53 protein-coding genes and 1 pseudogene (2 of these 54 only partly in view) are annotated in these 56552 nt (G+C 61.2%); 24 read left to right on the top strand and 30 right to left on the bottom strand.

The window, feature by feature from the left end:
* Together RL_RS18615 and araD are read left to right on the top strand one after the other, a co-directional pair.
* Nucleotides 1-213 carry the 3' end of an aldehyde dehydrogenase family protein gene (locus RL_RS18615; protein WP_011653083.1) on the top strand. 1221 nt of this gene lie to the left of the window's left edge, so only the last 213 of its 1434 coding nucleotides appear in the window; its start codon lies beyond the left edge, outside the window; the stop codon is at nucleotides 211-213.
* A 61-nt stretch (nucleotides 214-274) separates the two neighbouring features.
* The gene (araD, locus tag RL_RS18610) at nucleotides 275-2014 is read left to right on the top strand and encodes an L-arabinonate dehydratase (RefSeq protein WP_011653082.1); all 1740 of its coding nucleotides are present in this window, start codon (nucleotides 275-277) and stop codon (nucleotides 2012-2014) included.
* 285 nt (nucleotides 2015-2299) lie between these two features.
* On the opposite strand, the gene RL_RS18605 is transcribed toward araD, so the two are convergent.
* The 4 genes from RL_RS18605 to RL_RS18590 form a co-directional block, all read right to left on the bottom strand.
* Entirely contained in the window at nucleotides 2300-3361 is a 1062-nt protein-coding gene (locus tag RL_RS18605) for an HD domain-containing phosphohydrolase (protein ID WP_011653081.1), read from the bottom strand.
* Between the two features lie 370 nt (nucleotides 3362-3731).
* Nucleotides 3732-4556 (bottom strand): transglutaminase family protein, encoded by an 825-nt coding sequence (locus RL_RS18600; RefSeq protein ID WP_011653080.1) that lies wholly within the window; start codon nucleotides 4554-4556, stop codon nucleotides 3732-3734.
* 12 nt (nucleotides 4557-4568) lie between these two features.
* Nucleotides 4569-5510 carry an alpha-E domain-containing protein gene (locus RL_RS18595; protein ID WP_011653079.1) on the bottom strand — a complete coding sequence of 314 codons (942 nt, stop codon included), beginning with the start codon at nucleotides 5508-5510 and terminating at the stop codon, nucleotides 4569-4571.
* Entirely contained in the window at nucleotides 5510-6919 is a 1410-nt protein-coding gene (locus RL_RS18590) for a circularly permuted type 2 ATP-grasp protein (protein WP_028740803.1), read from the bottom strand. The genes RL_RS18595 and RL_RS18590 overlap by 1 nt, the downstream gene beginning before the upstream one ends.
* A 469-nt stretch (nucleotides 6920-7388) precedes the next feature.
* On the opposite strand from RL_RS18590, the gene RL_RS18585 reads away from it, so the two are divergent.
* Complete coding sequence (locus tag RL_RS18585; RefSeq protein ID WP_011653077.1) at nucleotides 7389-8285, top strand: DMT family transporter; 897 nt, start codon at nucleotides 7389-7391, stop codon at nucleotides 8283-8285.
* Nucleotides 8286-8452: 167 nt separating this feature from the next.
* On the opposite strand, the gene RL_RS39870 is transcribed toward RL_RS18585, so the two are convergent.
* The 8 genes from RL_RS39870 to RL_RS18545 all read right to left on the bottom strand — a co-directional run bounded on the left by RL_RS39870 (nucleotide 8453) and on the right by RL_RS18545 (nucleotide 14408).
* Nucleotides 8453-8725, bottom strand: a complete 273-nt coding sequence (locus tag RL_RS39870) for a hypothetical protein (RefSeq protein WP_157865218.1) — start codon at nucleotides 8723-8725, stop codon at nucleotides 8453-8455.
* A 44-nt stretch (nucleotides 8726-8769) separates the two neighbouring features.
* Nucleotides 8770-9462 carry an SH3 domain-containing protein gene (locus RL_RS18575; RefSeq protein WP_011653075.1) on the bottom strand — a complete coding sequence of 231 codons (693 nt, stop codon included), beginning with the start codon at nucleotides 9460-9462 and terminating at the stop codon, nucleotides 8770-8772.
* A gap of 123 nt (nucleotides 9463-9585) precedes the next feature.
* A complete protein-coding gene (locus tag RL_RS18570; protein ID WP_041936419.1) occupies nucleotides 9586-10305 on the bottom strand; it encodes an ABC transporter ATP-binding protein in 720 nt (239 codons plus the stop codon).
* On the bottom strand, nucleotides 10302-11465 hold the full coding sequence (locus tag RL_RS18565; RefSeq protein ID WP_011653073.1) for an ABC transporter permease: 1164 nt from the start codon (nucleotides 11463-11465) through the stop codon (nucleotides 10302-10304). Before RL_RS18565 ends, RL_RS18570 begins: the two co-directional genes overlap by 4 nt.
* A complete protein-coding gene (locus RL_RS18560; RefSeq protein WP_011653072.1) occupies nucleotides 11462-12760 on the bottom strand; it encodes an efflux RND transporter periplasmic adaptor subunit in 1299 nt (432 codons plus the stop codon). The genes RL_RS18565 and RL_RS18560 overlap by 4 nt, the downstream gene beginning before the upstream one ends.
* A 4-nt stretch (nucleotides 12761-12764) precedes the next feature.
* Nucleotides 12765-13043 carry a cysteine rich repeat-containing protein gene (locus RL_RS18555; protein ID WP_244432341.1) on the bottom strand — a complete coding sequence of 93 codons (279 nt, stop codon included), beginning with the start codon at nucleotides 13041-13043 and terminating at the stop codon, nucleotides 12765-12767.
* Between the two features lie 52 nt (nucleotides 13044-13095).
* Nucleotides 13096-13998 carry a sterol desaturase family protein gene (locus RL_RS18550; protein WP_011653070.1) on the bottom strand — a complete coding sequence of 301 codons (903 nt, stop codon included), beginning with the start codon at nucleotides 13996-13998 and terminating at the stop codon, nucleotides 13096-13098.
* Nucleotides 13999-14102: 104 nt separating this feature from the next.
* Nucleotides 14103-14408 carry a hypothetical protein gene (locus RL_RS18545; RefSeq protein ID WP_049778391.1) on the bottom strand — a complete coding sequence of 102 codons (306 nt, stop codon included), beginning with the start codon at nucleotides 14406-14408 and terminating at the stop codon, nucleotides 14103-14105.
* Nucleotides 14409-14623: 215 nt separating this feature from the next.
* Between RL_RS18545 and RL_RS18540 the strand changes: the two genes are divergently transcribed.
* Nucleotides 14624-15331 (top strand): response regulator, encoded by a 708-nt coding sequence (locus tag RL_RS18540; RefSeq protein WP_172643634.1) that lies wholly within the window; start codon nucleotides 14624-14626, stop codon nucleotides 15329-15331.
* Nucleotides 15331-16692, top strand: a complete 1362-nt coding sequence (locus RL_RS18535) for a sensor histidine kinase (protein ID WP_028740795.1) — start codon at nucleotides 15331-15333, stop codon at nucleotides 16690-16692. Before RL_RS18540 ends, RL_RS18535 begins: the two co-directional genes overlap by 1 nt.
* 376 nt (nucleotides 16693-17068) lie before the next feature.
* On the opposite strand, the gene RL_RS18530 is transcribed toward RL_RS18535, so the two are convergent.
* The 3 genes from RL_RS18530 to RL_RS18520 all read right to left on the bottom strand — a co-directional run bounded on the left by RL_RS18530 (nucleotide 17069) and on the right by RL_RS18520 (nucleotide 21345).
* Nucleotides 17069-18802: a DEAD/DEAH box helicase gene (locus RL_RS18530; RefSeq protein ID WP_028740794.1), complete on the bottom strand. Its 1734-nt coding sequence runs from the start codon at nucleotides 18800-18802 to the stop codon at nucleotides 17069-17071.
* Between the two features lie 246 nt (nucleotides 18803-19048).
* The gene (locus RL_RS18525; protein WP_011653066.1) at nucleotides 19049-20164 is read right to left on the bottom strand and encodes a DNA alkylation repair protein; all 1116 of its coding nucleotides are present in this window, start codon (nucleotides 20162-20164) and stop codon (nucleotides 19049-19051) included.
* A gap of 152 nt (nucleotides 20165-20316) precedes the next feature.
* Nucleotides 20317-21345, bottom strand: a complete 1029-nt coding sequence (locus tag RL_RS18520) for a LacI family DNA-binding transcriptional regulator (RefSeq protein ID WP_011653065.1) — start codon at nucleotides 21343-21345, stop codon at nucleotides 20317-20319.
* Between the two features lie 161 nt (nucleotides 21346-21506).
* On the opposite strand from RL_RS18520, the gene RL_RS18515 reads away from it, so the two are divergent.
* Both RL_RS18515 and RL_RS18510 read left to right on the top strand, forming a co-directional pair.
* A complete protein-coding gene (locus tag RL_RS18515) occupies nucleotides 21507-22454 on the top strand; it encodes a dihydrodipicolinate synthase family protein (RefSeq protein ID WP_011653064.1) in 948 nt (315 codons plus the stop codon).
* Between the two features lie 187 nt (nucleotides 22455-22641).
* Entirely contained in the window at nucleotides 22642-24027 is a 1386-nt protein-coding gene (locus RL_RS18510; protein ID WP_011653063.1) for an MFS transporter, read from the top strand.
* A 125-nt stretch (nucleotides 24028-24152) separates the two neighbouring features.
* Here RL_RS18510 and RL_RS18505 read toward each other — a convergent pair whose 3' ends face one another.
* Complete coding sequence (locus RL_RS18505) at nucleotides 24153-24461, bottom strand: hypothetical protein (protein WP_011653062.1); 309 nt, start codon at nucleotides 24459-24461, stop codon at nucleotides 24153-24155.
* A 14-nt stretch (nucleotides 24462-24475) separates the two neighbouring features.
* Here RL_RS18505 and RL_RS39725 point away from each other — a divergent pair, with 14 nt between their 5' ends.
* Both RL_RS39725 and RL_RS18500 read left to right on the top strand, forming a co-directional pair.
* Entirely contained in the window at nucleotides 24476-24739 is a 264-nt protein-coding gene (locus tag RL_RS39725) for a hypothetical protein (protein WP_129557800.1), read from the top strand.
* A 42-nt stretch (nucleotides 24740-24781) separates the two neighbouring features.
* Nucleotides 24782-28138, top strand: a complete 3357-nt coding sequence (locus RL_RS18500) for a PAS domain-containing hybrid sensor histidine kinase/response regulator (RefSeq protein WP_011653061.1) — start codon at nucleotides 24782-24784, stop codon at nucleotides 28136-28138.
* Nucleotides 28139-28152: 14 nt separating this feature from the next.
* On the opposite strand, the gene mnmD is transcribed toward RL_RS18500, so the two are convergent.
* Nucleotides 28153-28911: a tRNA (5-methylaminomethyl-2-thiouridine)(34)-methyltransferase MnmD gene (gene mnmD, locus RL_RS18495; protein ID WP_011653060.1), complete on the bottom strand. Its 759-nt coding sequence runs from the start codon at nucleotides 28909-28911 to the stop codon at nucleotides 28153-28155.
* On the opposite strand from mnmD, the gene RL_RS18490 reads away from it, so the two are divergent.
* The 8 genes from RL_RS18490 (at nucleotide 28910) to RL_RS18455 (ending at nucleotide 34410) form a co-directional block, all read left to right on the top strand.
* Nucleotides 28910-30088 (top strand): NAD(P)/FAD-dependent oxidoreductase, encoded by a 1179-nt coding sequence (locus RL_RS18490; RefSeq protein ID WP_011653059.1) that lies wholly within the window; start codon nucleotides 28910-28912, stop codon nucleotides 30086-30088. The genes mnmD and RL_RS18490 overlap by 2 nt on opposite strands.
* 114 nt (nucleotides 30089-30202) lie before the next feature.
* The gene (locus tag RL_RS18485; protein WP_011653058.1) at nucleotides 30203-30910 is read left to right on the top strand and encodes a DUF1045 domain-containing protein; all 708 of its coding nucleotides are present in this window, start codon (nucleotides 30203-30205) and stop codon (nucleotides 30908-30910) included.
* 115 nt (nucleotides 30911-31025) lie between these two features.
* Nucleotides 31026-31949, top strand: a complete 924-nt coding sequence (gene puuE / locus RL_RS18480) for an allantoinase PuuE (protein ID WP_011653057.1) — start codon at nucleotides 31026-31028, stop codon at nucleotides 31947-31949.
* On the top strand, nucleotides 31949-32449 hold the full coding sequence (uraD, locus tag RL_RS18475) for a 2-oxo-4-hydroxy-4-carboxy-5-ureidoimidazoline decarboxylase (protein WP_028740787.1): 501 nt from the start codon (nucleotides 31949-31951) through the stop codon (nucleotides 32447-32449). The genes puuE and uraD overlap by 1 nt, the downstream gene beginning before the upstream one ends.
* A complete protein-coding gene (locus tag RL_RS18470; protein ID WP_003541963.1) occupies nucleotides 32446-32808 on the top strand; it encodes a HepT-like ribonuclease domain-containing protein in 363 nt (120 codons plus the stop codon). The genes uraD and RL_RS18470 overlap by 4 nt, the downstream gene beginning before the upstream one ends.
* Entirely contained in the window at nucleotides 32792-33313 is a 522-nt protein-coding gene (locus tag RL_RS18465; RefSeq protein ID WP_028740786.1) for an ureidoglycolate lyase, read from the top strand. The genes RL_RS18470 and RL_RS18465 overlap by 17 nt, the downstream gene beginning before the upstream one ends.
* The gene (gene uraH, locus RL_RS18460; RefSeq protein WP_011653054.1) at nucleotides 33310-33666 is read left to right on the top strand and encodes a hydroxyisourate hydrolase; all 357 of its coding nucleotides are present in this window, start codon (nucleotides 33310-33312) and stop codon (nucleotides 33664-33666) included. The genes RL_RS18465 and uraH overlap by 4 nt, the downstream gene beginning before the upstream one ends.
* Before the next feature lie 3 nt (nucleotides 33667-33669).
* Nucleotides 33670-34410: a metallophosphoesterase family protein gene (locus RL_RS18455; protein ID WP_011653053.1), complete on the top strand. Its 741-nt coding sequence runs from the start codon at nucleotides 33670-33672 to the stop codon at nucleotides 34408-34410.
* Between the two features lie 135 nt (nucleotides 34411-34545).
* Here the strand turns inward: RL_RS18455 and RL_RS18450 are convergent, their stop codons facing one another.
* The 6 genes from RL_RS18450 to puuD all read right to left on the bottom strand — a co-directional run bounded on the left by RL_RS18450 (nucleotide 34546) and on the right by puuD (nucleotide 41997).
* Entirely contained in the window at nucleotides 34546-36249 is a 1704-nt protein-coding gene (locus RL_RS18450; RefSeq protein ID WP_011653052.1) for a flotillin family protein, read from the bottom strand.
* Entirely contained in the window at nucleotides 36246-36893 is a 648-nt protein-coding gene (locus tag RL_RS18445) for an OB-fold-containig protein (protein WP_011653051.1), read from the bottom strand. The genes RL_RS18450 and RL_RS18445 overlap by 4 nt, the downstream gene beginning before the upstream one ends.
* Nucleotides 36894-36897: 4 nt before the next feature.
* The gene (locus RL_RS18440) at nucleotides 36898-38055 is read right to left on the bottom strand and encodes a PspA/IM30 family protein (protein ID WP_011653050.1); all 1158 of its coding nucleotides are present in this window, start codon (nucleotides 38053-38055) and stop codon (nucleotides 36898-36900) included.
* 130 nt (nucleotides 38056-38185) lie between these two features.
* Complete coding sequence (locus tag RL_RS18435) at nucleotides 38186-39328, bottom strand: alpha-hydroxy acid oxidase (protein ID WP_011653049.1); 1143 nt, start codon at nucleotides 39326-39328, stop codon at nucleotides 38186-38188.
* 123 nt (nucleotides 39329-39451) lie between these two features.
* Nucleotides 39452-40762 (bottom strand): guanine deaminase, encoded by a 1311-nt coding sequence (guaD, locus tag RL_RS18430; RefSeq protein ID WP_011653048.1) that lies wholly within the window; start codon nucleotides 40760-40762, stop codon nucleotides 39452-39454.
* Nucleotides 40759-41997 (bottom strand): urate hydroxylase PuuD, encoded by a 1239-nt coding sequence (gene puuD, locus RL_RS18425; protein WP_011653047.1) that lies wholly within the window; start codon nucleotides 41995-41997, stop codon nucleotides 40759-40761. Before puuD ends, guaD begins: the two co-directional genes overlap by 4 nt.
* 113 nt (nucleotides 41998-42110) lie before the next feature.
* On the opposite strand from puuD, the pseudogene RL_RS37050 reads away from it, so the two are divergent.
* Nucleotides 42111-42899: pseudogene (locus tag RL_RS37050) on the top strand (Type 1 glutamine amidotransferase-like domain-containing protein).
* 163 nt (nucleotides 42900-43062) lie between these two features.
* A complete protein-coding gene (locus RL_RS18410; protein ID WP_003541942.1) occupies nucleotides 43063-43395 on the top strand; it encodes a hypothetical protein in 333 nt (110 codons plus the stop codon).
* 87 nt (nucleotides 43396-43482) lie between these two features.
* On the opposite strand, the gene gcvA is transcribed toward RL_RS18410, so the two are convergent.
* On the bottom strand, nucleotides 43483-44379 hold the full coding sequence (gene gcvA, locus RL_RS18405; RefSeq protein WP_011653043.1) for a transcriptional regulator GcvA: 897 nt from the start codon (nucleotides 44377-44379) through the stop codon (nucleotides 43483-43485).
* Nucleotides 44380-44480: 101 nt separating this feature from the next.
* On the opposite strand from gcvA, the gene RL_RS18400 reads away from it, so the two are divergent.
* Nucleotides 44481-44672 (top strand): hypothetical protein, encoded by a 192-nt coding sequence (locus tag RL_RS18400; RefSeq protein ID WP_041936418.1) that lies wholly within the window; start codon nucleotides 44481-44483, stop codon nucleotides 44670-44672.
* Here the strand turns inward: RL_RS18400 and xdhC are convergent.
* The 4 genes from xdhC to RL_RS18380 all read right to left on the bottom strand — a co-directional run bounded on the left by xdhC (nucleotide 44648) and on the right by RL_RS18380 (nucleotide 50584).
* The gene (gene xdhC / locus RL_RS18395; protein ID WP_011653042.1) at nucleotides 44648-45463 is read right to left on the bottom strand and encodes a xanthine dehydrogenase accessory protein XdhC; all 816 of its coding nucleotides are present in this window, start codon (nucleotides 45461-45463) and stop codon (nucleotides 44648-44650) included. The two genes, RL_RS18400 and xdhC, sit on opposite strands and share 25 nt — an antisense overlap.
* A gap of 296 nt (nucleotides 45464-45759) precedes the next feature.
* The gene (gene xdhB / locus RL_RS18390; RefSeq protein WP_011653041.1) at nucleotides 45760-48099 is read right to left on the bottom strand and encodes a xanthine dehydrogenase molybdopterin binding subunit; all 2340 of its coding nucleotides are present in this window, start codon (nucleotides 48097-48099) and stop codon (nucleotides 45760-45762) included.
* A 214-nt stretch (nucleotides 48100-48313) separates the two neighbouring features.
* Nucleotides 48314-49780: a xanthine dehydrogenase small subunit gene (xdhA, locus tag RL_RS18385; protein ID WP_011653040.1), complete on the bottom strand. Its 1467-nt coding sequence runs from the start codon at nucleotides 49778-49780 to the stop codon at nucleotides 48314-48316.
* Between the two features lie 27 nt (nucleotides 49781-49807).
* Nucleotides 49808-50584 carry a 3-hydroxybutyrate dehydrogenase gene (locus RL_RS18380; RefSeq protein WP_011653039.1) on the bottom strand — a complete coding sequence of 259 codons (777 nt, stop codon included), beginning with the start codon at nucleotides 50582-50584 and terminating at the stop codon, nucleotides 49808-49810.
* A gap of 157 nt (nucleotides 50585-50741) precedes the next feature.
* Here RL_RS18380 and glpK point away from each other — a divergent pair, with 157 nt between their 5' ends.
* Complete coding sequence (gene glpK, locus RL_RS18375) at nucleotides 50742-52235, top strand: glycerol kinase GlpK (protein WP_011653038.1); 1494 nt, start codon at nucleotides 50742-50744, stop codon at nucleotides 52233-52235.
* A gap of 50 nt (nucleotides 52236-52285) precedes the next feature.
* Here the strand turns inward: glpK and RL_RS18370 are convergent, their stop codons facing one another.
* Together RL_RS18370 and RL_RS18365 are read right to left on the bottom strand one after the other, a co-directional pair.
* Entirely contained in the window at nucleotides 52286-53239 is a 954-nt protein-coding gene (locus RL_RS18370) for a hypothetical protein (RefSeq protein ID WP_011653037.1), read from the bottom strand.
* 135 nt (nucleotides 53240-53374) lie between these two features.
* On the bottom strand, nucleotides 53375-54361 hold the full coding sequence (locus tag RL_RS18365; protein ID WP_011653036.1) for a GlxA family transcriptional regulator: 987 nt from the start codon (nucleotides 54359-54361) through the stop codon (nucleotides 53375-53377).
* Nucleotides 54362-54470: 109 nt separating this feature from the next.
* On the opposite strand from RL_RS18365, the gene RL_RS18360 reads away from it, so the two are divergent.
* The 3 genes from RL_RS18360 to RL_RS18350 all read left to right on the top strand — a co-directional run.
* Nucleotides 54471-55112, top strand: coding sequence for an HD domain-containing protein (locus RL_RS18360; RefSeq protein ID WP_011653035.1), 642 nt, complete (start codon nucleotides 54471-54473; stop codon nucleotides 55110-55112).
* A 135-nt stretch (nucleotides 55113-55247) separates the two neighbouring features.
* Nucleotides 55248-55622: a YciI family protein gene (locus RL_RS18355; RefSeq protein WP_011653034.1), complete on the top strand. Its 375-nt coding sequence runs from the start codon at nucleotides 55248-55250 to the stop codon at nucleotides 55620-55622.
* A protein-coding gene (locus RL_RS18350) for an RNA polymerase sigma factor (protein ID WP_011653033.1) crosses the window boundary here: on the top strand, nucleotides 55619-56552 show its 5' portion. 326 nt of this gene lie beyond the right edge of the window; 934 of the gene's 1260 nt are visible here — the first part of the coding sequence; its start codon is at nucleotides 55619-55621; its stop codon lies off the right edge, out of view. Before RL_RS18355 ends, RL_RS18350 begins: the two co-directional genes overlap by 4 nt.

The following is a 56552-nucleotide window of genomic DNA, read 5'->3' as shown; positions in this document are numbered from 1 at the left end:
TCCGCCGGCATCGCCACGACCAGCCTGAAGCATGCCACGCACTTCAAGCGCAATTCCGAGGCCGGCATGGTGATGGTCAACCTGCCGACGGCAGGCGTCGATTTCCACGTGCCGTTCGGCGGCCGCAAGGGCTCGTCCTACGGCCCGCGCGAGCAGGGCAAGTACGCCGCCGAATTCTACACAACCGTCAAGACCGCCTACACCCTGGCTTGAGACAAGTGCGATAACCCGCGCCGTACGAGGCGGTCCGGCGATATCCTGAAGGATAGAGACGATGAAAAAGAAAGCGGAATGGCCGCGCAGGCTGAGGTCGCAGGAATGGTACGGCGGTACGAGCCGCGACGTGATTTATCACCGCGGCTGGCTTAAGAACCAGGGTTATCCGCACGACCTGTTCGACGGCCGCCCGGTGATCGGCATCCTCAACACCTGGTCGGATATGACCCCGTGCAACGGTCATCTCAGAGAGCTCGCCGAGAAGGTGAAGGCGGGCGTATGGGAGGCCGGCGGCTTCCCGCTTGAGGTGCCGGTGTTCTCGGCATCCGAAAACACCTTCCGCCCGACCGCGATGATGTATCGCAATCTTGCGGCGCTGGCGGTAGAAGAGGCGATCCGCGGCCAGCCGATGGATGGCTGCGTACTGCTGGTGGGCTGCGACAAGACCACGCCGTCGCTTATCATGGGGGCGGCTTCCTGCGACCTGCCGTCGATCGTCGTCACAGGCGGCCCTATGCTGAACGGCTATTTCCGCGGTGAGCGCGTCGGCTCGGGCACGCATCTGTGGAAATTTTCCGAAATGGTGAAGGCCGGCGAGATGACGCAGGCCGAATTCCTCGAGGCGGAAGCCTCGATGAGCCGTTCGTCGGGCACCTGCAACACCATGGGCACCGCCTCCACGATGGCTTCCATGGCCGAGGCGCTCGGCATGGCGCTCTCCGGCAACGCCGCGATCCCGGGCGTCGATTCCCGTCGCAAGGTCATGGCGCAGCTGACCGGCCGGCGTATCGTGCAGATGGTCAAGGACGACCTGAAGCCGTCCGAGATCATGACGAAGCAAGCCTTCGAGAATGCCATCCGCACCAACGCGGCCATCGGCGGTTCGACCAATGCCGTCATCCACCTGCTCGCCATCGCCGGCCGTGTCGGCATCGATCTTTCGCTTGACGACTGGGACCGCTGCGGCCGTGACGTGCCGACCATCGTCAACCTGATGCCGTCGGGCAAGTATCTGATGGAGGAGTTCTTCTATGCCGGCGGCCTGCCTGTCGTGCTGAAGCGCCTCGGCGAGGCGGGCCTCTTGCACAAGGATGCGCTGACGGTATCCGGCGAAACCGTCTGGGACGAGGTCAAGGACGTCGTCAACTGGAACGAAGACGTTATCCTGCCCGCCGAAAAGGCGCTGACAGCTTCGGGCGGCATCGTCGTGCTGCGCGGCAATCTCGCGCCGAAGGGCGCGGTGTTGAAGCCTTCGGCGGCTTCGCCGCATCTGCTGGTGCACCGGGGCAGGGCGGTCGTGTTCGAGGACATCGACGACTACAAGGCCAAGATCAACGACGATAACCTCGACATCGACGAAACCTGCATCATGGTCATGAAGAACTGTGGGCCGAAGGGCTATCCCGGGATGGCCGAGGTCGGCAATATGGGGCTGCCGCCGAAGGTGCTGAAGAAGGGCATCCTCGATATGGTGCGCATTTCCGACGCCCGCATGTCCGGAACGGCCTACGGTACCGTCGTGCTGCACACATCGCCGGAAGCAGCTGTCGGCGGGCCGCTGGCGGTCGTGAAAAACGGCGACATGATCGAGCTTGATGTGCCGAACCGTCGTCTGCATCTCGACATTTCCGATGAGGAAATGGCGCGGCGGCTTGCCGAATGGCAGCCGAACCATGATCTGCCCACATCCGGCTATGCCTTCCTGCATCAGCAGCACGTCGAAGGGGCTGATACCGGCGCCGACCTTGATTTCCTCAAGGGATGTCGCGGAAACGCGGTCGGCAAGGACAGCCACTAAAGCGCGTCGCGATCTTTCAGATTCGCTCCTGGCGCTTTAGGTCTTTGTTTTACGCATGTCGTTGTCGCAAAACCGCTGCATACTTTTGCGCGACATGCTTTAGTGGGGTCATCCAAGATTGGAAAAAGCGGGGCATCACCCCGCTTTTTTCTTGTCCGCGGGTATTTCTAAAGCGCGTCGCAATCTTTCAGATTCGCTCCTTGCGCTTTAGGTCTTTGTTTTTACGCATGTCGTTATCGCAAAACCGCCGCACATTTTGCGCGACATGCGTTAGGCAAACGGCAATCAGCCGTTTAATACCGCCATGTGGTGGTTTTCCCCGGCGCCATGTTCGAAGAGTGCGCGGATCGCCGGCCATTTGCGGCGGAACGCGGCGACGCAGGCGGGGTCGAAATGCGATCCGCTGCAGACGATGATCTCCTCGTAGGCCTGTTCGATCGGCCAAGCCTGCTTGTAGGGCCGATCGGAGCAGAGCGCTTCGAAGACGTCGGCGACAGCGACGATGCGGGCTTCGATCGGGATCGCGTCGCCGGACAAGCCCTTGGGATAGCCGCTTCCGTCCCATTTCTCATGATGGCCGGCGATGATGGCGGTTGCGACGCGCGAAAGCTCGGCGGAGCTGTTGGCAAGAATGGCGACACCGATCGGGACATGCTCGCGCATGCGTTCGATCTCGTGCCGCTCGAGCTTGCCCGGCTTCTGCAGGATCGCGTCGGGAATGGCGATCTTGCCGATATCGTGCAGGGGAGCGGCGAGATAGATATTGCGCCGCTGGATGCGGTCGAGTCCGAGGCCTTCGGCGACCAGCTCGGCGATATTGGCGACGCGCTCGATATGGTCGCCGGTATTGCCATCACGCGAGGCCATCGCCTGGGCAAGGCACCAGATGATCTCCTGTTCGCGCATGTCGGCCTGTTCGGCGGCGTGGCGGAAGGCCATGTCGAGTGATTTCGCCCGGTCGGCAAGCGCCAGCTGGGCCTTATGCAGGGCCATCAGGTTGAGGACGCGCGCCTGTAGTTCCAACGGGTCGAAGGGCTTGGCGAGAAAATCCGTGGCGCCGGCCTCCAGCGCTTCCAGCCGAACCGACCGCTTCGCCTGCGAGGTGATCATCACGACGGGCACATCCTCATAGCCCGGCTGGCGACGCAGCCTGCGGATCATCTCGATACCGTTCATCTCAGGCATCATATAATCGACCAGCACGACGTCGAAATCGACGGCCTGGCAGCGAGAAAGGGCTTCGAGCGGATTGGTGAAGCTTTCGACCACACAGCCGGCAAAACCACGGACGGCGGTCTCAAGGGCGAGAAGGCTGGATTCGCTGTCGTCGACGATAAGAAGAGGCATGGACGATCCCGTTAAATCCCAGAAGCAAACAGGCTGCCTTCATCGGAGGGCGCGTTCGTCGCCTCATCCGTGCCGGCAGCTGAACATCATTATGAAAGCCTGCATCATGCCGCTTCTTAAACGGCGCTTACCGAAATACAGCAGGCGTCGCCGCAGACAAGCTTGTGCCTGCGGCCTTAAAATAGAGTTTAGTCTGCAATGAAAAATTGACGAGCGGCAATTATAACGTGCGCCGCGTACCGGAAGCAGGCGGAATTTCGGGGCCGCCGGGCTCTATATTCAAGTCCAACATGTTTGTTTCGCGGCGAGTTCGGCCAGCTATTCCATCGGCTTCATCGCAGAGCGCGGTAAAGCTGTCTGTATGCCCGGCTCAGCTTTGGCTCTGGCTTTGCATCTGTCCGCCGTCCTCGACCTTCACCGTGACCGATAGCGTTTCGCCCGGCGTGCCGATGCGCATGCCTGAAATCGGCGCGGCGTCGCGATAGCAGAGGCCGGAGGCGACACGGACGTAACGGGCATCCGGGCAGATCTCGTTGGCGGGATCGAACCCGACCCAGCCGAGGCCGGGAATATGGGCCTCGGCCCAGGCATGGGTCGCGGCCTGTTCGATTTTTTCCTCCATCATCAGATAACCGGAGATGTAACGCGCCGGCACCTGCAGCGCGCGGGCGGCGGCAATGAAGATGTGCGCATGGTCCTGGCAGACGCCGCTCTTCCTCTCCAGCGCCTGTTCGGCCGTCGTCTCGGTGTTGCTGGTGCCGGGCTTATAATCGACCGTCTCATGGATCGCCGCCATCAGCGCATGCATGCGGGCAAGCTCATTGTCACCGCTGACGCCCTTGATGAGTTCCTTCACCAGCTTGCCGCCCTTGGTCAGCGGTGTGTCGCGCAGGAAGAGCCAAAGCGGGCAGAAGCCGGTATGCGGGCCGGTGACGCCGTTGTTGTCCTCCGTCTCGACTTCGCCTTCGGCCAGGATGCGCGTTACGTCCTGCTCGCCTTCCAGCGAGACCAGATTGACGTGATTGCCGTACTGGTCGTCATATTCTACTTCCGGCGTGGCACCCTCGACGTTCAGGGCCCAGCCGAGCACTTTCTGTGCTGATGTCGTCGGTGGCGTCAACCGCAGCCGTTGCAGCGAGAATTGCGCCGGTTCGTCGTAGCGGTATTCGGTGAGGTGGCTGATCTTCAGTCTCATGTTGTTATCCGCTTATACATAGAACCGGTAGCCATCGGAAATTTCCGCGCCGAGCTTGTTGTTGCGCGAGACGAAATCCTCCAGGAACTCGTGCAGGCCCTGATCCATGATATCCCGGATCGCCCTCGTCTGCAGCGTGGTGCGGATAGAATCCGCGGTATCGTGGGCAGGGAGCCGCTCCTCGTAATCCTGGGCGAGATAGCCGAGATTGCTGACGATCTTCTCGTAGCAATAGGCAAGCGAGCGCGGCATCTGGACATTGAGGGTCAGGAAGTCGGCGATGTTCATCGCCCGGTATTCGCCGTCATAGGCCCAGCTATAGGCGCGGTGGGCGGAGACCGAGCGCAGGATCGATTCCCACTGCACGTTGTCGAGGGAGGAGCCGACGGCCGAGACCGAGGGCAGCAGCACGTAGTATTTCACGTCGAGGATGCGGCTGGTATTGTCCGCCCGCTCGATGAAGGTGCCGATGCGGGCAAAATTATAGAGCTCGTTGCGCAGTGTCGAACCATGGAAGGCGCCGCGGATGAGGCCGGCGCGGCGCTTGATGACATCGATCACCTCTGGCATTTCGGCCGCCTTGACGCGTTTTTCGAGCAGCGACTTCAAGTCGATCCAGCATTCGTTGGTGGCTTCCCAGGTCTCACGTGTCAGCGCCGTGCGCACCATGCGGGCATTGTTGCGGCCGGAATCGATGCAAGACATGACGCTCGACGGATTGGTGCGATCGCGCAGGAGATAGTCGATCGCGTCGGCGTTGGTCAGCTTATTGTGGCCTTCGTCATAAGCCTCGCGCACGCCCGCGCTTTGCAGCACGCCATCCCAATTGTCATCGCCAGTGCTGCTGCGGGTCAGCGACATGCGCAACCCCGCATCGATCAGGCGGGCTATATTTTCGGCGCGCTCGATGTAACGAAACATCCAGTAGAGGCCGTTTGCTGTTCTTCCGAGCATCAGTCCTCCAATACCCAAGTGTCTTTGGTGCCGCCGCCCTGGCTGGAGTTGACCACCAGCGAGCCTTGCTTCAGCGCCACGCGGGTGAGCCCGCCCGGAATGATCTGTACCTTGTCGGATACAAGCACATAGGGGCGAAGGTCGACATGGCGCGGCGCAATGCCCTTGTTGACGAGGATCGGCACGGTGGAGAGCGACAGCGTCGGCTGGGCGATGTAATTGTTCGGCTTGGCTTTCAGCTTTTCGGCGAAATCGGCGCGCTCCTTCTTCGACGCCGTCGGGCCGACCAGCATGCCGTAGCCGCCGGAGCCGTGCACCTCCTTGACCACTAGCTCTTCCAGGTGTTCCAGCACATATTTCAGGCTGTCGGCTTCCGAACAGCGCCAGGTCGGCACGTTTTCGAGCAGCGCCTTGCGGCCGGTATAGAATTCGACGATCTCGGGCATATAGGAGTAGATCGCCTTGTCGTCGCAAATGCCGGTGCCCGGCGCATTGGCGATGGTAATGTTGCCGGAGCGGTAGACATCCATGATGCCGGGAATGCCGAGCGCGGAATCGGACCGGAAGGTTAGGGGATCCAGGAAGTCGTCGTCGACGCGGCGGTAGAGCACGTCGATCGCTTCGTAACCGCGTGTCGTCCTCATCTTCACCTTGCCGTCGATGACGCGCAGATCCGCGCCCTCGACCAGTTCGACGCCCATCATGTCGGCGAGGAAGGAATGCTCGTAATAGGCGGAATTGTAGATGCCAGGCGTCAGCACGGCGACACGCGGCTTGCCCTTGCAGCCGGGAGGGGCGAGCGAGGCAAGGCTTTGACGCAGCAGATAGGGATAATCCTCGACACGCTGCACCTTGTTCTCGTGAAAGAGCTCAGGGAACATCTGCATCATGGTTTCCCGGTTTTCCAGCATGTAGCTGACACCGGAGGGCGTGCGGGCATTATCCTCCAGCACGTAAAACTGGTCCTCGCCGGTGCGCACGATGTCGGTGCCGACAATGTGGGTGTAGACGCCGCCGGGCGGCCGGAAGCCGATCATTTCGGGGATGAAGGTGACGTTGTTCTCGATCAGCTCGCGCGGAACGCGGCCGGCGCGGATGATCTCCTGCTTATGGTAGATATCGTCCAGAAAGGCGTTAAGCGCGATCACCCGCTGCTCGATGCCTTGGGCGAGCTTGCGCCATTCGCGGGCGGAGATGATGCGGGGAATGATGTCGAAGGGGATGAGTTTTTCGGAACTGTCGGCATGGCCGTAGACCGCGAAGGTGATGCCGGTCTTCCGGAAGATGTTTTCCGCATCGCGGGATTTGGCAATCAGATGCGCCCGGTCTTGGCTGTTGTACCACTCGAAGTATTTTTCATAAGGCGGGCGAGGACTTTCGTCCCCGGTAATCATTTCATCAAATGCCAAAGGCTCGGCTCCCCTTTTTTGTTCATTTGAATACAACGCAAATGGCAATGCAAGAACCATGCGCAATTCGAGGAAAAGATTTTGCGCTGCGGGAAACGGGTGAAAATCTGGGCATTTAAAGTGATGCGGTGCGGCATGGCGGATCGTGGATCTCGATGCTTGCGCAAAATCTGAGCATGTGATTGTTTTTTGTTCGGTCTGCTGCATAATTTCACCCTTAAATCGACTCCGCTTTAAGGGTGAAATTATGCCGCAATGAAAGTGCTACAACGTCCTTTGCGCCTCTCGAAAAGACGCGCGGCGCTGTAGGCGGTCGAATATGGTCATGCGCGGGCAACCGCCGGCTGGCGCGACGGCCACTGGATCGCTGCCATCAGCGAAATTTCAGATAAGCATCAACGCTTCGCCTTTGACGGCAACGGCCGGGTGGGGCTATCAGCACGGCACCTCTTCTCTCCCGAGCCGCTCCATGTCCCTCGATCGCCTTGCCCCCGCCGTCTTCGTCCTGCTCTGGTCCACGGGCTGGGTGGTGGCGAAATACGCCTCGCTGCATTCCGAGCCCTTCACCTTTCTTTCGATACGCTACGCGCTGTCGGCGGTGGCATTCCTGGCGCTCTGCCTTGTGGTGCGGGCGCAATGGCCGAGCCGGGCGACGGCGCTGCGCGCCGTCTATTCCGGCTTCTTCCTGCATGGCTTCTATCTCGCCGGTCTCTGGTGGGCGATCGCCAATGGCGTGCCGGCCGGCATATCGGGCATCATCGCGGCGCTGCAGCCGCTGTTGACGGCAATAGCCGCTCCCTTCCTTATCGGCGAGCGGCTGCAGCAGGCTCAGAAACTCGGCCTTGCCCTCGGCTTCGTCGGCATTGCCATCGCCATTTCGCCGAAGCTGCTCGATCCGGCGACCGCCGATCTCACGCAGGCCGCCCTGCCGCTGGCGATCAATCTCGTCGCCATGGCATCCGTCACCTACGGCACGCTCTATCAGAAGAAACACCTGCAATCCGGCGACCTCAGAACCATCGCGACCCTGCAATATGTCGGCGCGCTGATCCTGACCCTGCCGCTGTCGCTGGTCTTCGAGCATCAGCATTTCGACGGCGCCGCACAGGCCTATGGCGCGCTGGCCTGGTCGGTCTTCGGCCTGTCGATGGGTGGCGTCGGACTGCTGCTCTATCTGATCCGCCGAGGTCAGGTGTCACGCGCCGCCTCGCTGATCTACCTGATGCCGCCAGCGGTCGCTCTCGAAGCCTTCATCGCCTTCGGGGAACCGCTGACCCTGCCATTGATCGTCGGCACGGTCGTCGTCGTGGCCGGTGTCTATCTGACGAACCGCAGGGTCATGCAGCAGGTGGAAGCCATGGGATAGCTAAGCGAAATTCGACATGCTTCAACGAAAAGAGGCGAGATACCTGCCAGCTCTAACCGGAAGGTGGAATGTCGCCTGTTTGTCCGAGAGCCGCGAGGCTTGGTGCAGGCAGACTAAATCAGCCCCGTCACTTGAATTGAAGCTTTTTGGACAAAGCTTACAATTGATCAAATGAACTGCTGAGGACCTTCTGGGGCATCGTATCCCTTGCCGCGATTGTCGGGTTGACTATAGCTGCTCATGCAGTTCTCGGTTTTTGCGGTCTGGTCGAAAAGGCATATCTCAAATCCATCCTCGTCAACATAGAGGCTCACACAGGCCTCTCCCGGACTGTCGCCTGGCGTGCAAAAAAACTCCAGCTCTTCGTCGAATTCGCCATCTGGCATACCGGCAGATGCCAGCCCAAACGGACCGGCACCAGCAAGAATTGAAGTTAACACGAACAGCTTCCATAGTAAGGGAGGGGGCGACATGTGTGGCGCCTTTACTGGCGGAAGAATCGGGTTCCGCTCACAGTACCACCGCGAGGACCAGTACGGGTGATCGAGCACGAGGCGTCGGCGCGGCTACATGTCCGCGTGCGGCTGGCAGTTCCGCCATGAGGTCCAACGGTATTGCGGGTCGCCGTGCATGTTCCGTCGGCGCAGGTCCTGGTTTGCTGGCTCGATCCGCCATAGATCCCGGTCACCCCGCGGGTCGCGGTGCAGCTTCCATCCGCGCATTCGACCGACCGGCCATAGGAGTCGACCCGAGCCCGAGGATAAACGCCATAGGCAGCCCGGGGCGGTACGGCATAAACCGACCAACTGCGATACCAGGGATAGCCGACATAATAATTGTCCCAGTAGGCTTTGTTGAAGGCAACAACGGCGACCCCGACACCGGCGGCAACGGCTGGCGACAGGACGACCGGGGCACCACTATAAACCACCTGGACATAGCGTGCCGAAACCCAGCCTCGATAGCTGCCGAAACCGATATCGCACCATATGTAACCCGACAGGCAACCATGGGTGACGATGCGTGCGCCGACCGGAACAACGGCGACAACTGGGTATGCGGTTGACGGGCCGGCCCGTAGATTGACGTTGCCCGTAGCGACCGCGACGGTGGCTGCTGCTGCCATCGACGCCATGGAAATCACCAGGGCAATCGCGATGAATAATCTCTTGATCATATGCCTATCCTTTAACAATCGGCCCACGCCTGCGGAGCCTTCCAGGCATGATGCTAGGTTTCGAATATCTCTCACCCATCGCGCGGGCGTAGAGATTTGTAGCTTTTTGTTGCATTGGCCGGATCAGTGGGCCGAAAGACGGTCCGGTCTCGGCCGTCCGCCGACGATGCGGCCATCGGTCAGCTCGATCGTCCGATCAAAAAGATCCAGCGAACGGGGATCATGGGTGACAACCACGATCCCGGCTCCCCTGATGTCGGCAATCTGCCGGAAAAGTTCGATCACCTGACGGCCGCGAACACTGTCGAGTGCTGCGGTCGGCTCGTCGGCCAGGATGAGAGTTGGATCGTTGGCCAGGGCACGAGCAATCGCGACGCGTTGCTGCTCGCCGCCGGAAAGCCGTGAGGGACGGTTTCCGACGCGATGTCCGAGCCCTAGCCCGGTCAACAGGTACTCGGCATGGCGGCGGGCATCACGGGGATGCACGTCATCGATCTCCATTGCCAGCGCAACGTTTTCCGAGGCCGTTAGGAAAGGAATGAGATTGGCCTTCTGGAATACGAACCCGATATTCCGCCGTCGAAAGTCGCGCAGCCTATCGAGTTCTTCTCCTGCCTTCGAGACGAGAGTGCCACGAATTCTCACCTCACCATCGCTTGGCGGTTCCAGGAGCCCGGCAATCAGAAGCAGCGTGCTTTTTCCCGATCCGCTCGGCCCGAGGATCGCGACCAGTTCGCCCGCACCGATATCCAGTGAGACCCCGTCAAGCGCCTTGACGATACTGTCGCCGCTGCGGTAATGGCGCGCCGCGTCGCGTACCGAAAGGATCGGCTCCGCCGTCACGACAACACCTCCTGTGCCCGAATTTTCAGTGCTCTGCATATCCCGAGCAGGCTCGCAAGGGCGCAAACGGTCGCCACCGCGAGCGCAAGCCCGGCAAAATCCCACGGATCGATGACAACTCTTCGCGGAAAGAATGGGAAAATCACTTTAGACATCGCCAATCCGAGAACAAGCGCGCCTGCCCCGATCAGGAAGGACTGCTGGGCGATCATCGCGACGATAACGCTGTTTCGCGCGCCGATGAGCTTCAGCATGGCGATCTGGTGAAGCTTTTCCATCGTCAGCATATAAATGATGAGCGAGATGACGATCGCCATCACCACCAGAAGGACGCCCGTGAATGCTAGGATCTGCAATCTGAGGCGCCAGAGACGTTGATTGAGCAAAAGGTCGCGCTGATCGGCGCGGGAGAGAATATTGGCATCTCCCCAGGACAGGACGTTGGTTCGCACTCGATTCTCGTTCGCGCCCTTGTCGAGAGTGACAAGCACGGCGGCGATCTTGCTGTCCTGCTGAACGGAACTTTCGGAGACCGCCGCAGCGCCTGTTTTGCCCGCAGCGGCGCGCGCAAGCAGGATTTCTTCACTTGTACGGCGCTGGGCGATCGCCATCGCGTCGTTGACGGTAACGAACATCAGTCCATCGCCGCTGGCGTCCACCATGCCGCGCGTCAGGCCGACGATCAGATAGTCGTCCTGAGCGAGCCGCACCCGATCTCCAAGCGCAAGCCCGATGCTTTCGTCCGCGATCGCTTCGAAATGACCGGCGGCAAGGTAGCGCCCCCGCTGCAGTTGAACCCACTCGCCTCGATCTTTTGGAAAATCGAGACCGGTGATGGAGGCGCGCAGATCGCGCCCTTCAAAGTCGAACTGCTGACTGATCTGGACAAAGCGGCGGACGGAAGAAACACCGGCAATACCCTCGACGCGGTGGTCCATGTCTGACGAAACGGCGGAACTTTCGGAAAATGGGCCGGCTCTGCCCCCTTGTACCACCCAGAGATCCGCACCGATCTTCTCCACGACGAGAAGCGCGTCTTCCACAATGCCGCGGTAAAGACCAACCATTCCGGTCGATGCCGTGATGAGGAACCCGACGCCGGCCATGGTCAGCAGAAAACGCAGGAAATTGTATTTGACGTCCTTGAAGGCGAGATTCATCGTCTGGCCCCACCTTCGGCAATCTTCATGCCGAAATAGACATCGCGCGGCTCGCTCAGGATGACATCGCCCGGTTGCAGCCCCTTTACTACTTCCACGAACAGTCCACCGGCGTCTCCGAGCGTTACCGCGATCCAGTAAGCCCGACCGCTATCAACGATCCAGACGCCCGGTTTCCCCTGTCGCCGTTCGATCGCGGCGGCCGGCACGGCAAGCACACCTTTCCTGGTGCCGATTTCGATCGTCGTCATCCCGCGCTGACCAAGAGCCCAGTTCGGCGGCAGTGTGTCCGGGCGCAGATCGACGGAAAATTCACGCGTTTCCGTGTCGACTTGCCTGCCAATGCGATGAACCGTCGCCATTATAGATGCTCCCCTGCCGCCGCCATTGAACCGAATGACGGCCTTCTGGCCTGGCGAAAGGCGAGAGATCGAACTCTCGTCGAAACGTGCCGACAGGATGATCGAAGCCGTATCAACGAGCTGGACGATCTCCGAGCCCGGGGTGATCGTGTCGCCGACGTAGTGATCGCGCGAGATAACGACGCCGTCAAACGGCGCGTGAATGGTTCCTTCTTCGAGTTTAACCCGCTGAACCTCGGCGGTCGCAGCGGCTGAGGCCTCCAGAGCCCTGGCCTGCTCGATCGCCGCCTTTGATCGATCGAAGTCGGCTTCAGCCTGCCGGAGCGTCGCCACCGCCGCATCGTAGGATTCCTGACTTGCGATGGTTTTTTCGAGCAGCATCTTTTTGCGATCGAAATTCTGCCGGGCATTTGCGAGTGCCGCTTCGGCGTGCTTACGGTCGGCGATCGCCAGATCGACTGCCTTGTGGGCGGCTTCGACCGAGGCCTGCGATGCGCCAAGCTCACTCTTCAGATCATCGGTGATGATCTCGGCAATGATCTCGCCCTGCTCGACCCGGTCGTTGCGATCGACGCGCATCTTCGCAATTACCCCCTGCAGCCTCGAGCTGACCAGGCTTATGCGCGTTGCGTCCAGCGTGGCGGGGCCGGTCAATACAATGGTCAAGTCGACAGGCTCTGCGGTAAATTGCTCTACGGCATGCGACATGAGATAGCGGTTGCCCAACCAGACGGCGCAAATGGCGGCTAGCGCAATTGCAGCGGCGCCGGCACGTCTGAACCGCCCGCCGGGGCGCGAAGGCGGCCGGGAGCCGATAGCTTTGGCATCGATGAAAGCGCCGCCGTCCGCCGGGACACCGGCATGTCTGCCGGTGTCCTTGCTCTTGGCGGTTCGCCTCGGCCGAGCGCGCGCATCTGTTATTTTCTGATCCATGCCATCACTTCGGAAGAACTTCGGCGAGCGTGGCCTGGCACGTCGGCGTCAGGTTCGCCCTATTTGCCTGGAGGCAGGCGGCAATCCGTCCGCCGCCGGGCTGAACGCCCTGGCAATATTGCTTTAGATCAGCCTTGCAAGCTTGGACGACTTTCATTGCTTGGGCCCGCATTTCCGGCGTCATCTGGCTTTGAGCCATGGCGGCGGCAGGTGCTGCGCAGGCGGCGGCGACAATAGCGATGCTCAGCCAAGGGGGCGGAATCAGGCGATTGATGACGTTCATATCGTTTCCTTTCATTCACGTTGCCTTTTCTTCGTCTATCTGATGGGAAGCATCAGCCTTCGCTGGGAGCTTCGATGGTTCGCCCGTTCTCGGGCGAGCGAGGTCGGGTCGTCGCCGCCTTTCGGCGTGTGACGGGGCCGAAGAGAATGGTGAATTTCTGCCCGAATTTAGAGGCCCCGCGCACCTCTCGAATCATTGCGCTCCATTCGGAAAACACGATGCGCAGCGGATGGTGCGACTGCGAGCCGCCGCGAAGACCGTAGGTCAGCGGCTTGCCCTCCGGCGCTTCCGCAAAGGTGCCGAACAACCGGTCGAACAGGATCAGCGTGCCGCCGAAGTTCTTGTCGAGGCACTCGGCTTCCGAGGCATGGTGAACCCGATGATGCGTCGGCGTGTTGAGTATCCATTCGAGCGGCCCGAAACGGGGTGAGAGTTCGGTATGAAGGAAAAACTGATAGGTGAGGTTTGCTGCGAGCGCCGCGACGATGGCGAACGGGTGAAAGCCCAGAAAGGCCAGCGGCAGGTAGAACAGGAAATGTCCCGAGATATTGGCGGTCCAGCCGAGGCGCAGTGCCGCGGTCAAGTTCATGCGTCTCGGTGAATGGTGAACCGAATGGGTGGCCCAAAGCCAGCGGATATGATGGGAGGCGCGATGATGCCAATAGTAGACGAAATCGACCGCCAGGAAGAGAAGGACCGCTCCGTTTACCGTTGCTGCGTCGATATTAAAGACGCGGTGCTCGTAAGCCAACATGAAGGGAAGAGCGATGATCGCCGCTTCTAATCCGCGGATGAGGGAATGACCAGCAGCAACGCCGAATGTCGCGGCCGTTTCCCGCATGTCGTGGAGGTCGTGATGCGCGAGCCTGCCGATCAGATATTCGAGCAGCATGAAAGACGCCGCAACAGTGAGAACGCCGAGCCGTATCGAAACTACGGAATCCAAAGGCGACATGGCCGTTCCTCATCAGCATGCGAGATGGATTGAAAATGCAAGCCGGCGGCTTCCTGGGGTTTTGGCGCCGCCGGCTCATCAAGGTGCGGACTGGCTATGGTCGACTACCAGTTGACGCTCCCCTGACGGGTGACGGTGCTGCCGTTTGGGCCTGTCGTTGTCGCCGAACCGCTGCAGGAGCCAGATGTCTGATCGCAGGTTGCCGTTCTCGATCGGGAATAGGTCTTGCCATAGGGACCGGTGCGGGTCACATTGCGCGAGCAGGAGCCGCCCGAACAGCCGCCACTTGCGTGCATCGAGGCTGTTCCATTCGTGCCACTCACGGAACGGTCGCGGCTCCGTGCGTTGGCGTCTGCAGCGACAGTCAGTGCAAATGTGCCGGCCAGAACAGCGGCCGTGATGTACTTCATCAAGATCTTATCCTCTCTGTCATAAGACTTTGCAGGAGTGCCGAAAGCTGGGCGCTTTCGACATACAGACAAGATTCGACGCCTTCGGTATCATGCCAATAAACAGCCTGTGTCGAGATGTTCGGTTTTGTTGCCTGCATGTAGAGAATTGTAGCAATGGCTTCGGCATTCTTGATCGCACTCGGTTTTCGGTCCAATTTCCGGCCATGGAAGAAATGGCACGTACTATCCTCGTCGTGGATGATGACCCCGAGATCGGAAGACTCGTTGCAGCCCTGCTGTCGCGCGAAGGCTTCGACGTCCGGACGGCCGAAAATGGGATGGAGTTGGACGACGTCCTGCGCAAGGTCCGACCGGATCTGATCATTCTCGACCTGATGCTGCCGGGAGAGGACGGGCTTTCGATTTGCCGACGCATGCGGTCGGAAGGCGCTTTCCCCATTCTGATGTTGACGGCCAAGAACGACGAGATGGATAGGGTTGTGGGGCTGGAGGTCGGCGCCGACGACTATGTTTCAAAACCTTTCGGACCCCGCGAACTCCTTGCGCGTGTGCGCGCCCTTCTTCGCCGTACGCAGTCGCAGCCGTTCCAGGCCGCGAGCCGACGATACAGCTTCGATCGCTTCGTCATCGATCTCGATGCCCGTCAGCTGACAGATGAGGATGGCGCGCCGGCGACGCTGACCAGTGCCGAGTTCGACCTTCTGACCTGTTTTGTGCTGCGCCCACGCCGCGTCCTATCTCGCGATCAGATTCTCGACTGGACACATGGCCGCACCGCCGATCCACTCGACAGGACAGTCGATATTCTGGTGTCGCGGTTACGCAAGAAGCTGGAGAGCCTGAGCCCCGGCAACACGCTTATCAGCACAGTGCGCAACGGCGGCTACCTGCTGACGGTGCCCGTGCGTCAGGTATCGTGATGTTTCGGCTCGGGCTATCCACGCGGATTCTCGGCATCGGCGTGACATTCCTTTTGAGCGCCTGGATTGCGCTCGTCGCCCTTTACTATTGGTCGAACGGTCTCAGCCGCATTTCCACCTATCCGTCCGCTACCCAGATACTTATGATAGCGGATGTCTTGTCGGACGCTGAACCGCAAGAGCGCGAAAAACTCGTGATGGCTGTCAGTTCATCGGTTCTGATCGTAGAGATGGAGCCAAACCGCGATGTGTCGGTAGAACCGAACACGCGTGAGCACCTGGAGCATCTGCCGGAATTTTCGCACTATCGCAACGCCCTGGGAGGCAGGCTGATCTCGATCCGCAGGCTTGACGCCGCCGATTCCGGGGCCAGACGGCCACGTCTGTTTGGAGGGGCGATAAACCCGACCGAGTTTCGGGTGCGGCTGAATGATGGCGTCATCGCGCGTCTGCAAACAAAGACGCCATTCATCGTGACACTGTTCGGTCTCCCGGCCGGCTTGGGCGCCGGTCTGGTGGGGACGCTTTTTGCGCTGGTTGCCTTTATACTCCTCCACCGGGAGATACGGCCGCTGACCAAGCTTGCAGCCGCGGTTGACAGGATGGATCCCTCCGGGGAGCTAGTACAACTGACCAACATCTCTTCCCGGACACCGGAGACTGTCGCGCTCGTGAAGGCATTCGAGCGGTTGCAGAACCGCCTTCAATCGATGATTGGCAGTCGATTTGCGCTCATCAGTGGCGTCCAGCATGACGTCCGCTCCTTTGCAACGCGCCTACGCTTGCGGATCGATTACATATCCGACCCGACCGAGCGGGAGAAGGCGATCCACGATATCGCCGATATGATCGACCTTCTGGACACTGCTCTGCTGACGGCCCGGGCAGGCGTTGGCGCACTCGATGAAGAGCTTTTGGATCTCGTAGCTTTAGTCGAGCAGGAGACCGTCGATCTGGATGCGTCGGGCTGGAATGTAATTCTGAAATCCCCGCCGCATGATCGAGAGATACTCGTTATAGCCGATCGACTCGCAGTCAGGCGAATCCTTGCGAACCTCGTCGATAACGCCGTGAAGTACGGTCAGATCGCATATGTCACTCTGAATAAGCGCGACAGTATGGCGATCATCTTGGTCGAAGATATGGGTCCCGGTATTGCCGAGGGCGAAATCGATCTTCTTATGGAACCGTTTGTCCGCTCAGAACCGTCACGCGCCCGCAAAACTGGTGGGGCCGGGCTCGGCCTTGCAGTAGTGAGAACCCTTGTAGAAGCCCAGGGCGGAACGGTGGCTATCAGCAACCGTTGCGAAGGCGGAGCTCGCGTGGAACTGCGCTTCCCGCTTTTCGGCCTTCCCACATGATAGTTGTCGTTCGAACTGTCTGCATCGCGCTCGATCAGCTCGAAATTCGTTGAAATACGACAGTTTACATTCAGGTCTACATGGACGCGTGGATGTGGAACTGAGGCGAGCAAACGGCTTGCACCAACAGGGCGCTTAACCCTTCCGAGCTTATTCCGTGTCCGGGTCTGATCGCAGACCGGGTTTGCATATCTGCAACTGGAACAGCCTTTTTAGTCCCTTCCTAGACAGCACCGGCAAGATAACTGGCGCTGAAAGCAAAAATTGCCGCAAAGCCGGAATTCTGCGGCCGACCTTTGCGACAGTAAGTATTCCAGAGTCAGATTAGGTGCCGGGAGGTAGCTCCCGGCCGTTTTGCTTTTCAATTGTTCGACGATCAGGCGCGTTCGCGCCGCTGGCCGCCGCCGTTGCGGGAGCCGGAGCCACCGCGGCGGTTGCCGCCGTTGCCGTCGCGGCGCGGTTCGCCGGCCTGGGCCTGCTGCGGGCCGCGGTCCTCGCCATGCTTGCGGGCCGGGCGGCCGTGTGCATGGCGGCTGTTGCCGCGGTGATGACCGCTCGGCTCACCATTGGCATGGGCGCCGTGATGAGCCGGACGCTGTGGCTTTGCAGAGGCACGGAAGTCGGAGGTCGAGGCCAGATCGTTGTCAGGGCCGAGATCCGGGGTCGCTTCACCGCGGCGCTGACCGCGGAAGTCCTCGTTGCGGCTGGTCGGGCGCTCCGGACGCGGACGACGCTCCTCGCCGCCGGCGCGGACTTCGCTGCCTTCACCTTCGCGGCGCGGGCGGCGTTCCTGACGGCTGCCGCGATGCTCCGAACGGTTCTGGTCGCCACGGCCTTCGCCACGACCCTGGCCTTCGCGACCCTGGCCGCCATTGCGATTACGGTTGTTACCATTGCCGTTGGCACGGCGGGGTCCGCCGCCGATATTTGCCGGCGCTTCGCCGCTTGCGACAGTGATGTCGATGCCCATCAGGCGCTCGATATCACGCAGTAGCTTGGCTTCGTCAGGAGCGCAGAAAGCGATGGCGATACCGTCGCGGCCGGCGCGCGCCGTGCGGCCGATGCGGTGGACATAGGCGTCAGGCACCTCAGGCAGGTCGTAGTTGTAGACGTGGCTGACAGCGGGGATGTCGATGCCGCGGGCGGCGACGTCTGTGGCAATCAGCGTCTTGATGCTGCCGTCGCGGAAGGCCTTCAGCGCCCGTTCGCGCTGGCCCTGGCTCTTGTTGCCGTGGATCGAGGCGACGGAATAGCCGATATTCTCGAGATGCTTCATCAGCTTCTCCGCACCGTGCTTGGTGCGCAGGAAGACCATCGCGCGGCCATCAGGATTTTCGGTCAGCGACTTGCGGAGCAGTTCCGTCTTGTCGTTCTTGCCGCCGACAAAATGGACGTACTGTTCGACCTTATCGGCAGCCTTGCCGGGGGGCGTGACTTCGACCTTGACGGGATCGACGAGATATTCGCCGGCAAGATCGGCGATTGCCTTCGGCATGGTGGCCGAGAACAGCATGGTCTGACGCTTTTTCGGCACCATCTTGGCGATCTTGCGCAGATCGTGGACGAAGCCGAGGTCGAGCATCTGGTCGGCTTCGTCGAGCACGAGATAGCGAACCGCAGTCAGCGTGATCGCGCGGCGATTGATAAGGTCGAGCAGGCGGCCCGGCGTGGCGACGAGAATGTCGGTGCCCTTTTCAAGCTGAAGCTGCTGCTTGTTGATCGAGACCCCGCCGACGACGACATTGATGCGCAGCGACGACTTGCGGATGAACTTCTTCAGGCTCTCGGCGATCTGGTTCACCAGTTCGCGGGTCGGCGCAAGGATCAGCGTCCGCGTCGTGCGGTTGTCGGGACGCCGTTCGTCGGCGAGCAGCTTTTCGATCAGCGGCAGGCCGAAAGCGGCCGTCTTGCCGGTGCCGGTCTGGGCAAGGCCGATCAGGTCGCGGCCTTCGAGGAGGAGAGGAATTGAATGTTCCTGGATCGGCGTCGGCGTTTCGATGCCGAGCTGGAACAAAGTAGCGACGATCGGCTTGGAGACACCAAGCGATTCAAAATTAGTCAAGGCAAAACCTTTCGGGGCGCCACAACGACTATCGCCGGAACGCACCATGCGATCCGGTTTCATTCTGGCGTCAAGAACCCCGCGTGAAGTGGGAACTTGTGAGTTGGAAAAAGCTTTCCAGCGCTTCTGGCCGCTCATGGGAGTGCGGCGCTCTATCGAAATGCGCTTTTGTCCCTTCTTCCTGCATCTGCATTTTTCAGCAGGGGCACGCTCACGCGGCGGCCGGAAGGGTGAAAGCTGACCCGCATTTGGGCTAGTTCGCGTGGAAAGTCAAGTGCGGTGCACAAGAAAGCCTCAGCCTTGGTCAGGTGAGGGCATGACGAGGACGAAGCTTTGCGATGCGGTCTCCGCGCCGTTGACGAGGATGGCGATACGATGTTCGCCTGGATAATAGCGCCGCGTGGTGATCGGCCGCATGGCGTGGCGACGCTCAATTGTATGGCTTTGCCCCGGAGCGAGCATTATCGCCTTGCACTTGAAGACCTTGGGTGAGAGCGAACCGTCGCTCTTCACATGGTGAACGGCGTAGTCGATCATCAGTGACTGCGCTCGCTCGCCGGCGTTTGTCACCCGGATTTCGAAATCCAGCCCTTCGCCGAACATCACCTCAGCATTTCTGAGCCGCAGTTCGCATTCGAGCGAAGCGGTGGCGGCGAAGCCGAAATTGGCGAGCGCCTGCGCGTGGCCTTTCTTCAGAAGCGTACGCGAGGCATGTTTCAGCAGCCAGCGGCGTTCGGATGAAGCGCCGTCGATATGACCGGCGATGAAGGCGGCGACCAGATCCGGGTGGTCCTTGGCGACGTCGTTCAGGCTGTTGGCCACGGAGCGGCGCACATAATCCGCCGGATCATCCATCAGCGCGGTTAGGATGGGCAGGATCGGTGCCGGATCCTTGACGAGCTGCGGCAGGCGCATCGCCCAGGGTAGGCGCGGCCGCGTTCCCTCGCTCGCCAGCCGGCGCACATGCTGGTCGGGATCGTCGAGCCAGCCGGAAATGATGGCCAGCGCGCGCTGCTGGTCGCGGTGGATAAAGGGGCGGATGCCGAATTCGGCGGTGAAATGCGGCGTCAGCGCCTTCAGGAGACCGAGGCCGACATCGAAATGATCAAGGCCGCGTGCGGCGATGAACTGATTGACCGGCAGCAGCATCCAGCCGGAGAGCCCCGGCCTGCCGACAGTGGGCAGGCTTGCCGTCAGAATGGCCGCGGCCTCTCGGAAATCGCCGGGGAGTGTTGCAAACAACGCGTCGCGGATCAGGGTCGAGCGCTCCATCAGTTCCAGCGCGGTGAGGCCCTCGGTCGCCAGCGTCACGAAGCGATTTTTATCGAAAGTCGGCGCGTTGCCGGCAATGCGATCGCCCATATCGCCGACCAATGTTTCATGCAGCAAGTTTTTGAGCGGTTCAGGCATGCTGGTCCTTCCTCTTATGCCACCGCCGCATGCCGGCCGCATAAGGGCAGCATGGTCTGCGAAACATCTGGCGATTTGCTATCGGAGAATAGAGTGATCGCATCCACTCGAGCAATCGCGTGCAAATAGTGAGGGTGCGTGTGGCGCGAGCTTTAGCGTATCGGTGCCGTCGATTTCCTTGGAATGAGGGTTGGGGCCGAGATCCGAATACGCTCGTCGGCAGGACTGTTGTCACCGGCAAGAAGATCAAGGGCGTTTGATGCAATTTGCTCAAACGGCACCCGCAACGTCGTCAGCGGCGTGGGGAGGTGGCTGACAATCGGAATGTCGTTATAGCCTACGATCGAGATGTCCTGCGGCACGGAAAGGCCAAGTTTCGTCAGTCCCGACAAGGCGCCGATGGCGGTATTGTCGTTGACCGCGAAAACAGCGGTTGGGCGCGGACTAAGGTGCATTAGTGTTTCGACGGCTACCGCACCGGACTCGATGCCGAATGTCGAGGGAATGAGGTATGAGGGATCTGCATTCAATCCAGCCTCTTCCAGGGCGTGGCGGAAACCCTCCACGCGGCCTCGCGAACTGGAGGCATAGGATGGACCGGCAATGACACCAATTTTGCGATGGCCGAGATCGAGGAGGTGGCGGGCCGCGAGGTAACCACCGAGCCTGTCATCGCCGACCGACGAGAGGCTGTGGCCATCCGTCCGGAGTGCCAGGACATAAGGAATACCGCGTTTTGCCAGCTCGTCCGGAAAGTCATCGTCTTCCCGCGCCGTCGAAAGAATCAGTCCATCGACACCGCGCTTAAGCAGAGACTCGGCCGCAAGCCGGTCTGCCTTTGGCTTGTCGTCGGTCGTTGCGACAATCGCGAAGCGGCCACTACGGCTGCAGGCCTTGGCCAGTGCTTCGTAAAGCATGGCCATGACCGTATCCGTCAGCCTGGGCACGATCACCCCGATTGTCATTGTGTTGCCGCGCCTAAGGCTCGCTGCGGAAACGTCCCGAACGTATCCCAGCTCTTCGGCAACCTTGCGCACGCGACGCGCGGTCTCGCTGTCGGATCGCGGAAGCCTTTCGTCGAGAATGCGGGACACGGTGGACTTGGAGACACCGGCTGCGGCAGCGACGCCGTGAATGGTGACGCGGGTCTGCCCCGGAACTTCATCCGTCTTTGAATTCATTGAGCCTTTTCCATTCGAGTCGGCATTGAGCCGCCGCTCTCCAGCATGCCTCAAAAAAGATATTGACTCCAGAGAATTCGAGAACGATAGTGGGAACGTTCCCGTAAACGATCCTATATCGATTGCGAGTGAACCGCGATTGCACGAAGGAGGAGACCAATATGCAACCGATGGATATGCGCGGGCTGAGCCCGGCCCCCGTTACCGCTTTCACCCGCGACGGTGAAGTTGATCACAAAGCCAACGCCAAACTCGCCAAATGGCTGGTCTCGATGGAAGGCGTCAAAAGCCTCGTCATCCTCGGCCATGCCGGCGAGGGTACTTTCCTCACGGAAGAGGAGCGCCTTGCTCTCATCCGCACTTATGTTGAAGCGGTCGACGGTGCCGTTCCGATCATTGCCGGGATTACCGGTGAAGGCACGAGGGTCGCCGCTGAAGAGGCCAAGAAATGCAAGGCCGCTGGGGCCACCGGTGCGCTCGTCTATCCGAACCACGGCTGGCTGCGTTTCGGCTTTCAGAAGGGAGCGCCTCAGGATCGCTACAAGGCAATCTGGCAGGAGTCTGGCCTCCAGTGCATCCTGTTCCAGTATCCTGACGCCACCAAGGCATCATACGATCTGGATACACAGCTTGCGATTGCCACACAGGAAGGCGTCGTCGCTACCAAGAACGGCGTGCGCAATATGAAGCGCTGGTATGTCGAAATTCCGGAGCTGAAGAAAGCCAATCCAAAGCTGCAGGTGCTGAGCTGCCACGATGAATGGCTGCTGCCAACTATGTTCGATGTCGACGGTTTGCTCGTCGGTTATGGCAATATCGCGCCGGAGCTGCTGATCGACCTGATCAAAGCCGGCAAGGCGCAGGACTATCCGGAAGCGCGCAAGATCTTCGAACGCCTTCTTCCGGTGACGCGTGCCGTCTATCACCGCGGCTCTCACATGGAAGGCACCGTGGCCCTGAAACTTGGCCTTGTCCGCCGTGGTATCCTTGATCACGCCACGATCCGCGAGCCGCTGAAGAACCTTGGCGAAAAGGCCGAAGCAGAGATCTTTGCTGCCTTCGACGCCGCCGGTATTGGCCGCGTTGACCAGCTCCTGGCTGCCGAGTGACCTTTTTGCGCCCCTGCGCATGTCGCAGGGGCGCATTCCGATGGGAGGAGGAAACCCGCCGAGGCAGACTTGAGCGTCTTTGAAGGCCATTGCCCTGACAGGACGAACTGACGCGCAGTAGCAACCATCAAGCAGGAGCGTCCCTGGCCGGGAGAGTGGTAGGCCACGGGGCGAGAAGGAGGAACCAATGAATGTCATGCAGCCTATACCGGCTGAGACGGCGAATGCCGCTGATCCTCAGGCCGAAATCAGTGCTCGTCTGGAGCGTCTTCCCATCACCCGCGAGGTATTCTGGGCGCGCAATATCGTCGGCGCCGCAACGTTCTTCGACGGCTACACGGTCATCGCCATCGCTTATGCCATGCCCGTCCTCGTACGCGAGTGGGGCCTGACGCCCTCACAGACCGGCATGATCCTGTCGATGGGTTATTTGGGACAGTTGATCGGTGCGATCCTGTTTGGCTGGCTCGCCGAGAAGGTCGGTCGGCTGAAAGTTCTTCTGTTCACCATCCTGCTGTTCGTCAGCATGGATGTCGCATGCCTGTTTGCTGCCGGGGCCGGCATGATGATGGCCTTCCGTTTCGTCCAGGGGATCGGCACCGGCGGCGAGGTCCCGGTCGCCAGCGCCTACATCAACGAGTTGATCGGATCGAAGGGGCGCGGCAAGTTCTTCCTCCTCTATGAGGTCATGTTCCTGCTGGGCCTCGTCGGCGCCGGGCTGATCGGCTACTTCATGGTACCGGTTTACGGCTGGAAGGCGATGTTCGTCGTCGGTCTCGTTCCCGCAATCATCATGGTTCCTCTGCGCTGGTTCCTGAAGGAATCACCGCGTTGGCTAGCTGCCAACGGCCGCTATGGCGAAGCAAACGCTATCGTCACCCGCATGGAAGAAAGTGCTCGTGCAGCTGGCAAGGAATTGCCCGAACCGAAGCTCATCCAAGCGCCGGTCCACCGCAAGTCGGACTGGCGCGAGCTTTTCCAGGGCGTCTACTTGAAGCGGACGCTTTCCATCTGGGCCATGTGGTTCACCGCCTATACGGTCGCCAACGGTACGATCACTTGGCTGCCGACCCTGTATCGACAGGTCTTCAACCTGCCGCTTCAAACCAGCATCTTTTATGGTTTCCTGACATCGGTCGGAGGCGTAATCGCCGCTGTGATCTGCGCGCTGCTCATCGACAAGGTGGGACGCAAGCGCTGGTACACGGGGGCGCTGCTTCTCGCTCCCGTGCCGCTGCTGGCTCTCGCATGGCTCGGCGCAACCTCTCCCATCCAGGTTTTGGTTCTAGCCGGCCTCGCTTATGCGATCGTCCAGACCGTCACATTCTCCCTTTACCTGTACTCGGCAGAGATCTACCCGACGCGCCTCAGGGCATTGGGAACAGGAACCGGCAGTGCCTGGCTTCGCCTGGGATCATCGGCCGGCCCGATCCTCGTCGGTACGGTGATGTCTTCCATGGGCATCCAGTATGTCTTTGCGAGCTTCGCAGCCATTCTGATCGTCGGTGCAATTATCACGATGTTGTTTGCGATAGAAACCAAGGACCGCGTGCTGGAGGAACTTTCTCCGTAACGGTTGAAAATACGGTCTGATCGGCTTTGAACTGGCGGATGAAAATCCGCCAGTTTCATTTGGTCGTCGTTGATGGCACTGGGTCGGCGCCGCCGGGGGGCAGGCGGCACCGGATGCGGTTTCTGTTATCGCTGGCAGACTTTGACGCGATAGGGATTGCCCCAATCGTCGTGCAACCATTCGAAGTGGCAATAGTCCGGCCGGTAATAGGTTCGGTAAAGGGGGTAGGGGCGGTAAGCGGGATAGGCGGGATAGGCCGGGTAGGCGGGACGGGCTGCCTCCGACAGCAGGGCGCCGCCGACGACGCCGGCGGCAAGGCCGCCCCAGAAGGCATCGCGTGGACGGGCATCGGCGGTGGTGGCGGTGGCGAGCGAGGCGCCGGCAAAGGTCAGCGCAATCAGGCCCGTCGCCATGGTCTTATGAAGAACGGACATGGTAATTTCCTTTCATGGGCATGGCTTCCATAAAGCCATGCCGCAGACTCGGCCCGGATCGCGGCGGCGCAATGGCCGCGCAAGCGGTTTCGGCATTAAATTTTCGTCATGATTTCAACGGATCCCCGACGTCGAAAGGATTTATCGCCGGCGACATTTCAGTCTCGTGCAAGCCGGGGCTGGTAATCCCGAAATGTCTTCAGCTTGGTGAGCCGGCTCGTAAAATTCCGCTGTCGAAATTTATGGTTAAAACCTTGTTAAAAGCCTTGGCGTTATAGTTTTTGTAGTCGATATTTCATTTATTGCGGGAGCGATATTTTTTGAAATCAGCCGGGGAACTTCTGGAGTTGGCTTGCCGCCGGATCGCTGATCTGGATACCCCGGCCTATGTCAAGAACAGCGAGCTGCGTTATATCGCCGTCAACGAGGCCTATGCCCGCTTTCTAGGCCGCGAGATTTCCGATTTCATCGGCAGGCGCAGCCGCGAGCTTCTCGACCGTCCCGAGGAAGAGGAGCGCGAGGACAAGGAACGCCGCGCACTGGTGTTCGGCACCGAGGAAAACGCCATCTGCTTCGATGCGGCGGGGGTCGACCATGAGCGCATCCAGATCGAAAGCTTCTCGCCGTCGCCGGACCGGGCTTACGTGCTCGGCATTTTCGAAGTGCGAGCGGCGCCGCGCCGGGCCGCGGACGATAGCGCCGCCGCCGATTTCGCCCGCGTGCGCGAGGCGCTGGAACAGCTCGACCAGCCGATCGGCATCTTTGCCGAAGATGGCCGGCCGCTGGTCGTCAACGCCGCCTATCGCAACGGCGCAAAGCCTGCGGCTGTCGGCGACACGGCCTGGCACGAGAGCGTCAATGAGCTCGATCTGCTGCGGACCATCCTGGAGGACCTCCCGGTTGCAGCCTTCGTTCGCGACGAGAAGCATCGCCTCGTCTACGCCAATCAATATTACGAGACCTTCAGCGGTCATAGCCGTTCTCGGGTCCTTGGGATGACCGAACACGAAATGTTCGGTCCTGACGGGGGCGAGGCGATCTACCAGGAAAACCTGCTGGCGTTGCAAGGTGGCAAGTCGAAGGAGATCGAAAGCCTGTTGCCGAGCAAGGACGGTCATATCTATTCCGTCCTCTCGCGCGTCAATCGCGTCGTGACAGCGGATGGTCGGCCCTATGTCGTCGGCTCCTTTTCGGACATCTCGCCACTCAAGGAACGAGAGAAGGCGCTGATCGAGGCGCAGAAACACAAAGAGGTGCTGCACCGGGATATCGAGAATATCCTGCGCTCGTTGCCGGTCGGCGTGCTGATCCTCGATAACGACCACCGGATCCTCTACATCAACGACGAGTTCTACGGCATCTGGGAGCTGCCACTCGACGATCCTTTCGATGGCCGGCCCTTCATCGACGTCATCCGCCGCAATTATGAGCTCGGTCGCTACGACGGCACGCAGACGCCCGAGGAGATCTACGATTTCCGCAAGCACCTGTTCGAGACCGAGGAGCCCGAGCCGATCGAGCTCGGCTGGGCGGGCGGCAAATCCGTCATCTTCGATAGCCGCCGTATCTCGAACGACCGGATCCTGCTGACCTATGCCGACATTACGGCCGTGCGTGAGCGGGAAAATGAAGTCCACGAGGCCCGTGCCGCGCTGGAACATCTCGGCGAGTTGTTGCGCGACGCGACGCATGCCATGCCGCAGGGCCTAGCCATCGTTCAGGACGGCATTATCAAGATGTCCAATGAGGCGTTGGCTCATATCCTGGAGATTCCCGCCACCTATATCGAGACCGGGCAGGGTTGGCTCGGCATGTTCGATTTCTGCGCGGCGCGCGGCGACTTCCACGAGGACGCGGCCGAGATTCTGCAAGGTTGGCGCGACAATATCGCGGCCAGGTTGCCGATCTCCACGGCCTTCCATGTCGGCGGCGAGCGCTGGGTGAACATGGACGCGACGGTCAGCAAGGGGCAACACTGGGTGGCGCTCTTCACCGACGTCACCGAGCTCAAGGGCCGCGAAGAGGAGCTACGCCAACTGCTCTCGCGCGCCGAAGCCGCCGATCGCGCCAAATCCGAATTCCTTGCCAATATGAGCCATGAGATCCGCACACCGATGAACGGCGTGCTCGGCATGGCGGAGCTGCTCGCCAAGACCAATCTCGATACCCGCCAGAAGACCTTCGTCGATATCATCGTCAAGTCGGGTAACGCGCTGCTGACGATCATCAACGATATCCTCGACTTCTCCAAGATCGACGCCGGGCAGATGAAACTGCGCAAGGCCGCCTTCGATATCACCGAAGCGGTGGAGGACGTGGCGACACTCTTGTCCTCGCACGCCGCCGAGAAGAACATCGAACTCCTGGTGCGGGCCGCGCCTGACCTGCCCGCCGCCGTGATCGGCGACGCCGGGCGTTTCCGCCAGATCGTTACCAATCTTGTCGGTAACGCCGTCAAGTTCACCGAGCGCGGCCATGTCTTCGTCGATGTCGGCTTCCAGCCGGCGGCCGGCGGCGAGATCATGGCGTGCATCCGCATCGAGGATACCGGGATCGGCATTCCGTCGGAGAAGCTCGAATCGGTCTTTGATAAATTCTCGCAGGTGGACGCCTCGTCGACCCGGCGGCATGAAGGAACCGGCCTCGGTCTTGCGATCACCGCCGGGCTCGTCGACCTTTTCGGCGGTTATCTCAACGTCGAAAGCGAATGGGGCAAGGGCTCCGTCTTCACCATCAACCTGCCGTTTCCGGTGGCGGCCGCCCGCCTTGAGCCGAAGCCGTTGCCGATCAACGTGCAGGGTGCGCGCATCCTCGTCGTCGACGACAATGAAGTAAACCGGCGAATCCTCACCGAGCAGCTGTCTCTCTGGGGCTTCGACGGCGTGGCCGCCGAGAGCGGCGGCACCGGGCTTGCGATCCTGGAGGCGGCGGCCAATCTCGGCGTCACCGTCGATGCCGTCGTGCTCGACTATCACATGCCGGATATGAACGGCGCCGATGTCGCGCGCCGGCTGCGCGCCGATCCCCGCTTCGTCGAACTGCCGATCATCTTCCTGACGTCGATGGATATTTCGGGCACCGAAAAGGAATTCGCGGCGCTGAACGGCCACGCGCATCTGATGAAGCCGGCGCGCGCCAACGTGCTGCGCAACACCGTCGTCGAAGTGGTGCGCGCCAGCCGCGTCAAGCAGGCTTCCGAGGCCGACATTGCCCGGCTGCAGACGGAAGCGGCTGTGCCGGCGCCAGCGCCTATGCCGCAGAAACGGGCCGCGGAATTCGTCGACGTGCTCGTTGCCGAGGACAACGAGGTCAACCAGATCGTCTTCACCCAGATCCTGCAAGGCACAGGTCTTTCCTTCCTCGTCGTCGACAATGGCGAGGAGGCGGTCGCCGCCTGGGAGCGGCATACGCCGCGCATCATCATGATGGACGTCTCGATGCCCGTCATGAACGGCCATCAAGCCACCCAGACGATCCGCGAACGCGAAAAGGGGCAGGGGCACCGGGTGCCGATCATCGGCGTCACCGCCCATGCGCTCGAAAGCGACCGCGAACTCTGCCTCGATGCCGGCATGGACGACTACATGTCGAAGCCGATCAGTCCCGAACTGCTCGAGGAAAAAATCCGCCAGTGGCTCGGAACGAGCGAGCAGCAGCCGGAGCGCACCAGCTACTGACCTCCGGATAATTTTTATGAACGGCGATGGTTGGTGGGTAGCTCTTCAGCGCCTAATATTTTTACGCCGCAGAGCATTTCGCGCTTGCCGGCAAAGCCCTTGCGGCGCTCGACGGCGAAGCCCGCGGCGATGAGATTGCGGCGCACGAAGCCGGCCGCCGCATAGGTGGCGAAGGTGCCACCGGCTGCGCTTTTCTCGCAGACGAGCCGCATCAGTTGCTCCGACCACATATCGCTGTTGCGCGAGGGGGCGAAGCCGTCGAGATACCAGGCGTCGAAGCCGGGCGTGGCTGCCGCCACGCCCTCCAATGCATGGCCGCATACGACGCTGAGCGTCGTCTGGGCATCGAGATCGAGTCGCACGATACCGGCCGGTATTTCCGGCCAAGCCGCGGTCAGCACCTGACGTTCGGCATCGATCTCCGGCCAGTGCGACAGCGCCCGGCCGATTTCTTCGCCGCGCATCGGGTGGAGTTCGAAGGAGGTGAAATGCAGGTGCTGGCCGTCTGCACGGTGGAGCTTCCATTGCCGCCAGGTTTCGGTGAAGTTCAGGCCGGTGCCGAAGCCGAGTTCGCCGATCAGGAAGTGCTTCCGCCCGCTCCATCGTTCCGGCAGGCCGTTGCCGGCGAGGAAAACGTGGCCGCATTCCAGCCGCCCGTCGGTCTGGCAATAAAAATGATCGCCAAAGGCGGTGGAATAGGGCATATCGCCGTCGCGCCATTCGAGCGGCTGCGGCGCGCCTGCGCCAATCTGATCGGGGTTCACGTCTGTCATGGAAAAAGCCGATAGTCCTGCGCCGGTCTCAGGTCAATCGTCCTGCGAATTGCTGATCGTCGGCGGCGGCATCATGGGTCTCTGGGTGGCCGTCCATGCCGAACGCCGTGGTATCCGTACCTTTGTCGCGGACGCCGGCAGCCTAGGCGGAGGTGCGAGCGGCGGCCTGCTCGGGGCGCTGATGCCGCACATGCCGGATCGCTGGTCGGAGAAGAAGCAGTTCCAGTTCGATGCGCTGGTCTCGCTCGAAGCCGAGATCGCAGGGCTCGAAGCCGAAACCGGACTTTCAGCCTGCTATAACAGGTCCGGGCGGCTGATCCCGCTACCGAAGCCGCATCTCAATAAAATAGCGCTCGGTCACTCCAAGGACGCCGAACACCATTGGCGGTCAAGCGACCGCCGTTTCCACTGGCATGTGCTCGACAGGCCGCCGGTCGACGGCTGGATCGAGGCGTCCGCCGGCGAGAGCGGCTTCGTGCACGACACGCTCGCCGCCCGCGTGGCGCCCCGCGCGTTGATCGCGGTGCTCATAGCCTTCCTGCGGCGGGCAAGGCATGTCAGGATCATGGAGCATGCCGGGGTCACCGGCCTCGATCCCGAACGCGGCATTGCCGAGGTCGGCGGCGAGACCGTTGCCTTCGGGCGCTGCATCATCGCCGCCGGCCACCAGTCCTTTCCACTGCTCGAAGGCCTGACGCCGGGGCTGAAACAGCCACTCGGCCAAGCTGTGAAGGGGCAGGCGGCGCTGCTCAAGGCCGATATCGATCCTGCCTTGCCGACCATCTTCCTCGATGGGCTTTATGTCGTGGCCCATGAGGGCGGACATGCCGCGATCGGCAGCACCAGTGAGAACCGTTTCGAGGATCCTACTTCCACCGATGCCCAGCTCGACGCACTGATCGACGCGGCGCGTGCGATCGTGCCGGCGCTTCGTTCCGCGCCGGTCGTCGAGCGCTGGGCGGGGCTTCGCCCGAAGGCGATCGACCGCGATCCGATGGTGGGCTGCCACCCTGACCATCCGCGCCTGATCGCGCTGACCGGCGGCTTCAAGGTCAGTTTCGGCCTCGCGCACCGGCTGGCCGAGGCGGCGATATGTATCGCAGGCGATGAACCTCACGAATTTTCGCTGCCGCAAAGCTTCGCGATTTCGAGCCACATCGCGGTGGCTTCACGTTAAACGTGAATTAGCCGCTGCTCTGCTTCGTTATTCTGTCATGCAAATCACCTATCTGCTTGCGCATCGACAGCGTCGGATCTGAACGGCGCTCACTTCCTTGATGGAGGAAATTGCATGCGCTATGCCATTTGCTTCACGCCTCCGGCGAGCGACCCGTTGTCGCTCGTGGCCGCCAATTGGCTTGGCCGAAACGTGTTTTCGGGCGATATGATGGAGCCTCCGGCAGTTCGTGGCCTCGGTATTCACGAGATCGCCTTCCATACCGCCGTGCCACGGCGCTACGGCTTTCACGGTGTTTTGAAGGCGCCCTTTCATCTGTCCCACGACATGCCCGAATCGCAACTCCTGCGCGATCTGATGCGTTTTTCCGGAACCTTCGTTCCCTTTCAGATTCCGCGTATCGAAGTCGCCCGGCTCGGCAATTTCTACAGCCTGCTGCCGAGCACTCCCTGCGAGCAGATCCAGTATCTCGCCTCGGCGATTGTGCAGGAATTCGATCGTTTTCGCGCACCGCTCAGCGAGGCCGAGATCGAACGCAGTGATCCGGACGGGCTGTCGGCGACGCAATTTTCCAATCTGCATCGCTGGGGCAATCCCTATGTGATGGAGGAGTTCCGCTTCCATATGCCTGTGACAGGCCCCGTCAACGCGATTGACATGCCGCGCATCGAACCGGTGTTGCGGACGATCTTCGAGCCTGTCCTCTGCGAACCTGTAATGGTTTCCAACGTTGCCCTGATGATCGAAGAGGGCACTGGCGGTCCTTTCCGCGTTCATTCGCTGCATCCGATGGGCAAGGTCAGCGCGCGCAAAATCGCTTGAATCTGCTGATGAGCTAAAGGCTTGTGTCGTAAAGGCAAAATCCGGCGGAGCAGTTTCCGTCTCGACATTCCGGCTGCGGATGCTACCGTTCCCCGTCTTTTCAGAAGGTGATTTGATGGTATCCGAGACTTATCCGCGCAATCTCGTCGGTTACGGGCGTCTGACGCCCGATCCGAAATGGCCGGACGAGGCACGCATCGCCGTGCAGTTCGTCATCAACTACGAGGAGGGCGGCGAAAGCTCGATCCTCGACGGAGATCCGGCTTCCGAAAACCTGCTGTCGGAGATCGTCGGTGCGGCCGCCTGGCCAGGGCAGCGCAACCTCAACATGGAATCGATCTATGAGTATGGTTCGCGTGCCGGCTTCTGGCGGCTCTGGCGGATGTTCACCGATCTCAAGGTGCAGGCGACCGTCTACGGCGTGACGCTGGCGATGGCCCGCAACCCCGAGGCCGTCGCTGCGATGAAGGAGGCCGGCTGGGAGATCGCCAGCCACGGCTACCGCTGGCTGGAATATAAGGATTTTCCTGAAGATCTGGAGCGCAAGCATATCCTCGAAGCCGTGCGCCTGCACACCGAGCTTACCGGCGAGCGGCCCTATGGCCTCTATCAGGGCAAGCCTTCCGACAATACGCTTCGGCTGGTGCAGGAGGAGGGCGGTTTCCTCTATTCCTCCGATTCCTACGCCGATGATCTGCCCTATTGGGTGAAGGGCGTCGACGGGAAACCCTTCCTGATCATCCCCTATACGCTCGAAACCAACGACATGCGTTTTGCAACGCCGCAGGGCTTCAATGCCGGCGATCAGTTCTTCACCTATCTGAAGGACGCCTTCGACACGCTTTATGAGGAAGGCAAGGCGGGCAGCCCGAAGATGATGTCGGTTGGATTGCATTGCCGCCTCGTCGGACGTCCCGGCCGGGCGGCAGCGCTGAAGCGCTTTATCGAATATGTGCTGAAGCATGACAAGGTCTGGATTCCGCGCCGCATCGAGATCGCCGAGCACTGGCACAAGCATCATCAGCCGGAAGCGCTCTGATGATGTTGCGCGAGGATTTCGTTTCCCGCTTCGGCGGCGTCTTTGAACATTCGCCTTTCATCGCCGAGCGCGCCTATGACGCCGGCCACGTGACGGAGCCGCTGACGGCGGCCGGCGTTCATGCTGCCCTTTCCGCTGTCTTCCGGGCGGCAAGCCCGCAGGAGCGCCTCGGCGTGCTCAGCGCCCATCCTGACCTTGCCGGGCGCCTCGCGATAGCAGGCGAACTCACCGAAGACAGCCGGAAGGAGCAGTCCGGCGCCGGTCTCGACCGCTTGAGCCCGGCCGAACATGCCCGCTTCACCAAACTCAATTCGGCCTATGTCGAAAAATTCGGCTTTCCCTTCATCATCGCCGTCAAGGGGCTCGGCAAGGACGATATCCTGTCGGCCTTCGAAACACGGATCGGCAATGGCAGGGACGAAGAATTTGCGACCGCGACGGCGCAAGTCGAGCGGATCGCGCTGCTGCGCCTGACGACGATGCTGCCGGAGGCTGAATGAACGAGCGGCGCGCGATCGACTATCTCAATGAGATGTATGAGGCGGCATCCGAAGCGCTGTCTTTCGTCGGCGGAATGGATGGGGCGGCGTTCGCCGGGGACAAGCTCACTTTCAAGGCGGTCACCTTTTGCCACTTCACCATCGGTGCCGCGGCATCCCGCTTGCTGGTGACTCATCCGGAATTTGCGACCGAGCATCCCGATCTGCCGTGGACGAAAATCTGCGGCACGGGCAACCGTATCCTCGACGGCGTCTTCGACCTCGATCCTTCCGACATCTGGGAGGCGACGTATCGCACGCTGCCGGAGCTTCTTTCCGCGATCGATGCCATCCGTCACTGGCATGCCGAAGGTGAGTGAGCGATTGCCCCCACATCTCGACATCCGTCCGCTTACGAGATCCGCCTTTGCTCCCTTCGGCGAGGTGATCGAAGCCGATCCCGCCTCGATGCGGCTCATCAATGGCGGCACGACGGAGCGTTTCCATGCGCTCGCCGCCACCGAGGCGACGGGCGAGGGTGCGCGCGTCATCATCAACCTCTTTCGCGGCCAGCCGCGCAACTTCCCCTATGAAGTCACCATGATGGAGCGCCATCCGTTCGGCAGTCAGAGTTTTTCGCCGGTCTCGGGCCGTCCTTTTCTCGTCGTCGTCTCCGAGGATGATAACGGCCGCCCGGGCAGGCCGCAGGTGTTTCTGGCGCGCGGCGACCAGGGCGTGAACTATCGCCGCAACGTCTGGCATCATCCGCTGATGGCGCTCGGCCAAGCCTCAGATTTCCTGGTCGTCGATCGTGACGGGCCGGGCAATAATCTGGAAGAATACTTCTTCGAAACCCCTTATATCATCAAAGAGCCAGGCCCATGACCGGACTGACCACACATGTTCTCGACACCGCTCTCGGCAAGCCGGCCGAAGGCTTGAGGATCGATCTTTTCCAGCTTGACGGCGAGATTCGCAGGCATCTGAAGACGGTGGAGACCAATTCCGACGGCCGGGTTGACGGCGGCCCCATCCTCATCGGCGAAAATTTTCGGGCCGGCACCTATGAACTGGTCTTCCACGCCGGCGATTATCTGAGGGCCAGCGGCACGCCGTTGCCGCATCCCGCCTTCCTCGATCTCGTGCCGATCCGCTTCGGTATTGCCGACGTCACGGCGCATTACCATGTGCCGCTGCTGATTTCGCCCTATGGCTATTCCACTTACCGAGGGAGTTAAAAAATGCGGTTTGCGGCAATTGCCGACATTCACGGCAACCATCTGGCGCTCGAGGCGGTGCTTGCGGATATTCGTGCGCAGGAGGTCAATGAGATCGTCAATCTCGGCGATTTCTTCAGCGGCCCGCTCGAGGCCGGCAAGACGGCAGACTTGCTGATGCCGCTTAGCCTGACGTCGGTCCGTGGCAATCACGACCGCTATCTGATCGAGCAGGATCCGGCGGCAATGCATGCTTCGGATGCGGCCGCCTACGGTCAATTGTCGTCGTCTCATCTTGGTTGGATCCGAAACCTGCCGTTCGATAACATCTATCGCGAAGAGGTCTATCTCTGCCACGCGACGCCGAAGGACGACAATCGCTACTGGCTGGAATCGGTCTCGCCGGAGGGTGTCGTCTTCCTGAAACCGATCGAAGCGATCGAGGCGCTGGCCGAAGGCATCGACCTGCCGCTGATCCTCTGTGGCCACAGCCACATCCCCCGCGCTGTGCGCCTCTCCGACGGTCGCCTGATCGTCAATCCAGGCAGCGTTGGCTGCCCGGCCTATGACGACGAACTGCCTTATTATCACAAGGTGGAAGCCGGCCATCCGCTGGCGAGTTATGCCATTCTGGAAAAGGCGGCGGGTGGATGGACATGGCAGTTCCGAACCGTCGCCTATGACCATATGGCGATGTCGGCACTGGCCGCCGAAAGGGGCCGTGCCGACTGGGCAGGCGCGCTGGCAACGGGTTGGGTGAGATAGAGCATGATGCCGAAAAATGTGAGCAGTTTTCAGGCGACATCATGCTCTAACTATTTAATTTAGAACAGGATTCAGATTTTAGGCCGAACCGGCCTAAAGTCATCCTGTTCTGGTCCAGACCCGCTTGCGCGGCGATCAGTCCTTCTTTGGTGCCGGCTTTGCCGGGGCTGCAGCGGGCGTTGCAGGTCTTGCCGGTTTTGCGCCATCGAGATTTCCAAGAAGGGATGAGATGGCATCGTCGCCCTCGAAGCCGGCTTCCTTCAGCAATTTGTCGAGGATCGGTTTGTTCGCCTGGTAGGAGAGGAGCTGGCCGGCCAGTCCTTCGCCGAGCCCGATGCCATTTCCGCCGGCCGCACCGTTTCCGCGGCCGAGCATGCCGCCGGTGTCGAATATCCTGATATCGGAGATCTTCTCGATCGGCTTGACCGCCTCGGCGAGCGCCTGCGGAATGATGCGGATCCGTTCGCGGGTGATCTCGAACTCGATGATAGCAGAGCTCAACTTGTTGCGAGCGTCGTTGAGCAATGCCTCGCTCTCGGCCGCGGCCTTGCCGGTTTCGAGAATGCCCTTGGCCTTGATGATCGCCGCATCCGCCTCGGCGGTGGCGAGCGTCTTGATGGCCTCGGCCTGGTCGCTTGCCGCCTGTTTTTCGGCCTCGGCGCCGACGGTGACAGCAGTCGCTTCCGTCTCGGCCTTCTTGCGTGCGTCGATGACGGCAATCTGCTTTTCGCGTTCGGCAATCTCGATCGCCTTGGCGGTGCCCACCTTTTCTTCTGCCGCTATTGCCAGCGCGCGGGCCGTTTCCGCAGCCGCCTTCGCCTCGGATTCTTCACGGCTCTTGTTGGCAACGGCGATGGCGCTTTCCTGTGCCACGATCTGGAGGTCACGCTTGGCTTCGGTTTCGCGTTGCTGGACGGCGCGGGCGGCGTCGATGTTGGCGCTTTCGCGGGCCTGTTTGGCAGATGCCTCGCGTTCGGCGATCGCCTGTTCGGAAGCGATGCGGGCTTCCTCCTCGGCGCGTTTTGCGGCCTGCTCCTGCTGCGCGGTTTCGGCGCGTGTCGCCGCGGATTTGTTGGCGATGTCCCGTTCCTGGCTGAGTTCGGCTTCCCGCTTGGTCCGCTCGATGGTCAGCGATTGCTGGCGGGCCTCGAGATCCTTCTGGGCGATGGCGACTTCGGTGTCGCGAACGATCTCGTTTCGCTCCTTCTTGCGTCCCTCGGTGATGCGGGTCAATGCCGCAAGACCCTGCGCATCGAAGAAGTTGTTGGCGTTGAAATGCTTGATATCGGTCTGGTCGAGGCGTGTCAGCGACACGGATTCGAGTTCGAGGCCGTTCGACTGGAGGTCGGCGCCGACAGCTTCCTGCACGGCCTTGACGAAATCCATGCGCTGTTCCTGCAAAGCATCGAGGTTCATCGTCGCGGCCACCGAGCGAAGGCCGTCGACGAATTTCGCCTCGATCAGGATGCGGAGAGCCTCGGCGTCGTTGGTGCGGTTACCGAGTGTCTGAGCTGCAAGTGCAATCGAGGAGGCATCGGGTTTCACGCGCACATAGAATTCGGCGCCGATATCGACGCGCATGCGGTCCTTGGTGATCAGTGCATCGCCTTCGCCGCGGCGAACCTCGAGCCGCAGTGTCTTCAGGTTAACCCGGGCAGTCGAATGGAAGATCGGCAGGACGACCGAACCGCCGTCGAGCACGACCTTCTGGCCGCCGAGACCGGTGCGCACATAGGCCTCATCGCGGCTGGAGCGCGTGTAAAGAGAGGCGAGGACAAAACCGATGCCGAAGATCAGAACAATCCCAATGCCGGCTGGTAGAATAACGTCGTACATCATTGCTGCTCCCTCAAAGATTGATTGTCCGCATCGGTGGGGTCGACCGGCGCGGGAATGGCGATAAACACATTTGCCTTGTGATCGACGAGAAGAACCGAAGCGCCGATCGCGAGCGGACCTTCGCCCTTGGCGGCTCGGGCTCGAAGCACATGCCAGTTTCCATGCTGATCCTTGACGCGGACGCGGCCCGGCAGTCCCTGATCGAGCGGGCCGATCGAGACCTCGGCTGTCCGGCCGAGCAAGGCGTCGAGATCGACCGCATAGGTTTCGTCGTGCGGTACGATCCGCGCCACGGTTCTGCTCGATGCCCTGACCATGGGGATGGTTGCGAGCGCGGAAGGTATGACGGCTATCAAGCTTGGCAGCGGCGCCCAGAAGGCGTTGGCGACGGCTTGCAACGCAAAGCCCGTCATCGCGAAGAAGCCGAGCGTCAGCATCATGAGAATCAGCAGGGGAACACCGCCGAGATTGAGCCAGGAAAGGTAAGCCAGGATGCCGTCATGGCCATGAACCTCCGGCTTTCCCAGAAATTCCGTCATCGAAAAACCCATGACCATCGCGAGCATCTCGATCGCGGTCAGGCCGACAAGGATCGCTGCGGCGATGGCAAAGGGCGCACATTCAGGGGAGAAAAGGAGTGCCATCGCGTTATCGGTTATCCGCCTTGAAGCGTGCGAGCCGGGCTTCGATTGCCTGTTCGCGGTGCAGTCGGTCGAGTTCGTCCAATTCGGAACTGTGGCCATGCTCGCCAGCGGGAACTCCGGTCAGCCGCGAGACGGCTGCGGCAGCGCGGGCAGCATCTGCGCCCGGCGCGGACTGGCTATGACCGGTTGCGGCCTGTTCGGGATGCCGGGCAATGCTGCGCTTGAAATCGGCAAGGCGAGCGTCCGCCTCGCGGCGCGTGGCGAGCACGGCCTGCAAGGCTTTCTGGCCTTCGTCCAGCTGTTCCCTGGCATCGGCCAGCGCCTTATCCAGAGCTGCGATCTGGGATTCGAGATCGATCTGGCGGGCAACGCCGGCCTTTGCCAGGTCATCCCGCTGAGACGAGACAGCGAGGCGGATCTTCTGGTCGAGCGCGTTCAGGTCTTCGACGATTTCGTCCCTGCGGCTCTGGATGCGATATTCCTCGGCGCGCGCCTTGCCGAGATCGGTGCGGGCCTCATCCGCCGCTGCGTCGATCTCGCGGATCGCCTGTTCGATGACGGCGATCTTGTTGACGCCTTCCGCCTTGTCGACCGCCGCATTCGCGATGCCCGCGATCAGACGGCCCATACGTGAGAGAATGCCTTCGTTCGTCATGTTTTCCTCCATCCGAGCGGAATTCGGCGTAACGCCGATGTGAATCTCGTAGCGATCCTGGCCTGCAACGAGGTAGGCCGGAAAAATACTCTCCCATCCCCGTGAATAACCCGCGACATCGAAGGGCACGGCAACGCGTCCGTGCACCGTGGCGATCGTCAGGTCCGAGGGGCCTTTGATGGCGAAGAGCTTATCGTCGAGCGGCAGATGCGGCGGATCGGCGGTCGCGCCGCGATTGGCGGCGAAATCGCGAAGGCCGAGCGTGACCAGCCTTGCCGGCAGGCCCGTCTGCTCGCGGACAGTTTCATAGGCAAGGTCATGCAGCACGACGAGATTGGCGCCCGCCTTGTCGGCGACGCGGCTGGTCAGGATTTCGATCATCCTGAGATAGGCGGCAATGGTGTCGTCCAGCGCCTGCCGGGCATAGTCGTCAGGCGCCAGCGTGTAGCGCAGCAGCGATGGATGCGTTGTCTTGCCTGTGGTAGCCATAGGCAAAACATAAAGCACCGCTTTTGTGCTTTCAAGATGCGGCGCTAAAAATACAACCTAGTCTTAACGCGCAGTTAGAAAGACCGAGGGCAGCGTCCAGTATCGAGATATTTAGGGAGCCGTTGCTGCGTCCGTCGCTGGCGGCAGGTCACTGCCGCCCGTCGATGATCGACGAATTCACGTCGTTGATGTCGCGTTTGCCGCAGAGCGCCATGGTGATGTCCATCTCTTTGCGGATGATGCCGAGCGCCAGCGATACGCCTTCCTTGCCCATGGCGCCGAGGCCGTAGAGGAAGGGGCGGCCGATATAGGTACCCTTGGCGCCGAGCGCCACGGCCTTCAGCACGTCCTGGCCGGAGCGGATGCCGCCGTCGAGATGGACCTCGATACGGTCGCCGACGGCGTCGACGATCTTCGGCAGCATGCTGATCGATGAGGGGGCGCCGTCAAGCTGACGCCCGCCATGATTGGAGACGACGATCGCATCGGCGCCGGTGTCGACGGCCGCCCTCGCATCCTCCGGATCGAGTATGCCCTTGATGATCAGCGGGCCACCCCATTGTTCCTTGATCCAGGCGACATCCGCCCAGGACAGCCGCGGGTCGAACTGCTCGTGCGTCCATGCGGAGAGCGAGGCGATACTGGAGACATTCTTCGCATGGCCAACGATATTGCCGAAGGTGCGGCGCTTGGTCTGTAGCATGTCCAGGCACCAGAAGGGCCGGGTCGCCATCTGCCAGACATGTTTCGGGGTGAATTTCGGCGGCGCCGACAGGCCGTTGCGCAGGTCCTTGTGCCGCTGGCCGAGGATCTGCAGATCAGCGGTCAGCACCAGCGCCGAGCATCCGGCCGCCTTGGCGCGGTTGATGAGGTTGAGGACGAAATCCTTGTCCCTCATCACGTAGAGCTGGAACCAGAAGGGGCGCGTCGTCGCTGACGCCACGTCCTCGATCGAGCAGATGCTCATCGTCGAAAGCGTGAAGGGAACGCCGAACTCCTCGGCGGCGCGTGCCGCCAGCATCTCGCCATCTGCATGCTGCATGCCGGTCAGGCCGGTTGGCGCCAGCGCCACGGGCATCGACACTTTCTGGCCGATCATCGTCGTTTCCAGCGTGCGGTTGGTCATATCGACCATCACTCGCTGGCGCAGCTTGATCTGGCTGAAATCGCTCTCGTTGGCTGCATAGGTCGATTCCGTCCAGGCGCCTGAATCCGCATAGTCGAAAAACATCTTCGGCACACGGCGCTGTGCAAGCTTTTTCAGGTCGGCGATGGTGAGCGGAGCGGCCATGAATTGAACCTTCACATCTGAATGCGACTATCGGGCCATAACATGAATTTCGCGGGAACGTTACGGGAAATTGGCCGTGCCGTGCTGCTTTTCACGGTCCAAATTCGAGAGTAACAGGGCGTGTCAGCAAAGCCCCGCCTTCAACGCAACACCTGCCACATAGGTCTCGGCGATCGCCCGGTCGTCGCCCATCGTCTGCAGCAGGAAGAGTTCCTCGGGCAGCGTCTTCACCACTTCCATCTTCAGCGCCATGGCGGGTGTCGCCGTTGCATCGAGAACGACGAGATCGGCCTCGGTGCCGGGTTCCAGCGTGCCGATCCGGTCCGCCAGCGACAGGGCCTCGGCATTGCCACGCGTCATCAGGTAATAGCTTTCCAGCGGATTCAGCCGTTCGCCGAGCAACTGCTGGATCTTGTAGGCTTCGTCCATCGTCCGCAGCATCGAATAGCTGGAACCGCCACCGATATCGGTCGCCACGCCGATCCGGACCGGCTTTTCCCGCCGCGCCAGTGCCTTCAGCGGAAACAGGCCTGAGCCGAGGAAGAGGTTCGAGGTCGGGCAGTGGACGGCGACGGCGCCCGCCTCGCTCATCGCGTCGGCCTCGCGCTCGGACAGGTGTATGCAATGGCCGAAGAGGCTTTTTCGCCCGAGCAGGCCGTATCGGGCATAGATGTCGGTATAGTCGATCGCGTCGGGATAGAGCTCGCAGGTAAATCTGATTTCGTCGTGATTTTCCGAAAGATGCGTCTGGATGTGCAGGTCGGGAAATTCGCGGGCAAGGGCTGATGTCGCTTCCATCTGCGCCGGTGTCGAGGTGATGGCGAAGCGCGGGGTGATGGCGACGTGGTTGCGGCCCTTGCCGTGCCAGTCCGATATCACCTGGCGGGTCTCGTCATAGCCCATCTCGGGTGTGTCGAGCAGGCCCTGCGGGGCATTGCGGTCCATCATCACCTTGCCGCCGACCATGCGCATATTGCGCCTCATCGCCTCGGCGAAGAAGGCGTCGGCCGAGGTCTTGTGCACGGAGCAATAGGCGACCGCCGTCGTCGTGCCGTGGCGGATCAACTCGTCGTAGAAATGCGTGGCGATCCTGTCTGCATGCGCGCTTTCGACGAAACGGCATTCCTCGGGAAAGGTATAGGTATTCAGCCATTCGAGCAGGTTGGCGGCGTAGGAGGCAATCACCTGCATCTGTGGAAAATGCAGGTGCATGTCGATGAAGCCCGGCATGATAAGATGCGGGCGGTGGTCGATCTCGACCGTGTCTTCCGCTGCTTTTGCCTTGACGTCCGCATAGAGGCCGATTGCCGTGATCAGCCCATCTTCGACCAGCAGGCCGCCATCCTCTTCGTAAAGATAGCTTTGGCTGTCGGCGAGGCTTAGCGGCGCGCGGTGAAAGGAAAGCAGGCGGCCGCGCAGGAGTGTCGTCGTCATTGTTTCTTGCCTTCGACTGCGCTCTCGAACCAGGCGACCAGCAGCTTGCGTTCGTCCGGCGTGATGTCGGTGATGTTGCCGGGCGGCATGGCATGGCTGCGGCCCGCCTGTATATAGATCTCGCGGGCATGGGCGGCGATTTCCGCGTCGTTTTCGAGCATCACGCCATTGGGCGGCCGCACGATACCCTCATAGACCGGCTCGGCCGCGTGGCACATGGAACAGCGCGTCGAGACCAGTTGCTTGACGGCGGGGAAATGCGGATCGCCGGCGAATTGCTGGAAGGCGGGCGCGACCGCCGCCGCATCGGTTTCGCCGGTGAGCAGCTTCGGCACGGTCGAAAGCCACATGATCAGAATGAAGAGAATGATGGTGACGATCCAGGTCCAGGTCGGCCGGCCCTTCCTGGCATGCGTGGTGTTGAACCAGTGGCGGATGGTGACGCCCATCAGGAAGACCAGAGCCGCGATCACCCAGTTGAACTGCGTACCGAAGGACAGCGGATAATGGTTCGACAGCATGAAGAAGATGACGGGCAGCGTCAGGTAGTTATTGTGTAGCGAACGCTGCTTGGCGACCTGCCCATATTTGGGATCTGGAACCCGTCCGGCGATAAGGTCGGCGACGACGATCTTCTGGTTCGGAATGATGATCATGAAGACGTTGGCCGACATGATCGTCGCGGTGAAGGCGCCGAGATGCAGGAATGCGGCGCGGCCGGTGAAGAGCTGCGTATAGCCCCAGGCCATTAAGACGAGCACGACATAGAGCACCGCCATCAGCCCCCAGGTGTTCCGCCCGAGCGGCGACTTGCAGAGCAGATCGTAGACGAGCCAGCCGAGGGCAAGCGACCCTAGCGAGATCAGGATCGCGACGGTCGGACTGATATCCAGCACGTGGCGATCGATCAGGAAGAGGTCGGCGCCGCCGTAATAGACGATGCACAGCATCAGGAAGCCGGATATCCAGGTGAAATAGCTCTCGTATTTGAACCAGGTCAGGTGCTCCGGCATCTGGGCGGGCGCCACCAGATATTTCTGGATATGATAGAAGCCGCCGCCATGGACCTGCCATTCCTCGCCATAGGCGCCGGGTGGCAGATGCGGGCGTTTCACCAGTCCGAGATCGAGCGCGATGAAATAAAAGGACGATCCGATCCAGGCGATCGCGGTAATGACATGGAACCAGCGCGCCGCGAAGGCGAGCCATTCCCATGCTATGGCATATTCATACATCGAGTTCCCCTATCTTCCTCCGACTCGTGACATTGCGGAAATTTTGGCGGGGAGGGAAGAGGAGATTGTAGGACCACACGCTCAATCGCTGACGCGGCCAAAGGAGCAATGGAATGATCACCGCACTCTACAGCGATCAGGTCATCGCCGAAAACGCGCCGATGGACCGCCAGCTTGCCGCGCTCGTCCTCGCGCGCGGAAACCGCATCGGCTATATTGCATCCGGTCCGGACCCGCAGCGCGCGTTTTTCGATGAGAAACAGCGTTACTATGCGAAATACGGGCTTGTTCTCGATCTCTTCGTCGATCTCGACGCGCTTTCCGGTGACGAGGAGATCAACCGGCTGTTCTCCTGCGACGCCATCCATCTTTCCGGTGGGCATACTACAGCGCCGCGCGTCTTTTTAGACGCGCTAAGGACGCTGTAGTACTTTGAATTGCTGCATAATTTTATCCTTAAATCGGTTCCGATTTAAGAATTATGCAGCGGCGATTTTCTGAGACGGTTGCGCAGAAACGGCATGCTGGACAAGCTGCGCTCATGGGCATTGGACGACGGCATTCTCGTCGGAACCAGCGCCGGGGCGATTTTGATGACGCCGACAATCGCCGTCGACGCGCTCTTTTCCGGCGGTTCGCCTGATGCGGTGCAGGATGGCGCGGCTCTTGATCTCCTACCCTTCGAATTCTTCCCGCATCTGAACGACGATCCCGGCTATCTCTCCGCGCTGTTGCGCTACAGCGAGACGACGGCAACCCCCATTCTCACATGCCGGGACGGCGAAGGTCTCATCCTCGGCAACGGGCTCGTCGAGATCTTCGGCGCTCCGCTGACGATTTCCGGCGGTTTTGCCGAAGCTGCCGATCGCGGCCGCATCGCCGATCTGCTGTCGCGTGCCTAAAAGCTGCCGAGAAGGCTGTGCATTATCTCTGCCTTATGCCCGATCTGCTAATTCAGCAGACCTTGAACTACGACGACTCGCTTACAGTTATTTTGCAGGCCGCCGGAATAAAATAAGAACCGTTGGATCATCGGCGGCGCATTCATCGACGGAGAAGATGCCCATGCGCAGCATTCTGACGTGTGTGATGATTGCGTATGCGTCGTTGGCGATGGCTCACGACGCACCCTCGGGGTGGAGTTATGACCCCTATTGTTGCAACGGCAACAGTCATAATGGCGATTGCCAAATGATCCCTTCGAAAAGCGTGGCGGTGACGCCAGGCGGATATCGAGTGACGCTGATGCCGGGCGACCACCGGCTGGTCACGCATGCTCATGTCTTCCTGCTGCCGATGACGAAGGCGATGCAATCCGGCGACAACGACTATCATCTCTGTCTGTTCCCGAACGAGGATACGCCGCGCTGTTTCTATGCGCCGGAAATGGGATTTTGAAGCCGAGCAACAGGACCGGACCCGGCTCACGAACCGGGTCCGGCATGTCGTTGTCCGAAAATGGCTGCACATTTTAGGTGACATGCATCAATTTCCGGCTGCCTTCATCTCTTCGAGGATCCAGTTGCGGAAGGCCTTGATCTTGGGCACGTTGCGACGGTTTTCCGGGTAGACGAGCCAGTAGGCCTTGCCGTCGCTGCGGGTCAGCTCGAAGGGTTGATAGAGCCGGCCGAGCGCGATCTCGGCCGCATAGAAGGCAGGATGAAGGATGGCGACGCCATGGCCGGCGATCGCCGCATCGGCTTCCACTGCCTGAGAGCCAAGCTGGTTGCGCGGGCGCCGATCGAGATCCGTTTCCGTGACCCCGGCAGCCTCGAACCATTGTTTCCACCAGATGTCGCCGGCGTCGAAGAGATCGAAGTTCAGGAGATCGCGCGGCTCCCTGATGCCGCCTGCCGCCTCCGCCAGCTTCGGGCTCAGCATTGGCGTGAACTCCAGGCCCATCAGCCGGTGCAGCGCCAGCCCCGGCCAGTTGCCGTCGCCCCAGCGGATGCCGACATCGATCTGCTCGCGAGCGAAGTCGATGATATCCGAACTCGCCTGAAAGCGCACTGCGATGGCCGGATGTTTCAAGTGGAAGGAGCCAAGGCGCGGCGCCAGCCACTTCGAGGCGAAGGTATGGGTCGAACTGATGGCGAGCGTGCCTTCGACGCTGTCGCGCGCCGTCGCCATCGCGTCGTGCAGCATGGCGAAAGCTTCGGTCACCTTCGGCGCCAGCCGCTCGCCGGTGTCTGTCAGTGCGATCTGGCGGGGACGGCGCAGGAAGAGCGGCTCGCCGACATTCTCCTCCAGCAGCTTGATCTGATAGCTGACGGCGGTCTGCGTCATGCCGAGTTCGTCGCCCGCCTTGGTGAAACTTCCGAGCCGGGCAGCGGCCTCGAAGACACGCAACGCATTCAGCGGGAATTGTTTGGAGAGTTTCATGGATAAGTTCTCTTGATGCAGGCAGACGGTTGTTCGATTGGAATTGCAGCACTTTTGACCGCAAACTGCAACTCATACCATCAAACCATCGAGGTGATGTCATGGATTGCTATGTTAGCGAACAGAGCCCGCCGCAGCAGACCATCGGAATTTTTCGGCGCATCGGCGGTCGGCTGGCGCGGATCTGGCGCATGCCCGGCCTCGATCTCGACACGGCGCCCGATCGCGTCAAGCGCGATCTCGGTTTCCTGGACGGACGCGATCCCTATTACGAAGACGAGCGCATGCGGTAGGCGCCAAGCGCCGTCAGGATCTCGGCGGCGGTCATGGCGGCGATCACTTCAGGACGCTTGTCCCTGACCGCTGCGCCGCCGATCGGCAGCGTCAACCGCTTGAGCCAGCCACGCTCGCCGCCGCCTTCACGAGAAAGCCAGCTGGCGAAGGTGGCGCGCTTGGTCGCCGAGCCGATCATGCCGGCATAGGCGAGATCCGTTCTTTCCAGCGCTTCGCGGGCGATGAGGAAATCCAGCGCGTGGTCGTGCGTCAGGATGACGACCACGCCGCCAGCCCGAATATCCTTCACCAGCGCTTCGGGCATCGGCATGAGCCGCGTCTTCGTCTCGGGAGGCAGGTTGGCCAGTTCCTCCTGCCGCGTCTCGACGACGGTCACCGACAGTGGCAGCGGCGCAAGGGCCGTTGCCAGCGCCCGGCCGACATGGCCGGCGCCGAAGAGATAGACCTCGGGCAGGCGCTCGATCTCACTGGTTAGCCTTGCCTCGATTTCCTCGGCAACCGGCTGCGTCACCCGGCGAAACCGCAATTGCGTGCGCCCACCGCAGCACTGGCCGATATCAGGGCCGAGCGGGATATCCATCTCCGCCATCCCGCCGGTTCCCGCCAATATGTCCCGCGCGTTGGCGAGCGCCATGAACTCGAATTGGCCGCCGCCGATCGTGCCCCACATTGCAGTTTGCGATACCAGCATGAAGGTACCGGCCTCACGTGGGGTCGAGCCCTGTGTGCCGGTGATGTCGATCAGGATCGCGTCGGGGTGGGCGGTGAGGAAGGGGAGGATGTCGGTCATCGGTGGATGGTCGATGCGTTGGTAGGTGTGTCACCCCCCTCTGTCCTGCCGGACATCTCCCCCACAAGGGGGGAGATCGGTATGAGGCAGCGGCGGCCTCCCGGAACAGAGAAGTCGTAGCGTAGAGTCGGACTTTGGTGATGCAGCGGCAGGGTTGCGAGGCGCAGTGCATACCGTCTTGCTGATCTCCCCCCTTGTGGGGGAGATGTCCGGCAGGACAGAGGGGGGTATCGCTCACTCCAAACTCTCTGCCCGTCCTGCTCAACCAACAAACGAGCCGGACGCGTTTCCATCTCCTACACCCGCTTCATCCGCTCGACCGCCATCAGCACCCGTTCCGGCGTCGCCGGAGCGTCGAGCCTCGGGCAGACCTTGTAATCCGCGACACTCGCGACCGCCATCGACAGTGCTTCCAGCACCGAGATCGCCAGCATGAAGGGTGGTTCGCCGACGGCCTTGGAGCGGCCGATGGTGGCCTCAGTGTTCTCGGACCATTCGGCAAGGCGCACGTTGAAGATCTTCGGGCGGTCGGAGGCGAGTGGGATCTTGTAGGTCGAGGGAGCATGGGTGCGCAGCCGGCCCTTGTCGTCCCACCAGAGTTCTTCCGTCGTCAGCCAGCCCAGTCCCTGCACGAAGGCGCCTTCGACCTGGCCCAAATCGATCGCCGGGTTCAGCGATCGGCCGACATCGTGGAGGATGTCGGTGCGGTCGATCAGATATTCGCCGGTCAGCGTGTCGATCGAAACCTCGGTGCAGGAGGCGCCGTAGGCGAAATAATAGAAGGGCGTGCCGCGGCCGGCCTTGCGGTCCCAGTGGATCTTCGGCGTCTTGTAGAAGCCGGCGGCGGAAAGCTGGACGCGGGCGAAATAGGCCTGCTTGATGAAATCGGGGAAGGGGATCTCGATCTCGCCGACGCGCACGCGGTTCGGCAGGAAGACGACGTCGGCGGGTCCAACATCCCATTTCTCGGCGGCAAAGGCGACCAGCCGTTCCTTGATCTGGCGGGCGGCGTCGTAGGCGGCCATGCCGTTCAAGTCCGAGCCGGAGGAGGCGGCGGTGGCCGAGGTGTTGGGCACCTTGGCCGTCGTCGTCGCAGTGATCTTCACCCTGTCGATATCGACCTGGAAGCTGTCGGCCAGCACCTGCGCCACCTTGGTATAGAGGCCCTGGCCCATTTCGGTGCCGCCATGGTTCAGATGGATCGAGCCGTCCTGGTAGATGTGGACGAGGGCGCCCGCCTGGTTGAAGGCGGTCATGGTGAAGGAGATGCCGAATTTCACCGGCGTCAGGGCGATGCCTTTTCTTATGTAGCGGCTGTCGCGGTTGAAGGCGATGATGGCGTTGCGCCGCGCCCGGTATTCGGCCGTTTCCTCCAGCTCCTCGACGATGCGGTCAATGATATTGTCCTCAATCTCCTGATGGTAGGGGGTGAGTGTGCGCTCCGAACCCGGCTGGCCGTAGAAATTCAGTTTGCGGACATCGAGCGGATCCTTGCCAAGGGCATAGGCGATCTCCTCGATGAAGCGTTCGGCGCCGAGCATGCCCTGCGGCCCGCCGAAACCGCGGAAGGCGGTGTTGGAGACGGTGTGCGTCTTCAACGGCTTCGAGGTCAGATGCACATGCGGATAGAAATAGCTGGAATCGGCATGGAAGAGGGCACGGTCGGTCACCGGTCCCGAGAGGTCGGAGGAGAAACCGCAGCGCGCCGCATAGGTAGCGTCGACCGCATGGATGCGGCCTTCGGCGTCGAAGCCGAGTTCGTAATCGACGAGGAAATCGTGGCGCTTGCCGGTGGCGCTCATATCCTCGTCGCGATCAGGGCGGAATTTGATCGCGCGGCCGAGCTTCTTGGCGGCGATCGCCGCAAGTGCTGCGAACTGATTGCCCTGCGTCTCCTTGCCGCCGAAGCCGCCGCCCATGCGGCGCACATTGACGGTCACGGCGTTCGAAGGAATATCGAGCACGTGGCCGACGATGTGCTGGATCTCGCTTGGATGCTGTGTCGAAGACCAGACAGTGACCTCGTCGTCCTCGCCTGGGATCGCCACGGCGATATGGCCTTCGAGGTAGAAATGCTCCTGTCCGCCGATGCGCATCTGACCTTTCAGATGCATGGCGGCATTCGTCATTTCCGTTTCCGGCTCGCCGCGGTGCAGCGTCATCGGGGTGATGACCAGCGGGCTTCCATTGGCGAGCGCGCCGTCGATATCGCTCCAGTGCGGCAGGTCACGATAGTCGATCTTTGCCAGCAGCGCGGCGCGGCGGGCGGCATCACGCGTCTCGGCGATGACGGCAAAGATCGGCTGGCCGTGGAACTGAACTAAAGTTTCGGCCAGTAGCGGCTCGTCATGGCTGCCGTTGGAGCTGACGTCGTTGACCCCGGGCACGTCCTTGCCAGTGAAAACCCAGACGACGCCGGGATAGGCGGCGACCGCGGAAAGGTCGATGCCGAGGATTTCGGCATGCGCCCGGTCGGAGAGGCCGAGGGCACCATGCAGCAGACCTGCGGGTTCTGGAATATCGTCGATATAATCGGCGGTTCCGGTGACGTGCTTATGCGCTGAATCATGCCGCAGCGAGCCGTGCATCGGGCCGGCGATGATGGCCTTGCGGTCTTCGAAGGTGGATTTGTCCATTAGCGGCGTCCTCTACGGCCGGCACCGTTTTGACGGCGGCCCCTCATCCGGCTGCCGCCACCTTCTCCCCGCTTGCGGGGAGAAGGGATATGCTGCGCCGTCTCCGTTCCTCGCCACCTCTCGCAGGGCACGTCCCCTCTCCCCGCAGGCGGGGAGAGGGTTAGGGTGAGGGGCGATGTGGTGACTGTGGGTGGCCAGTTAGCGAAACAAACCATCATGCCACCTCCTCAAACCGCTTCAGCTCCGCCGGCGCTCCAACCGTTTCCAGATAGAACCGCGTCAGCAGGTTCTTCGCCGTCAACTGGCGGTATTCGGCCGAGGCGCGCCAGTCGGTCAGCGGCTGGTAGTCGGCGTCGAAGGCAGGGCGGGCTGCCTCGATCGTCGCTTCCGTCCATGGTTTGCCGATCAGCGCGGCCTCCACCGTGCGGGCGCGTTTCGGCGTTGCCGCCATGCCGCCGAAGGCGATGCGGATGCCGGTGATCATTTCGGCCTCGTCGAGCGTCAGCAGGAAGGCGCCGAGCACGGCAGTGATGTCCTCGTCGCGGCGCTTGGTGATCTTGTAGGCGGCAAAGCGGCTGGCTGCTGCCGGATAGGGCACGAAGACGCTCTCGACGAATTCGCCGGGCTTCCGATCCTGCTTGCCATAGGCGATGAAGAAATCCTCGAGCGGCATTCTGCGCTGGCCCTCCAGGGACCGCAGCGTCAGCGTCGCGCCGAGTGCGATCAGCGGCGGCGGGCTGTCGCCGATGGGCGAGCCGTTGGCGATGTTGCCGCCGATCGTGCCCATGTTGCGCACCTGCTCGCCGCCGATGCGATCGATCAACCGGCCGAACGCCGGGATTTTCTGAGAAATCGCCTCGAAGGCCTTGGTGTAGCTGACGCCGGCGCCGATGGTGACGCCATCCTCACCTTCCGTAACCGACTGCAATTCGCTCAAATGATTTATGAATACGACCGGGCTCAGCCAGCGCATCTGCTTCGTCACCCAGAGGCCGACATCGGTCGCGCCGGCGACGATAATTGCGTCGGGTTCCTGCGAAAGGACCTCGGCCAGCGCCTGGATAGAAGCCGGCACGATCAGCCGGTCTTCGCCATTCGCAATCCTGATCGTGCCACTCGCCTGCATTGCCCAAAGCCGCGCGACGATTTCAGAGCGCGTCCGTTCCAGCGGATCGAAGAGCGTGCTCGGCCGCATCAGGCTCACCTGCTCGGCGGCCTTGACGATCGGCTCGTAGCCCGTGCAGCGACAGAGATTGCCTTGCAGCGCCTTTTCGATTTCCTGGCGGCTCGGCTTTTCCTTGGCGAGCCAGAGACCATAAAGTGACATGACGAAGCCCGGGGTACAGAAGCCGCATTGCGAGCCGTGGCAATCGACCAGTGCCTGCTGCACTGGATGCAGCGCGCCGTCCCTGCCGGCCAGATGCTCGACCGTTACCACATGGGTGGCGTGTAAAGAGCCGATGAAACGGATACAGGCATTGACGGATTCATAGGCGAGCTTGCCGTCCGCCAACCGGCCGACGAGTACGGTGCAGGCGCCGCAATCGCCCTCCGCGCATCCTTCTTTGGTGCCCGTCAGGCGTCGCTTCAACCGCAGAAAATCGAGAAGCGTCTCGGTTGGCCTGACATCGGTGAGCGCGATGTCCTCGCCATTCAGGATGAAGCGGATACTGTCGTTCATGATATTCCCGGTTGTTTTTCCAAATGGTTAAGCCGCCGTCCAGCCACCGTCAATCGAGATATGCGTTCCGGTCACTTGCCGGGCCGCGTCGCTGGCAAGGTAGAGCGATAGCGCGCCGATTTCCTCGGCCTTGACGAATTCATGCGTCGGCTGCGCCTTGAGGATGACCTCGCTCTTTACCTGTTCCTCGGTCATGCCGCGCGCCTTGGCTGTATCCGGTATCTGCTTCTCGACGAGCGGCGTCAGCACGTAGCCGGGGCAGATGGCGTTCACGGTTACGCCGAATTCGGCAAGTTCCAGCGCCGCCGTCTTGGTCAGGCCCAATATACCATGTTTTGCCGCGACATAGGCGGATTTGAAGGGGGAGGCAACGAGCCCGTGGGCGGAGGCGATGTTGATGATGCGGCCGTACTTTTTCGCCTTCATCAGCGGGATCGCGGCGCGCATGGTATGGAAGGAGCTCGACAGATTGATCGCGATGATCTGGTCCCATTTCTCGATCGGGAAATCCTCGATCTTCTCGACATGCTGGATGCCGGCATTGTTGACCAGGACATCGACGGTGCCGAAGGTCTTCGCCGCCGTTTCGATCAGGTCGGCGATCTCGGCGGGCTTCGTCATGTCGGCCGGATGATAGAGCGCCCGGCCTTTGGACAATGATTCAAGCCGTTCGACGATCGCCTTGATTTCATCGGCCTTTCCGAAACCGTTGATGACGATGTTGTCGCCCGTTTCGGCGAAGGCAGTGGCGATCGCAAGGCCGATGCCGCTGGTGGAACCGGTGACGACGACTGTTCTGCTCATGCTGTTCTCCCTGAAATCGCGATGCTGCGTTGCAGCGTTGGCTGCGAAGGTATGCCCAAAGCCGGCGGGCTGGCAATTCCGCTTTATTCGCTTTTCTCGCCCGCATCCGTGTCCTATTGATTTGGTTCGACAATTGACATGCTGAGGGAGGGTTTTCATGAGCGGATATGTTCTGGCAATCGATCAGGGAACGACGTCAACGCGGGCGATCGTCTTTGATGGCGACATGCATGTCGCCGGCAAAGGCCAGAAGGAATTCACCCAGATCTATCCGCGCTCCGGCTGGGTCGAGCATGATCCCGAAGAGATCTGGGATTCGGTCGTCTCCACCGTTCATATGGCGCTGCGCGATGCGAAGATCGAGGCGAAAGATGTAGCAGCGCTTGGCATCACCAACCAGCGCGAGACCGTCGTCGTCTGGGAGCGCGAAACGGGCCGGCCGATCCAGAATGCCATCGTCTGGCAGGACCGGCGTACGGCAAGCTATTGCGACAATTTGAAACGGCAGGATCTCGAGCGGCTGTTCACGAAGAAGACCGGGCTGATCCTCGATCCCTATTTTTCCGGCACCAAGCTCTCCTGGATGCTGGCTAACGTGAAGGGCGCGCGGGCGCGCGCCGCCAGGGGCGATCTCTGCTTCGGCACGATCGACACCTTCCTGATCTGGCGGCTGACGGGTGGCAAGAGCTTCGTCACCGATGCCACCAACGCCTCGCGCACGCTGATGTACAACATCGCCGAAAATGCGTGGGACGACGATCTGCTCGATATTCTGAGGGTCCCCGCCGCCATGCTGCCGGAGGTCAAGGATTGCGCCGCTGATTTCGGCACGGTCGATCCTGATATTTTCGGTGCGGCTATCCCGATCCTCGGCGTGGCCGGCGACCAGCAGGCAGCGACCATCGGCCAGGCGTGTTTTGCGCCGGGCATGATGAAATCAACCTACGGCACCGGCTGTTTCGCGCTGCTCAATACCGGCGCCGATATGGTGCGGTCCAAAAACCGGCTGTTGACCACCATTGCCTACCGCCTGAACGGCGAGACGACCTATGCGCTGGAAGGTTCGATCTTCATCGCCGGCGCCGCGGTGCAATGGCTGCGGGACGGGCTCGGCATCATCGGCAGCGCGGCGGAGACCAACGCGCTTGCCGAAAGGGCCGATCCGACGCAAGAGGTCTATCTCGTGCCCGCCTTCACCGGCCTCGGCGCACCGCATTGGGATGCCAAGGCGCGCGGCGCGATCTTCGGGCTGACGCGCAACAGCGGGCCGGCGGAATTCTCCCGGGCGGCATTGGAAGCTGTCTGCTACCAGACCCGCGATCTGCTCGACGCCATGCAGAAGGACTGGAAGAACGGCACCGAGGACACGGTGCTGCGCGTCGACGGCGGCATGGTCGCCTCTAACTGGACGATGCAGCGCCTTGCCGACCTGCTCGATGCCCCGGTCGACCGCCCGGTCATTCTCGAGACGACGGCGCTGGGGGCTGCCTGGCTCGCCGGCAGCCGGGCAGGGGTGTGGCCGGACCGGGGCGGTTTTTCGGCGACCTGGAAACGCGATCGGCGATTCGAGCCCGACATGGACGAGAAGGTGCGGGCGGCGAAGCTCAGGGGCTGGAAGAATGCTGTCCGGCGAACACTGAGCGAGGGGTAGAGGCGATGAGAACCGCGTCGTAGCCCCGCTCGTTTCCGCGAGCTGGTTCGCTATTTCTTCAACCACGGCGTCGCCGTGCTCCAGAAGATCACGTTCGCGCCGAGATAATCCCCAGCAAAGGCGGTGAATTCGGCTTTGGTGAAGGGCTTCTTCGTCGCCGGGTTCTTGTAGGTCAGCGTCGGCTCCTGCACGGCCATGCCGACATAGGCGAGCTTGCCCTTGTACTTGTTGAAGAAGGGGTAGGAGTTCTTCATCTGCGCCTTGCGATTGGGCACGATATCGGGGCCGCCGAGGCCGATATTGTTCTTCGCCGCGAAGTCGAAAAGGCGGCCGATGTAATTATGGTCGTTTTCCCATTCGCAGGGCCAGAAGTTGACGTATTGCACCACCATCGACTTGGCGAAGGCTTTCCTCGCAAAGGCGAGGTTTGCCATCTCACCCTCGAAATAAGCGTCGCAGCTATAGCCCTTCGGCTCGTGCTTGGGGTCGAGGTCGATCGCCGTCTCCGGCAGGTTGACGCCGTACACCTTGCCGTCGAACCTTTCGGCCAGCGCCTTCAACAGCGCCTGATAACGCTCGCGCACGGCCGGGTTCCATTGCTGCGCCACCCAGCCGGAGCCGACCGGCTTGTTTTCGCCCGGATTGTCAAACTGGGCAGTGAGGCCGCCGTCATATTCCGGGTCGTTCAACATGTACCCTGGAATGTTGCGCGCCTTCGGCTCGAAGAAGCGATCCTGGACCTGGATGAAGAGTTTTTTGTTCAGGCTTTCTGCGAGTTCCAGGTCCTTCTCGATCTCCGAAAAATCGTATTGGCCCTTGGCCGGTTCCAGGCTCTTCCAGTTGTAGACGATCTGGACGCCTGAGATATCCGGCCGCGAGAGCAGCGCTTTCGACGCCTCGAGCTCGCCGGAGCTGGTGTAGATGAAATTCTCCGCGGCGGATGCTGCCTGATGCAGGGAAACGAAGACAGCGCAGGCAAACAGCAGGCTTTGAAGCGGTTTCATTTTGCGTCCTGATAGCCGCGAGTTGATCGGTGCAGCGGCAGACACATCCGATGCAAAATGGGCAACTCCGTGACATCTGCCCCAGAACCAGCGACGTGGTTAATCGCGCGGCACGGCCTTCGGTAACGGCAGGGTTCAGACATTTTCCAGCGCGCCGAGATGCACCTTGGCGTGGCGCTTGCGATACTCGGCAGGCGTCACACCGATCTGCCTTGCGAAAGCTCGGCGCAGCGTATCGGCATCGGCAAAGCCGCATTCGACGGCGACCTGCTTAGGCGCATGGCCTTCTTCCAGCAGCCGCCGTGCGGCGGTGATGCGCGCCGCCTCCACCCAGGCGGCGGGTGTCATGCCGACCTCGTCGCGGAACAGCCGAGCGAAGTGGCGGGGGCTCAATTCCATTCGCTGCGCCAGCGTCGCGACGCTGTGGTTGACCGCGGGATTGGCGGCGATCCAGCGCTGGACCTCCTGCAGGGCCGAGCGGCCGGCAGGCGCTGCCTCGCCTTTGCGGCTGAACTGCATCTGCCCACCCGGCCGCTTGAAGAACATCACGAGCTGGCCCGCTATCTTCATGGCGATCTCATGGCCAAGATCCTCCTCGACGAGCGCCAGCGCAAGATCGAGCCCGGCGGTGACACCGGCCGCGGTCCGCAACTGGCCATCCCTCACATGGATGGCATCCGCCTCCACCGTGATGTCAGGATAGGCTGCGGCCAACCTGTCCGCGACAGCCCAGTGGGTGGTGACGCGGCGGCCGTCGAGCAGGCCGGTCGCGGCAAGCAGGAATGCACCGCTGCAGACGGAGCCGTATCGCCTTGCCGCGGGCGCTGCCGAGCGCAGCCAGGCGATCATCGCGGCATCTGGTTGGATCTCCGCCGCATTGGGACAGCCGGCAACGAGCAGCGTATCCGCCGCGCCGATATTGTCGCCGATGACGTGATCCGCCACCAGCCGAGCGCCGGAGGAACTGCGGATATGACCATGAGATACGGCGATCACCACGGGCCGGTAGATCTCGCGGCCTGTCTGCACATTGGCTTCGGCAAAGACATCGAGCGGTCCCGAGACGTCGAGAAGCTGGACGCCCGGCACGGCAAGAATGGCAATCGTCTTGGGTCTGGTCATTCCACGTCCTGACGATACCGGTTTTGGCAGAAAATGCCGTATTACGTCGATTACTGACGTCCGCGCCTGTTCTAATGTGGAAGCAGGTTCAACCGCAAGGAAAAAAGCCATGACCCTGAAGATCGACGGCATCAGCATTCCCGACAGCAAGCTGGCGCGAGAGGTGACGGAGGTGGTGCGAGACACTGCCTCGCCGCTGCTCTTCCACCATTCCAGCCGTGTCTATTATTTCGGTGCGCTCGCCGGCAAACAGCGCGGCCTCCGCTTCGATCCGGAGCTGCTTTATACTGGCGCGATGTTCCATGACATGGGGCTCACCCATCAGCATAGCAGCGCGGATGAGCGTTTCGAGGTAGACGGCGCCAATGCGGCGCGCGATTTCCTGAAGAGCCGCGGCATTGCCCAGGCCGATATCGACACCGTCTGGACGGCGATCGCGCTGCATACGACGCCGGGCATTCCGCAGCATATGCACCCCGTCGTGGCGCTGGTGACAGCCGGTGTCGAAATGGATGTGCTCGGACTGACCTACAACGACTACAGCGATCAGCAGCGCGAGGCGGTAGTGCATGCCCATCCGCGCGGCGAGCAGTTCAAGGAAAATATTATCCAGACCTTCCATGAAGGCATCAAACACAAGCCGGAGACCACCTTCGGCAACGTCAAGGCCGATGTTCTGGCCGACAAGGATCCGCACTTCCACCGCGGCAATTTCTGCAGCGTCATTCGTTGCTCGCACTGGGCAAGCTGACCCAAAAAGGGCGGCGACCCTCCCCGGTCGCCGCCCCTTTATTATCAGTAGCGCTTTATTTCCCATCAATAATTTTTTGATGCGGCCTGTCGGGTAAGCGGTTACTCCTTCGTCATTCGGAAAGAGGAGTGAGCAATGCTTTATGCAATCCTTTGTTACGCCCATGAGGAAACCGTCTTCGCCTGGAGCAAGGAGGAGGAGGCTGCCGTCATGGAGAAACTCTACGCCGTGCAGGAGCCGCTTGCCGCATCCGGCAAGCTCGGCCCCGTCGGCCGACTGATGCCGACCACGGCTGCGACCACGGTGCGCAAGGGCAAGGACGAGCCCTTGGTCATCGATGGGCCTTTTGCGGAAACGAAAGAGGCGCTTCTCGGCTTCTATGTGGTCGACTTTGAAACGCTCGACGAGGCGATCGCCTTCTCGAAGCAGCTTTCATCCGTCAATCCAGGTTCCACTTCTTACGAAATTCGGCCTTTCTATGTCTTCAGGCCCGGAGATGCTTCATCATGACAGACATTGCCTGGATCGACCTCGCGCTTGCATCGGCCCGCCCGAAGGCGCTCGGCGCGCTGCTGCGCTATTTCCGCAATCTCGATACCGCGGAAGAGGCGTTTCAGGAAGCGTGTCTCAGGGCGATCCGGACATGGCCGGAGAAAGGGCCACCGCGTGATCCCACAGCCTGGCTCATCTTCGTCGGCCGCAATAGCGGCATCGATGCGGTGCGCAAGCGGGCGAAGATCCAGGCTCTGCCGGATGAGGACGTCATTTCCGATACCGAGGATGCCGAAAGCGATATCGTCGAGCGGCTGGACGATTCCAATTATCGCGACGATATCCTGCGGCTGCTGTTCATCTGCTGCCATCCCGATCTGCCGGCAACCCAGCAGATCGCGCTGGCGCTGCGCATCGTCTCCGGCCTTTCGGTACCGCAGATCGCGCGTGCCTTCCTGGTTTCCGAGAGCGCCATGGAACAACGCATCACCCGGGCCAAGGCGCGCGTCGCCAAGGCTGGGGTGCCTTTCGAAACGCCGAGCCCGCAGGAAAGAGCCGAACGGCTCTCGATCGTCAGCACGATGATCTACCTGATCTTCAACGAGGGCTACAGCCAGGCAGATCCCAGGCATGAGGCGGCTGCCTTCAGCGACGAAGCGATCCGGCTGGCGCGATTGATGCTGCATATCTTCCCATCCGAACCGGAACTGATGGGGCTGCTTGCGCTCATGCTTCTGCAGATATCGCGCCGGCCGGCACGCTTCGACGCCGGCGACGAGATCGTCCTGCTCGAAGATCAGGACCGGTCGCTCTGGAACCAACCCTTCATCAACGAGGCCTTGGCGCTGCTCGACAAGGCGCTGCGCCATCGTCAGCCCGCTCCTTATCAGATTCAGGCGGCCATCGCCGCTGTTCATTCCCGCGCAAAACGCGCCGAGGATACAGACT

Source organism: Rhizobium johnstonii 3841 (assembly GCF_000009265.1).
In the GTDB taxonomy this organism is placed as follows: domain Bacteria; phylum Pseudomonadota; class Alphaproteobacteria; order Rhizobiales; family Rhizobiaceae; genus Rhizobium; species Rhizobium acaciae.
The sequence above is the reverse complement of the archived record's forward strand: the minus strand, read 5'-3'. Positions and strand labels throughout refer to the sequence as shown.

Bases quoted from the DNA above. Each gene is read 5' to 3' on its own strand.
- RL_RS18465 (WP_028740786.1), top strand. From the start codon at position 32,792: ATGCCGAAGGTGAGTGAGCGATTGCCCCCACATCTCGACATCCGTCCG.
- xdhC (WP_011653042.1), bottom strand. From the start codon at position 45,463: ATGACCGACATCCTCCCCTTCCTCACCGCCCACCCCGACGCGATCCTG.
- mnmD (WP_011653060.1), bottom strand. From the start codon at position 28,911: ATGACAGACGTGAACCCCGATCAGATTGGCGCAGGCGCGCCGCAGCCG.
- RL_RS18515 (WP_011653064.1), top strand. From the start codon at position 21,507: ATGCAACCGATGGATATGCGCGGGCTGAGCCCGGCCCCCGTTACCGCT.
- RL_RS18510 (WP_011653063.1), top strand. From the start codon at position 22,642: ATGAATGTCATGCAGCCTATACCGGCTGAGACGGCGAATGCCGCTGAT.
- araD (WP_011653082.1), top strand. From the start codon at position 275: ATGAAAAAGAAAGCGGAATGGCCGCGCAGGCTGAGGTCGCAGGAATGG.
- RL_RS18410 (WP_003541942.1), top strand. From the start codon at position 43,063: ATGCGCAGCATTCTGACGTGTGTGATGATTGCGTATGCGTCGTTGGCG.
- RL_RS18605 (WP_011653081.1), bottom strand. From the start codon at position 3,361: ATGCCTCTTCTTATCGTCGACGACAGCGAATCCAGCCTTCTCGCCCTT.
- RL_RS18575 (WP_011653075.1), bottom strand. From the start codon at position 9,462: ATGATCAAGAGATTATTCATCGCGATTGCCCTGGTGATTTCCATGGCG.
- RL_RS18450 (WP_011653052.1), bottom strand. From the start codon at position 36,249: ATGATGTACGACGTTATTCTACCAGCCGGCATTGGGATTGTTCTGATC.
- RL_RS18555 (WP_244432341.1), bottom strand. From the start codon at position 13,043: ATGAACGTCATCAATCGCCTGATTCCGCCCCCTTGGCTGAGCATCGCT.
- RL_RS18455 (WP_011653053.1), top strand. From the start codon at position 33,670: ATGCGGTTTGCGGCAATTGCCGACATTCACGGCAACCATCTGGCGCTC.
- RL_RS18485 (WP_011653058.1), top strand. From the start codon at position 30,203: ATGCGCTATGCCATTTGCTTCACGCCTCCGGCGAGCGACCCGTTGTCG.
- RL_RS18445 (WP_011653051.1), bottom strand. From the start codon at position 36,893: ATGGCACTCCTTTTCTCCCCTGAATGTGCGCCCTTTGCCATCGCCGCA.
- RL_RS18470 (WP_003541963.1), top strand. From the start codon at position 32,446: ATGAACGAGCGGCGCGCGATCGACTATCTCAATGAGATGTATGAGGCG.
- RL_RS18505 (WP_011653062.1), bottom strand. From the start codon at position 24,461: ATGTCCGTTCTTCATAAGACCATGGCGACGGGCCTGATTGCGCTGACC.
- RL_RS18600 (WP_011653080.1), bottom strand. From the start codon at position 4,556: ATGAGACTGAAGATCAGCCACCTCACCGAATACCGCTACGACGAACCG.
- RL_RS18435 (WP_011653049.1), bottom strand. From the start codon at position 39,328: ATGGCCGCTCCGCTCACCATCGCCGACCTGAAAAAGCTTGCACAGCGC.
- RL_RS18550 (WP_011653070.1), bottom strand. From the start codon at position 13,998: ATGTCGCCTTTGGATTCCGTAGTTTCGATACGGCTCGGCGTTCTCACT.
- RL_RS18595 (WP_011653079.1), bottom strand. From the start codon at position 5,510: ATGCTCGGAAGAACAGCAAACGGCCTCTACTGGATGTTTCGTTACATC.
- puuE (WP_011653057.1), top strand. From the start codon at position 31,026: ATGGTATCCGAGACTTATCCGCGCAATCTCGTCGGTTACGGGCGTCTG.
- RL_RS18490 (WP_011653059.1), top strand. From the start codon at position 28,910: ATGGAAAAAGCCGATAGTCCTGCGCCGGTCTCAGGTCAATCGTCCTGC.
- RL_RS18535 (WP_028740795.1), top strand. From the start codon at position 15,331: ATGTTTCGGCTCGGGCTATCCACGCGGATTCTCGGCATCGGCGTGACA.
- gcvA (WP_011653043.1), bottom strand. From the start codon at position 44,379: ATGAAACTCTCCAAACAATTCCCGCTGAATGCGTTGCGTGTCTTCGAG.
- RL_RS18545 (WP_049778391.1), bottom strand. From the start codon at position 14,408: ATGAAGTACATCACGGCCGCTGTTCTGGCCGGCACATTTGCACTGACT.
- RL_RS18360 (WP_011653035.1), top strand. From the start codon at position 54,471: ATGACCCTGAAGATCGACGGCATCAGCATTCCCGACAGCAAGCTGGCG.
- RL_RS18520 (WP_011653065.1), bottom strand. From the start codon at position 21,345: ATGAATTCAAAGACGGATGAAGTTCCGGGGCAGACCCGCGTCACCATT.
- xdhA (WP_011653040.1), bottom strand. From the start codon at position 49,780: ATGAACGACAGTATCCGCTTCATCCTGAATGGCGAGGACATCGCGCTC.
- uraD (WP_028740787.1), top strand. From the start codon at position 31,949: ATGATGTTGCGCGAGGATTTCGTTTCCCGCTTCGGCGGCGTCTTTGAA.
- RL_RS18525 (WP_011653066.1), bottom strand. From the start codon at position 20,164: ATGCCTGAACCGCTCAAAAACTTGCTGCATGAAACATTGGTCGGCGAT.
- puuD (WP_011653047.1), bottom strand. From the start codon at position 41,997: ATGTATGAATATGCCATAGCATGGGAATGGCTCGCCTTCGCGGCGCGC.
- RL_RS18560 (WP_011653072.1), bottom strand. From the start codon at position 12,760: ATGGATCAGAAAATAACAGATGCGCGCGCTCGGCCGAGGCGAACCGCC.
- RL_RS18540 (WP_172643634.1), top strand. From the start codon at position 14,624: ATGGCACGTACTATCCTCGTCGTGGATGATGACCCCGAGATCGGAAGA.
- uraH (WP_011653054.1), top strand. From the start codon at position 33,310: ATGACCGGACTGACCACACATGTTCTCGACACCGCTCTCGGCAAGCCG.
- RL_RS18585 (WP_011653077.1), top strand. From the start codon at position 7,389: ATGTCCCTCGATCGCCTTGCCCCCGCCGTCTTCGTCCTGCTCTGGTCC.
- RL_RS18380 (WP_011653039.1), bottom strand. From the start codon at position 50,584: ATGAGCAGAACAGTCGTCGTCACCGGTTCCACCAGCGGCATCGGCCTT.
- RL_RS39725 (WP_129557800.1), top strand. From the start codon at position 24,476: ATGGGCATGGCTTCCATAAAGCCATGCCGCAGACTCGGCCCGGATCGC.
- glpK (WP_011653038.1), top strand. From the start codon at position 50,742: ATGAGCGGATATGTTCTGGCAATCGATCAGGGAACGACGTCAACGCGG.
- RL_RS18565 (WP_011653073.1), bottom strand. From the start codon at position 11,465: ATGAATCTCGCCTTCAAGGACGTCAAATACAATTTCCTGCGTTTTCTG.
- RL_RS18370 (WP_011653037.1), bottom strand. From the start codon at position 53,239: ATGAAACCGCTTCAAAGCCTGCTGTTTGCCTGCGCTGTCTTCGTTTCC.
- RL_RS18355 (WP_011653034.1), top strand. From the start codon at position 55,248: ATGCTTTATGCAATCCTTTGTTACGCCCATGAGGAAACCGTCTTCGCC.
- guaD (WP_011653048.1), bottom strand. From the start codon at position 40,762: ATGACGACGACACTCCTGCGCGGCCGCCTGCTTTCCTTTCACCGCGCG.
- RL_RS18530 (WP_028740794.1), bottom strand. From the start codon at position 18,802: ATGGTGCGTTCCGGCGATAGTCGTTGTGGCGCCCCGAAAGGTTTTGCC.
- xdhB (WP_011653041.1), bottom strand. From the start codon at position 48,099: ATGGACAAATCCACCTTCGAAGACCGCAAGGCCATCATCGCCGGCCCG.
- RL_RS18365 (WP_011653036.1), bottom strand. From the start codon at position 54,361: ATGACCAGACCCAAGACGATTGCCATTCTTGCCGTGCCGGGCGTCCAG.
- RL_RS18400 (WP_041936418.1), top strand. From the start codon at position 44,481: ATGGATTGCTATGTTAGCGAACAGAGCCCGCCGCAGCAGACCATCGGA.